This is a genomic window from uncultured Winogradskyella sp. (genome assembly GCF_963975125.1).
Taxonomy (GTDB): domain Bacteria; phylum Bacteroidota; class Bacteroidia; order Flavobacteriales; family Flavobacteriaceae; genus Winogradskyella.
Window position 1 is genome coordinate 1 of sequence record NZ_CAXBGB010000008.1, and the last position, 52,064, is coordinate 52,064.

General features: G+C 31.2%; 48 protein-coding genes and 1 other RNA gene. 34 read left to right on the forward strand and 15 right to left on the reverse strand.

Annotated features, from left to right (window positions below; all coding sequences use genetic code 11):
• Positions 1 to 31 precede the first annotated feature (31 nt).
• Positions 32 to 425: a transfer-messenger RNA gene (ssrA, locus tag AAC053_RS02270) on the reverse strand.
• 310 nt (positions 426 to 735) lie between these two features.
• Here ssrA and AAC053_RS02275 point away from each other — a divergent pair.
• Both AAC053_RS02275 and AAC053_RS02280 read left to right on the forward strand, forming a co-directional pair.
• Positions 736 to 1,941, forward strand: a complete 1,206-nt coding sequence (locus AAC053_RS02275) for an NAD(P)-dependent oxidoreductase (protein ID WP_339752252.1) — start codon at positions 736 to 738, stop codon at positions 1,939 to 1,941.
• A 97-nt stretch (positions 1,942 to 2,038) separates the two neighbouring features.
• Positions 2,039 to 2,779, forward strand: coding sequence for a slipin family protein (locus AAC053_RS02280; protein ID WP_339752255.1), 741 nt, complete (start codon positions 2,039 to 2,041; stop codon positions 2,777 to 2,779).
• A gap of 61 nt (positions 2,780 to 2,840) precedes the next feature.
• Here AAC053_RS02280 and AAC053_RS02285 read toward each other — a convergent pair whose 3' ends face one another.
• The 6 genes from AAC053_RS02285 to AAC053_RS02310 all read right to left on the reverse strand — a co-directional run bounded on the left by AAC053_RS02285 (position 2,841) and on the right by AAC053_RS02310 (position 6,742).
• Positions 2,841 to 3,512: a DUF1361 domain-containing protein gene (locus tag AAC053_RS02285; RefSeq protein ID WP_339752258.1), complete on the reverse strand. Its 672-nt coding sequence runs from the start codon at positions 3,510 to 3,512 to the stop codon at positions 2,841 to 2,843.
• Complete coding sequence (locus AAC053_RS02290; protein WP_339752260.1) at positions 3,500 to 3,907, reverse strand: DUF2809 domain-containing protein; 408 nt, start codon at positions 3,905 to 3,907, stop codon at positions 3,500 to 3,502. The genes AAC053_RS02285 and AAC053_RS02290 overlap by 13 nt, the downstream gene beginning before the upstream one ends.
• Positions 3,908 to 4,065: 158 nt before the next feature.
• A complete protein-coding gene (gene creD, locus AAC053_RS02295; RefSeq protein ID WP_339752263.1) occupies positions 4,066 to 5,442 on the reverse strand; it encodes a cell envelope integrity protein CreD in 1,377 nt (458 codons plus the stop codon).
• Positions 5,443 to 5,527: 85 nt separating this feature from the next.
• Positions 5,528 to 5,821, reverse strand: coding sequence for a transcriptional regulator (locus AAC053_RS02300; protein WP_339752265.1), 294 nt, complete (start codon positions 5,819 to 5,821; stop codon positions 5,528 to 5,530).
• A gap of 3 nt (positions 5,822 to 5,824) precedes the next feature.
• The gene (locus AAC053_RS02305; protein ID WP_339752267.1) at positions 5,825 to 6,112 is read right to left on the reverse strand and encodes a hypothetical protein; all 288 of its coding nucleotides are present in this window, start codon (positions 6,110 to 6,112) and stop codon (positions 5,825 to 5,827) included.
• 21 nt (positions 6,113 to 6,133) lie between these two features.
• Positions 6,134 to 6,742, reverse strand: coding sequence for a hypothetical protein (locus tag AAC053_RS02310; RefSeq protein WP_339752269.1), 609 nt, complete (start codon positions 6,740 to 6,742; stop codon positions 6,134 to 6,136).
• 106 nt (positions 6,743 to 6,848) lie between these two features.
• Between AAC053_RS02310 and AAC053_RS02315 the strand changes: the two genes are divergently transcribed.
• The 3 genes from AAC053_RS02315 (at position 6,849) to AAC053_RS02325 (ending at position 10,513) form a co-directional block, all read left to right on the forward strand.
• The gene (locus AAC053_RS02315) at positions 6,849 to 7,202 is read left to right on the forward strand and encodes a hypothetical protein (RefSeq protein ID WP_339752272.1); all 354 of its coding nucleotides are present in this window, start codon (positions 6,849 to 6,851) and stop codon (positions 7,200 to 7,202) included.
• A 167-nt stretch (positions 7,203 to 7,369) separates the two neighbouring features.
• On the forward strand, positions 7,370 to 9,922 hold the full coding sequence (locus AAC053_RS02320) for an adenosylcobalamin-dependent ribonucleoside-diphosphate reductase (RefSeq protein ID WP_339752274.1): 2,553 nt from the start codon (positions 7,370 to 7,372) through the stop codon (positions 9,920 to 9,922).
• Positions 9,923 to 10,144: 222 nt separating this feature from the next.
• Positions 10,145 to 10,513 carry a DUF1801 domain-containing protein gene (locus AAC053_RS02325; RefSeq protein WP_339752277.1) on the forward strand — a complete coding sequence of 123 codons (369 nt, stop codon included), beginning with the start codon at positions 10,145 to 10,147 and terminating at the stop codon, positions 10,511 to 10,513.
• Here AAC053_RS02325 and AAC053_RS02330 read toward each other — a convergent pair whose 3' ends face one another.
• Both AAC053_RS02330 and kdsA read right to left on the reverse strand, forming a co-directional pair.
• Positions 10,514 to 10,987, reverse strand: coding sequence for a GNAT family N-acetyltransferase (locus AAC053_RS02330; protein ID WP_339752280.1), 474 nt, complete (start codon positions 10,985 to 10,987; stop codon positions 10,514 to 10,516). It lies immediately after the preceding gene.
• 225 nt (positions 10,988 to 11,212) lie between these two features.
• The gene (gene kdsA / locus AAC053_RS02335; protein WP_339752371.1) at positions 11,213 to 12,016 is read right to left on the reverse strand and encodes a 3-deoxy-8-phosphooctulonate synthase; all 804 of its coding nucleotides are present in this window, start codon (positions 12,014 to 12,016) and stop codon (positions 11,213 to 11,215) included.
• Between the two features lie 730 nt (positions 12,017 to 12,746).
• Between kdsA and typA the strand changes: the two genes are divergently transcribed.
• The 9 genes from typA (at position 12,747) to AAC053_RS02380 (ending at position 24,126) form a co-directional block, all read left to right on the forward strand.
• Entirely contained in the window at positions 12,747 to 14,546 is a 1,800-nt protein-coding gene (gene typA, locus AAC053_RS02340; protein ID WP_339752283.1) for a translational GTPase TypA, read from the forward strand.
• Positions 14,547 to 14,764: 218 nt separating this feature from the next.
• A complete protein-coding gene (locus AAC053_RS02345) occupies positions 14,765 to 15,730 on the forward strand; it encodes a UbiA prenyltransferase family protein (protein WP_339752286.1) in 966 nt (321 codons plus the stop codon).
• Between the two features lie 9 nt (positions 15,731 to 15,739).
• Positions 15,740 to 17,491 carry a hypothetical protein gene (locus AAC053_RS02350; RefSeq protein ID WP_339752288.1) on the forward strand — a complete coding sequence of 584 codons (1,752 nt, stop codon included), beginning with the start codon at positions 15,740 to 15,742 and terminating at the stop codon, positions 17,489 to 17,491.
• Positions 17,492 to 17,496: 5 nt separating this feature from the next.
• Entirely contained in the window at positions 17,497 to 18,090 is a 594-nt protein-coding gene (locus AAC053_RS02355; protein WP_339752290.1) for an HAD family hydrolase, read from the forward strand.
• Between the two features lie 338 nt (positions 18,091 to 18,428).
• Positions 18,429 to 19,346: a GNAT family N-acetyltransferase gene (locus AAC053_RS02360; RefSeq protein WP_339752292.1), complete on the forward strand. Its 918-nt coding sequence runs from the start codon at positions 18,429 to 18,431 to the stop codon at positions 19,344 to 19,346.
• A 239-nt stretch (positions 19,347 to 19,585) separates the two neighbouring features.
• A complete protein-coding gene (locus AAC053_RS02365) occupies positions 19,586 to 20,683 on the forward strand; it encodes a DegT/DnrJ/EryC1/StrS family aminotransferase (protein ID WP_339752295.1) in 1,098 nt (365 codons plus the stop codon).
• On the forward strand, positions 20,684 to 21,994 hold the full coding sequence (locus tag AAC053_RS02370) for an O-antigen translocase (protein WP_339752298.1): 1,311 nt from the start codon (positions 20,684 to 20,686) through the stop codon (positions 21,992 to 21,994).
• A gap of 10 nt (positions 21,995 to 22,004) precedes the next feature.
• Positions 22,005 to 23,300, forward strand: a complete 1,296-nt coding sequence (locus AAC053_RS02375; protein ID WP_339752300.1) for an O-antigen translocase — start codon at positions 22,005 to 22,007, stop codon at positions 23,298 to 23,300.
• 112 nt (positions 23,301 to 23,412) lie between these two features.
• Positions 23,413 to 24,126, forward strand: coding sequence for a phytanoyl-CoA dioxygenase family protein (locus AAC053_RS02380; protein WP_339752302.1), 714 nt, complete (start codon positions 23,413 to 23,415; stop codon positions 24,124 to 24,126).
• 148 nt (positions 24,127 to 24,274) lie between these two features.
• Here AAC053_RS02380 and AAC053_RS02385 read toward each other — a convergent pair whose 3' ends face one another.
• Positions 24,275 to 25,420, reverse strand: coding sequence for a glycosyltransferase (locus tag AAC053_RS02385; RefSeq protein WP_339752304.1), 1,146 nt, complete (start codon positions 25,418 to 25,420; stop codon positions 24,275 to 24,277).
• 35 nt (positions 25,421 to 25,455) lie between these two features.
• Between AAC053_RS02385 and AAC053_RS02390 the strand changes: the two genes are divergently transcribed.
• Positions 25,456 to 26,547, forward strand: coding sequence for a glycosyltransferase (locus AAC053_RS02390; RefSeq protein WP_339752306.1), 1,092 nt, complete (start codon positions 25,456 to 25,458; stop codon positions 26,545 to 26,547).
• Positions 26,540 to 26,950 (forward strand): FdtA/QdtA family cupin domain-containing protein, encoded by a 411-nt coding sequence (locus AAC053_RS02395; RefSeq protein ID WP_339752308.1) that lies wholly within the window; start codon positions 26,540 to 26,542, stop codon positions 26,948 to 26,950. The genes AAC053_RS02390 and AAC053_RS02395 overlap by 8 nt, the downstream gene beginning before the upstream one ends.
• Here the strand turns inward: AAC053_RS02395 and AAC053_RS02400 are convergent.
• From AAC053_RS02400 to AAC053_RS02410, 3 genes are read right to left on the reverse strand one after another with little or no spacing between them, the layout of a single operon-like run.
• Positions 26,936 to 27,871 carry a glycosyltransferase gene (locus tag AAC053_RS02400; protein WP_339752311.1) on the reverse strand — a complete coding sequence of 312 codons (936 nt, stop codon included), beginning with the start codon at positions 27,869 to 27,871 and terminating at the stop codon, positions 26,936 to 26,938. The two genes, AAC053_RS02395 and AAC053_RS02400, sit on opposite strands and share 15 nt — an antisense overlap.
• A complete protein-coding gene (locus AAC053_RS02405; protein ID WP_339752313.1) occupies positions 27,871 to 28,725 on the reverse strand; it encodes a glycosyltransferase in 855 nt (284 codons plus the stop codon). The genes AAC053_RS02400 and AAC053_RS02405 overlap by 1 nt, the downstream gene beginning before the upstream one ends.
• A 3-nt stretch (positions 28,726 to 28,728) precedes the next feature.
• Positions 28,729 to 29,412, reverse strand: coding sequence for an ATP-binding cassette domain-containing protein (locus AAC053_RS02410; protein WP_339752316.1), 684 nt, complete (start codon positions 29,410 to 29,412; stop codon positions 28,729 to 28,731).
• Positions 29,413 to 29,630: 218 nt separating this feature from the next.
• Here AAC053_RS02410 and AAC053_RS02415 point away from each other — a divergent pair, with 218 nt between their 5' ends.
• From AAC053_RS02415 to AAC053_RS02425, 3 genes are all read left to right on the forward strand, one after another.
• Positions 29,631 to 32,651: a tetratricopeptide repeat protein gene (locus AAC053_RS02415; RefSeq protein WP_339752320.1), complete on the forward strand. Its 3,021-nt coding sequence runs from the start codon at positions 29,631 to 29,633 to the stop codon at positions 32,649 to 32,651.
• Between the two features lie 101 nt (positions 32,652 to 32,752).
• The gene (locus tag AAC053_RS02420) at positions 32,753 to 33,250 is read left to right on the forward strand and encodes a gliding motility-associated C-terminal domain-containing protein (RefSeq protein WP_339752322.1); all 498 of its coding nucleotides are present in this window, start codon (positions 32,753 to 32,755) and stop codon (positions 33,248 to 33,250) included.
• Positions 33,251 to 33,328: 78 nt separating this feature from the next.
• The gene (locus tag AAC053_RS02425) at positions 33,329 to 35,008 is read left to right on the forward strand and encodes a TonB-dependent receptor (protein WP_339752325.1); all 1,680 of its coding nucleotides are present in this window, start codon (positions 33,329 to 33,331) and stop codon (positions 35,006 to 35,008) included.
• A 72-nt stretch (positions 35,009 to 35,080) separates the two neighbouring features.
• Here AAC053_RS02425 and AAC053_RS02430 read toward each other — a convergent pair whose 3' ends face one another.
• On the reverse strand, positions 35,081 to 35,776 hold the full coding sequence (locus AAC053_RS02430) for a class I SAM-dependent methyltransferase (RefSeq protein WP_339752328.1): 696 nt from the start codon (positions 35,774 to 35,776) through the stop codon (positions 35,081 to 35,083).
• A gap of 106 nt (positions 35,777 to 35,882) precedes the next feature.
• Here AAC053_RS02430 and AAC053_RS02435 point away from each other — a divergent pair, with 106 nt between their 5' ends.
• The 4 genes from AAC053_RS02435 to AAC053_RS02450 all read left to right on the forward strand — a co-directional run bounded on the left by AAC053_RS02435 (position 35,883) and on the right by AAC053_RS02450 (position 38,886).
• Positions 35,883 to 36,377 carry a YkgJ family cysteine cluster protein gene (locus tag AAC053_RS02435; protein WP_339752331.1) on the forward strand — a complete coding sequence of 165 codons (495 nt, stop codon included), beginning with the start codon at positions 35,883 to 35,885 and terminating at the stop codon, positions 36,375 to 36,377.
• 54 nt (positions 36,378 to 36,431) lie between these two features.
• Positions 36,432 to 37,331 (forward strand): hypothetical protein, encoded by a 900-nt coding sequence (locus AAC053_RS02440; RefSeq protein ID WP_339752333.1) that lies wholly within the window; start codon positions 36,432 to 36,434, stop codon positions 37,329 to 37,331.
• Between the two features lie 6 nt (positions 37,332 to 37,337).
• Positions 37,338 to 38,180, forward strand: a complete 843-nt coding sequence (locus tag AAC053_RS02445) for a sterol desaturase family protein (RefSeq protein ID WP_339752335.1) — start codon at positions 37,338 to 37,340, stop codon at positions 38,178 to 38,180.
• A gap of 271 nt (positions 38,181 to 38,451) precedes the next feature.
• Positions 38,452 to 38,886 (forward strand): hypothetical protein, encoded by a 435-nt coding sequence (locus AAC053_RS02450; RefSeq protein WP_339752338.1) that lies wholly within the window; start codon positions 38,452 to 38,454, stop codon positions 38,884 to 38,886.
• 1 nt (position 38,887) lies between these two features.
• Here AAC053_RS02450 and AAC053_RS02455 read toward each other — a convergent pair whose 3' ends face one another.
• A complete protein-coding gene (locus AAC053_RS02455; RefSeq protein ID WP_339752341.1) occupies positions 38,888 to 40,207 on the reverse strand; it encodes a DUF1343 domain-containing protein in 1,320 nt (439 codons plus the stop codon).
• Between the two features lie 8 nt (positions 40,208 to 40,215).
• On the opposite strand from AAC053_RS02455, the gene AAC053_RS02460 reads away from it, so the two are divergent.
• The 11 genes from AAC053_RS02460 (at position 40,216) to raiA (ending at position 51,911) form a co-directional block, all read left to right on the forward strand.
• Positions 40,216 to 41,451 (forward strand): FtsX-like permease family protein, encoded by a 1,236-nt coding sequence (locus AAC053_RS02460; protein WP_339752343.1) that lies wholly within the window; start codon positions 40,216 to 40,218, stop codon positions 41,449 to 41,451.
• 251 nt (positions 41,452 to 41,702) lie between these two features.
• Positions 41,703 to 42,683 (forward strand): pyridoxal-phosphate dependent enzyme, encoded by a 981-nt coding sequence (locus AAC053_RS02465; RefSeq protein WP_339752345.1) that lies wholly within the window; start codon positions 41,703 to 41,705, stop codon positions 42,681 to 42,683.
• Between the two features lie 147 nt (positions 42,684 to 42,830).
• A complete protein-coding gene (locus AAC053_RS02470) occupies positions 42,831 to 43,898 on the forward strand; it encodes a methyltransferase (protein WP_339752348.1) in 1,068 nt (355 codons plus the stop codon).
• Positions 43,899 to 44,030: 132 nt separating this feature from the next.
• Positions 44,031 to 45,302, forward strand: coding sequence for a DUF2851 family protein (locus AAC053_RS02475; RefSeq protein ID WP_339752350.1), 1,272 nt, complete (start codon positions 44,031 to 44,033; stop codon positions 45,300 to 45,302).
• Positions 45,303 to 45,315: 13 nt separating this feature from the next.
• Positions 45,316 to 45,543, forward strand: a complete 228-nt coding sequence (locus tag AAC053_RS02480; protein WP_339752353.1) for a PspC domain-containing protein — start codon at positions 45,316 to 45,318, stop codon at positions 45,541 to 45,543.
• A gap of 1 nt (position 45,544) precedes the next feature.
• Positions 45,545 to 46,567 (forward strand): potassium channel protein, encoded by a 1,023-nt coding sequence (locus AAC053_RS02485; protein ID WP_339752356.1) that lies wholly within the window; start codon positions 45,545 to 45,547, stop codon positions 46,565 to 46,567.
• Between the two features lie 96 nt (positions 46,568 to 46,663).
• Complete coding sequence (locus tag AAC053_RS02490; RefSeq protein ID WP_339752359.1) at positions 46,664 to 48,259, forward strand: alanine/glycine:cation symporter family protein; 1,596 nt, start codon at positions 46,664 to 46,666, stop codon at positions 48,257 to 48,259.
• Between the two features lie 21 nt (positions 48,260 to 48,280).
• Positions 48,281 to 49,156, forward strand: coding sequence for a helix-hairpin-helix domain-containing protein (locus tag AAC053_RS02495; RefSeq protein ID WP_339752361.1), 876 nt, complete (start codon positions 48,281 to 48,283; stop codon positions 49,154 to 49,156).
• A 13-nt stretch (positions 49,157 to 49,169) separates the two neighbouring features.
• The gene (locus AAC053_RS02500) at positions 49,170 to 50,336 is read left to right on the forward strand and encodes an acyl-CoA dehydrogenase family protein (RefSeq protein WP_339752363.1); all 1,167 of its coding nucleotides are present in this window, start codon (positions 49,170 to 49,172) and stop codon (positions 50,334 to 50,336) included.
• A gap of 305 nt (positions 50,337 to 50,641) precedes the next feature.
• Positions 50,642 to 51,532: a tyrosine-type recombinase/integrase gene (locus AAC053_RS02505; protein ID WP_339752365.1), complete on the forward strand. Its 891-nt coding sequence runs from the start codon at positions 50,642 to 50,644 to the stop codon at positions 51,530 to 51,532.
• Between the two features lie 76 nt (positions 51,533 to 51,608).
• Positions 51,609 to 51,911, forward strand: a complete 303-nt coding sequence (gene raiA, locus AAC053_RS02510; protein ID WP_339752368.1) for a ribosome-associated translation inhibitor RaiA — start codon at positions 51,609 to 51,611, stop codon at positions 51,909 to 51,911.
• Positions 51,912 to 52,064 lie beyond the last annotated feature (153 nt).

The window sequence follows — 52,064 nt, forward strand, 5'->3', positions numbered from 1 at the left end:
ATAAAAAACCACTCTTTAAGAGTGGTTTTTTCTGTGGAGTCGGAGAGAATCGAACTCTCGTCCAAACAAGTAACAAAATAGCTTTCTACACGTTTATTCTTTTCTTGGTTTTTCGACTTAAAGCTGGTTAAAGACTACCCACTTTTAGCTTAGCTCCTTAATCTCGAAAAGGCATCAAAGCTCTACCTAATCTAAGTTAATTTTTACGATGCCTAATAAAGAACGCCATTAACTAAGGCTTTCTCGAGACATTTAGCACTCCTACCTAGTAGGACGAGGCTTAATCTTACTATAATTCAGATTATGCAGCTAAAGCGTAGTTATTCTCGCCGTTTAAAATTTGGTCTTGCCTTTTACGTGTTTCAATGCCATTACACGACGTGCTTACTATCTAATTAATCTCGCTGTCAAAACCAGTCGACCCCATTTTCCTGCGAAAGCAGGAATCTCATTAATTATTTGTTCTGGGCGTTACCTTTCGCTTATACCTGTTAGGTTTTTAAAACCTTACAGGATCACAAAAGGTCAGGCTTTACGCTATATCTTTTGCTAAAAAGCAAAAGGATGTCGCTGCAATCCATAACGCGAGCTGCAAACTTACAAAAAAAGTTGTGCAACCTCTTAAATCCAACTATTTTCGTGCAAAAATTATTCCAATTTAAATTTTGGTAATAATGTCAGTTGTTTTAATAATGAGATTCCCATTTTCATGGGAATGAAAATATATTATTTTCTATGAAATTTGCCATCATCAAGGAACGAAAAAATCCACCAGATAGACGTGTTGTTTTTTCACCTGAAACTTTAGCAGAAGCCAGAACTCAGTTTCCAGAGGCTGAATTTGTAGTAGAGTCTTCAGGTATTAGAGTGTTTCCAAATGAAGCTTACGCTCAATTAGGATTTGAAGTTACTGATGATGTCTCTGATGCAGATGTAATGATTGGCGTAAAAGAAGTGCCAATTGTACATTTATTGCCAAATAAAAAGTATTTCTACTTTTCGCATACCATAAAAAAGCAACCTTATAATAGAAAATTATTAGTGGCAATGTTAGAAAAGAACATTGAAATGTATGATCACGAAACTATTGTACGCGAAAATAATATGCGTTTAATTGGTTTTGGTCGCTATGCTGGTTTAGTCGGTGCTTATAATGGATTTAGAGCTTTAGGAATAAGAGATGGCTTATTTAATCTTCCAAAGGTAGAAACCCTTGCGGATTTAAATGCCGTTAAGAATGAGTTAGATAAAATCACGATTCCGAATATTAAAATATTATTATCAGGAACAGGTAAAGTAGCGCGTGGTGCAAAAGAGATTTTAGACCATTTAGGCATTAAGGAAATTAGTGATGCCTTATACTTAACATCTCAATTTACTGAACCTGCTTATTGCATGGTTGATGTTATGGAATATAGCCGACGTGTCGATGGCAAAGTAGGCGATAAATGGGAGTTTTATAAAGATCCAACGGGTTACGAAAGTAATTTTATGGCTTATGCCAAAGAAACCGACTTTTTTATAGCGGGTCATTTTTATGGTAACAATGCACCTTATTTGTTTACTAGAGAAGATGCTAAACAATCAGATTTTAGAATCAATTTAGTGGCAGATATTAGTTGCGATATTGATGGGCCTGTTGCTTCTACATTGAGAGCTTCAACCATTGCAGATCCTTTTTATGGTTACAATCCTAAAACGGAACAAGAAGTTGCTTTTGACGAAAAAGATGCAATTACAATAATGGCAGTAGATAATTTGCCTTGCGAATTACCAAAAGATGCTAGTGAAGGTTTCGGATCTACATTTTTAGAGCATGTGATTCCTGCATTTTTTAATAACGATAAAAAAGGAGTTCTAAAACGCGCCAAGATTACGGAGAATGGTAAATTGACAAAGCGTTTTAGTTATCTTCAGGATTATGTAGATGGAAAGGAATAAGAGTGGTTCACTGAGGTGACCAATATCATTTTTTTACTGGTCTTTATTAGCGACCTTATGAGTTAATACTCAGTACTAATGCTAAAAAGACCATATTATGAATTCACTAATTATTTTTTCGTTACTATTTCTATTATTCTTATTGTTAGGAATCCGAGTCGTTTTTGAATATAAACGCGCTTTAAAATTTAGGTTTGGTAAATATATTAGTACGTTGCAGCCTGGATTTAGATGGATTATTCCTATTGTAGAAACCATTCAGATAGTAGATATTCGTGTTATTACTATAAATGTAGTATCTCAGGAAGTGATGACCGAAGATAATGTGCCATGCAGTATTGATGGCGTTGTATTCTTTAAAATAGTAAATCCAGAAATGGCTGTATTAGAAGTTGAAGAATATAATTTTGCTATAAATCAGTTGGCACAAGCCGCTTTACGAGATGTTTGTGGTAAGGTAGAGTTAGATACCATTTTGTCTAAGCGCGAAGAAATGGGTAAGAACATTAAAAGTATCGTTGAGATTGAGACCAAAGAGTGGGGAATTGAGATTATTGATGTAAAAATAAAAGACATTCAATTACCAGAAAACATGAAGCGTATGATGGCCAACCAAGCAGAGGCTGAGCGCTCTAGGCGTGCGCGAATAATTTTAGCTCAAGCAGAAGAGCAAGCTGCAGATGCTTTATTAAATGCTGGTAGAAAAATAGATCAATCTCCATCGGCTATTAAATTAAGACTCTATCAAACCTTATCGAATATTGCAGCAGAAAAGAATTCTACAATTTTGTTCCCTTTTCCTGAAGAAGTGTTACCAAGATTAAAAAAAGAAGATTAGAATTGATTTGGCGTTTACCTGTAAAAAAACAAATTCCTTTAGACTGTTGTTTAAAAAGGTATTAAGATTGAGATGGTTGTTCTAAACATAAATTTTTAAACATCCAATATCCAACTACTAAAAAACTACCAAATCCCATTGTAAATAACCAAGCTTCAGAATTCTGAAATGGTGAAAGAAGGATATTAATAACATCTGAAATTAAAACTTGAGGTTCACTTATAATCTCCCAAGAATTATAACGTAAAAATCGGCCTAAATACACACCTAAACCACATAAGAATAAAACAACAGTGGTTGTTGCACCAATTGGTATGCGTATAAAATTTGAAGTAATTATTTTTTGCATGTCTATAATTGTAAGATAAAACAGAAATAGGCCGCTAAGAGCAAAGGACAACACAACGAGTACATCTAGCCATAACAACGAACCATTGCCAATTCTAAGATGAATGAGGTCTGTAACTATGTATGGTGCATTTGGTAAAAATGCTAACCAAACCAAAAACCAAATGCCTAATCTCAATTTACCCAAATTGGTTATAGAATTGAGATACATTGTTATGGTATAGGGTATTATTGCAAGGAACACATTCCAAATTAAAAACAAATAGAAAAAAGACTTATTTAGTTTCATCCTTACTATAAGAATAACCACGCTAAATGATAATGCTAAAGTAACAATGAACAACGTTTTAAATTTTGATTGTATGAGTGTTTTTAGTGCTTCCATAATCTAATGTTTTGGGTGTGTTGAAATTTGGTGATTGAGGCTTCGATTAATAGAACTGTTATAATACCTAATGTATATGCTAATAAATCTGAAAAGTGAAATGTACTTCCAAAAATGAGTTTAGCTGTAAAACTGTCTTGTAAATTAAAGTAGGTTAAAATTGGTGTGAGTTGAAGCAATTCAATGCTATAAGCAATTAATAGTACGACCAATGCTGAGATCCAAACCTTTATATTGGTGCATCCTCTGATAATTGCATATAGTAAAATTACTACGAGATAATCGCCGAGTGTATGGCGAATAAATCCTGTTTTTATAATAAACGCTATTGCTAATTCTATTAAGAATAATGTATACGCTAACACTATATATGTTTTATTGAATTGAAGTTTCATATCACAAGTTTACTAGTTTTAATACAATAAAGAAACTAACTAATGCTGTGAGTTTACAGATGTTTTTAATGTTATTTATAATTTTCATACTGTTATGTTTTAATGAAACCTCACTCACGTATTTTGCAATCACTATGAGCGAGGTACATTACACCAACTTATCCGTTGTGCCAATCTATTTTACGTGAAACAAACATTACTATCGCTAGGATTATAAATAGTCCAATACTACCAACCAATAGCGCATAATTTTCTAGCTGAATTATAATATATATAAATGCATATAATGCAGTTAACGAAAAGCCAATAAAGGCAGGAAATTTAATCGTTTTTAGTATAGACTTAGAATACAATGTTATTAGTAAAACCACAGACACACCTGCTATTAAATAAGCTTTTAAAAAGTTACTATGTTCAGATATAGATACTAGCAATGTATAGAACATTACTAAGGCTAAACCAATCATTAAATACTGAAAAGGATGGATGTTTATTTTACTCAATGTTTGAATAAGGAAGAACAGTAAAAATGTTAGACCTATTACTAGAAAACCATATTTGGCTGAGCGTTCACTTTTCTGATATTCATCTACTAATACAACGAACTTAGTGCCGAATGCAAATTGGCTGAGATTTGGAATTTTATTAAGGTAGATTTGAGAAAATGCTCTATTTATTGATAGCACTTTCCAATCTGCATTAAATCCATCTTCTGTAATGCTTCTTGTTTCGTCATTTGGTGAGTAGTTGCCAATGAACCCAGGATCTGCCCAGTTAGAAACCATAGACATTGTTGTGGTTTTACCGACTGGTATTAATTTAATTTGTTTGCTACCATCATAGGTCACTTTCATGTTATAATTAAAATTACTTTTAAAAGTATCTTCGTTTAGAAATCCAGTTTCTAGTTGATCTAACTGGTTTTTACGATTGTTTTCATTAAAGGTGGTTTCAAACGGATATGTGTTTCCGTTTATTTGAATTGCCATTTCCGTTTTTATACCTTTTAAATTGGTAGTTTTATATATCATGGTTGCTTCATTCCAAATAACATTTTCATCTTTAATGCCTTTAGATTTCAAGTCTATTGTATTAAAATCTCCATCTAAAGCCATATTTGAAGTAAAAACTGCAGATTCAAAATTCCCTAAGTGCAAAGATTTAGATTCTACTTTTGCATCTGTGTTTAAGGTTTCTGGGAAGAAGTAGGCATAATTAATATGTGTTTTAGTTTCCTTAATATATGCTTTAGTTTTTTCGTTGTAGGTTGAAGTTTCCGTGAAAGTTTTATAAGGTAGCTTTAAAACGGGTCCATAAATCATCACTTCATTTCCCCATTTGTTATTTATTTCTCCAACAACATCTTGTTGTCTATAAGCGCGTTCTTCTATTAAAATGTTTACATAGGTTAATGGAATGAGAAGTACCATAACTAAAATGCCAACTATAAGCATTCTTGCGGTAATAGATGTCTTTAGCCAGTTTCCGAATTTGTTTGGCTGAATTGGGGCGTTTTGTTTTTCTGTGTTTTTCATAGTGATGTTTTATCATTTAAAAGTACTTTGTCTTTCAAAGTAAAAATTTAAAAAAAATATCAACAAACAAAGTGTAGTCGAAGTATTAAGTTTTTCCTATTAATTTTTCAAGTGCTTCAATGTGCTTTTTAAATTCTAATTTCCCAAGCTTAGAGGCGCTGTATCTTGTATTTGGTTTTCGACCTATAAATTGTTTTTCAACTAAAATATAATCAGCTTTTTCTAGTGCTTTTGTATGGCTTGCCAAGTTTCCATCAGTGGCTCCCAATAATGCTTTCAGCATATTAAAATCTGCATACTCATTTACCATAAGAACAGACATAATGCCGAGCCTAACTCTATGGTCAAAAAGTTTATTTATGTTAGTTATTATGCTCATTAATTAACTTCCTGCTATTGGTGTACCGAAAATGCCAACTGCAAATTCAATCCAAATTAGTAAAAGTAGTGCTATGATTATTACAAATAAAATTATTCTGTTTTCTTTTTTATTTACCTTCCTCAAAACAAGTTCGAGTAATAAGCCCGTACCAGATAATAATACACCTGCTATAAAAAAATCTGATAAAGACCAATTGACATTAGCCGAAAATTGCATCGCTATTAATGGCACAGAAAGTATTAAAATAACTGCGATAAAAATGACTATTATTCTTTTGTTTAATGACATCAAAATATAGATATTTTTAGGTTATTTTAAATCATATTTAAAATGCATCCATGTACCATATAAAATATGCATTATTCCAAATCCGAGTACCCAAAACCAAAATCCATAAGCAGGCATAAATGCACAGATCAATCCAAGGATAATTTCTGTATAGCCTAAATATCTAATATCACCTAAACTATATTTTGATGCATTTATTAAAGCCAGACCATAAAAAATTAACATTAATGCAGCAGTATGTCCATAACGCTCTTGATTTAGAATAATTAGAATGTAAAGTCCACCAGTAATTAACGGAATAAGAAAATTTATTAACAATCGTTTTGAGGAACTTTCCCAAACTTTTTCACCATTTTTTTTTGCTTTTTGTGTGGTTAGAAATATGCCAGTGATAATACTTAAAATGGCAACAGCTATTAAAATTGCTGCGCATATTCTAAAAATAGTTCCATCTAATATAAGATAGCCTCTGGGTGAATTATATACCAAATAATAGGCAATTGCAGCGCCAATTAAGGCATATATACCAGCTAAAATCCCAGATAATCCACTTAACGAAATAAAACGAGACGATTTATTCATTAAACTCTTTATCTCGGTGATGTCTTTTAGATATTCTTCGTTGCTCATAACAAAAGTACTTTGAAATACAAAGTAAAATAAATTATTTGAATTGAGCAAATATATTTTGAGATATTAACTAAATTTATAATCTAACATTAAATATTGTTAAATTATGATAGGACTGCTTTATACAATAGCTAAAATAACAGGAGGATTGATACTTGGTATTACTACATTAGATAAATGGGATGGAAAAAGCAATTTTTTTAATAAAATAGCAGGTGTTTTGGTACCTTTTCAAACTGTAATAGGTGGTGCGCTTATAGTTTTAGCAATTCTTACATTTCGAGGCAATATACTTTTTAATAGCATAAGTATTTTAGGTGGTATTTTATTGTTAACTCATGTATTTGGTAAAGTGCCAGCTTTAGAAGGGAGCTTGAGACAATTGTCTGGTCACTTATTGCCTTTTAAAGCGATTATTGGTATTGCACTAATTGTTATTGGTGTTTTGGGATTATTTTAAGCTCTTTGTCTTATACTATTGTAAGGAATGCTGGTTATAAATTATCATCATTATTAAATTAACAATTTAGGGGAGTTATTAACAAGCATGACATTTGTCATGTTTTGGTTTTTAATCAATAGTAATTTTGTTTTCTTCCGTTTTAATTCTCTAAAACCAATAGCAGTATGAGTATCATAGATTTGACCACGAAAACCTATAATTATAAAGAAGTCTTAAGTACTTCATTAAAGTATTTTAATAACGACGAACTCGCAGCTACAACATGGATTAACAAATATTGTTTAAAAGACAAAAATGGTAAATATTTAGAGAAATCACCAGATGAAATGCATAAACGCATGGCTGAACAATTTGGTAGAATTGAAAAAAAATACCTTCAAACAGAAACTGTTACAGATAATTTATCAGTTTATGGAAAGAAAAGAAAGCCACTTACAACCGACAAAATATATAAGCTATTCCAAGATTTTAAATATGTGATACCGCAAGGAAGCGTTATGTTTGGTTTAGGGAATAACGAAGTTATTGCATCACTTTCTAATTGTATCGTTGTGCCATCAGTTATAGATTCTTATGGAGGTGTTTGTTATACAGATCAGCAATTAGCACAATTATTTAAAAGACGTTGTGGAGTAGGAGTTGATTTGTCGCAATTACGCCCTAAAGATTCGACAGTTTCTAATGCTGCCAGAAGTACAACCGGAGCAGTGTCCTTTATGAATCGCTTTTCAAATACAACAAGAGAGGTTGCTCAAAATGGTCGTCGTGGAGCCTTAATGTTAACAATGGATGTTAAACATCCAGATATTGAAGATTTTATCACTATAAAGCAAGATTTAACCAAAATCACAGGAGCCAATATTTCTATTAGATTATCGGATGAGTTTATGAATGCGGTTGTTAATGAAACGACTTTTACTTTACAATGGCCAATTGATAGTAGTGAGCCTAAATACACCAAAGACATTGATGCTAAAGACCTTTGGAGTAAAATAATTACTTGTGCACATAATACTGCAGAACCAGGTTTAATTTTCTGGGATAGACAACATCATTATTCAACATCGTCTGTGTATCCAGGTTTTAAAAATAGCTCAACCAATCCATGTTCAGAAATTGCAATGCAAGGTGGAGACAGTTGTCGTTTAATCGCTGTAAATCTGTTCAGTTTTGTTGAAGAACCATTTACTAAAAAAGCAAAATTTAACTTTAAGAAGTTTTACGAGGTGGTATATGAAACACAACGTTTAATGGACGATTTGGTGGATTTAGAATTAGAGGCAGTTGAAAAAATATTAGATAAGATTGAGGCAGATCCAGAGCCAGACCATATTAAATATGCCGAAAAAGAAACATGGAAATTATTAGCAGAAACAGGTCGTAAAGGACGTAGAACTGGTTTAGGTTTTACAGCTTTGGCAGATGCTGTTGCCGCATTAGGAATTAAGTTTGATACAGATGAAGCATTGTCTGCAGTTGATGATATAATGAAAACCAAAATGACTGCCGAATTCGATAGTAGTATTGACATGGCAATTACAAGAGGACAGTTTGAAGTATTCAATAGAAATATCGAAGACACGTCTGAGTTTGTACAAATGATGCAAAATGAATTTCCAGATATGTATGATCGTATGATGGAAAATGGTCGTAGAAACATCTCAATTAGTACCGTTGCTCCGACAGGTTCGTTAAGTATGTTGGCACAAGTATCATCTGGTATCGAGCCTGTATTTTTGCTGTCTTACGTTCGTAGGAGAAAAGTAAATACAAACGATGATAATACTAAAGTAGATTTTATTGATGATTTAGGTGATGCTTTTGAAGAGTTTACAGTCTATCACAAAAAATATGAAACATGGATGAATACAACTGGTAAAAAAGGTGTATCAAAAAGTCCATACGCAGGTGCTACTGCGCCTGAAATAGATTGGAAAAAGCGCATAGAGATGCAGGCTTTGGTTCAAAAATACACTACACATTCAATCAGTTCTACTATTAACTTAGCGTCTGATGTAACCGTTGATTTGGTAGGAGATATTTATGTAGATTCTTGGCAAAAAGGTTTAAAAGGTATTACGGTTTACAGAGATGGTTCTCGTAGTGGAATTTTAGTATCTACTGATGATAAAAATGAAAAAGGTACGAATAATAAATACCTGACTAAATCTTTTGTGGCAAAGCGACCTGATAAAGTTGAAGCAGAAATTGTACGTTTTCATAATGAGTCTGTAAAATGGTTAGCAGTTATTGGTTTTGTTGAAGGGAGACCTTATGAAATTTTTACCGGAAAAATGAAAGATGCCTTTAACCTGCCGCAATGGGTTGAGAAAGGATGGGTTTTAAAAAGTCGATACGAAGATGGTTTATCACGATACGATTTTCAATATATTGATAATGAAGGCTATAAAACAACTATAGAAGGCCTATCTAGATCGTTTAATAAAGAATTTTGGAACTATGCAAAACTCATTTCGGGTGTGTTACGTCATGGTATGCCAATGCCTTATGTAGTAGATTTAATTCAGAATTTAAACTTATACGACGAGCACATTAATACATGGAAAAATGGTGTTGCACGAGCATTAAAACGTTTTGTGCCAGAAGGTACAGAAGCCAAAGATAAAAAATGCCCGAGTTGTAATGATCCTGAAGGCTTAATTTTTGAAGAAGGTTGTTTAAAATGTAAGAGTTGCGGACATTCTAAATGTGGTTAAAATTACTGAGTAGGCAGAAACCTCATTAACCGAAAACATTTTTATTAATAATAAATTTAGACTTCACAGCTTTTTTGAAATCTGTGAGGTCTTTTCATTTAAATCTTTAATTTTAAAAGTATATATATGAGCTTTTCGGTATTAAATTGGTGCTTAAGAAATATCTGCAAGGATTTTAATACCTTTTAGAATTTATGCATTTAATAAAAAATTAATATTATTTTGAATCTAGCAGAAACTTACATATTAAAGCAGCCAGAACCTTATAAGTCTATCTTAATTCACTTACAGATTTTGGTAGAGCACACCTTGCCAGAAGCAGAGTTATTATATAAGTGGCGAATTCCTTGTTATTATATTGGCAAACGACCAATATGCTATCTAAATCAATCTAAAGATTATATAGACGTAGGTATATGGCATTCTGCACATTTGTCCAAAAAATGGGATGCCTATTTAAGAGTAGAAAACCGTAAAGTTGTAAAATCGTTGCGTTATAGATCTCTTCAAGATATTAATGATAAGGTTTTTATTGCAATTATGATAGAACTTAAGTCATTAAAAGACGAAGGGTTTTACAAAAGGAGTTAGTTAAAATTCTTTCTCAACAATATAATTCTCAAAAACCAAACCTTTAAAACTCTTCTTCTGTTTTTTTATAACATTATAATACTTATTATCAAAAAATGGTAATGCTGTAATACTCACATCAGATTTTATGATTTCAAAACCATTCATCATTACTTGAGATTCTATAATTCGCATTAATTTTGAAGCGATACCTAGACGTTGATAGTCTTTATGTACAAATAAGCCATCAAAATAATTACCATTTTTTAAATAAGCAAAGCCAACTACTGAGTTTTCAATTTCTGCAATAATAAAATAGAATTTGTTAATACGATCTTCCCATTTTTTAATATCATCAGCGCCTGAAGCCCAAACTTTAATTTGTTGTTCAGAGTAATCTTTAGAATTAACATGAATTATCGTATCTCTAAAAAGAGAAGTAATTTCTTGTAGATCTTCTAAAGCAGCTTGTCTTATTTCTATTTGATTTTTCATGAAGGTCCAAAAAATATAACTCTATATATTACAATAATTAAAAAGGAGAATAAGGCAACGAAGAATAGGATACCAATAATTTTTAAAGGCCATTCAGCACCAACTGTTATATAAGAATCATCGTAGGTTTTTTTTAAAACCTTTTGTCTTTCATTTTTATTAGGATATCTAAATCTTAAAATGATGTAGCCTAAAAGAGCTAGAAGAAAATCTACCAAAATTTTCCTATAAACTATTTATTGTCTTACGTATAGCCACCAAATTTGTTAATAAGCCTTCCAAATTATCTAAATGCAACATATTAGCTCCATCACTCTTTGCATTTGCAGGATCAAAATGTGTTTCAATAAATAAACCATCGATATTATTAACTACACCTGCTCTAGCAATAGTCTCAATCATATCTGGTCGTCCACCAGTAACACCAATACTTTGGTTAGGCTGTTGTAAAGAATGAGTGACGTCTAAAACCGTTGGTGCGTACTCTCGCATGGTAGGTATGCCTCTAAAATCTACAATCATGTCTTGGTAACCAAACATCGTACCTCTGTCTGTAATCCAAGCCTTATCATTACCAGCATCCATAACTTTTTGTACAGCATGTTTCATGGCTTCGGGACTCATAAATTGTCCTTTCTTAAGATTGACTACTTTTCCTGTTTTAGCAGCAGTTACAACCAAGTCGGTTTGACGAACTAAAAATGCAGGAATTTGTAAAACATCTACATATTCTGCAGCCATTGCTGCATCAGAAACTTCATGTATATCTGTTACTGTAGGTACATCAAAAGTTTCAGAAACTTTTCTAAGAATTTTTAAGGCTTTTTCATTTCCAATACCTGTGAAGCTATCAATTCTGCTGCGATTAGCTTTCTTAAAACTGCCTTTAAAGACGTAAGGAATATTTAGTTTATCAGTTATAGTAATTACTTTTTCTGCGATGCGCAAGGCCATATCTTCACCTTCAATAGCACAAGGGCCACAAAGCAAAAAGAAATTATCGGAATCAGTATGTTTTAGTTTAGGTATAGAAATCAAAGCTTAAGACTTAAATATTAGGCTGCAAAGATAGTATTAATCTTCGTTCTTTTTTTATAAAGATATTTGTTATGTAGTTAGTATTAAGTCTTGGTTCTTTGTTCTAAAAGCGAAGCGGTTTTTTGTCTATTTAAAACACCTTTTTAATACTATTTCTAACAATCCAAAGTGACATAATGAAGTTGCCAAAAACTAGCACACCTCCATAAAATAAAAATCGTTTAGAAGATTCTGACCAGTCAACAATATTGAACAAATCAGATAAATAAGCTAGGATTACATAGGATGAAAGACAAACAAAAATAATACCTAGTGAGAAATTTAACTTTCGGCTAGGTTTAATCAATTGCCATAAAAAGGGTATGCCAAATAAAAGAATTGGGTAGGCAGAAACACCACTACTTTTATTAATTACTGTAAACCAGTAGACTACTACCGATAAAAAATAGAGGTAAGGAATATACTTTGTGTACTTGCTAATTGTGAGCAACTGTCTTTAATTTATAGGTTCACATTTTTCTATTTTGTATATCAAAAGACAAGCAAAATAGGCGTAATTAGCCCAATTAGCGATTGGTTATTTTGGGTAGGCTTTTTACTATTAATCAATTCAATAACGGAAGATACAAACTCAAATTGTCTGGAGATTAAATTATAACATATAATTAACGAAGTAAAAATAATAAAATGTACCTTTGCGCGCTTAAAATCAGCATATATTATGGCTAATATTAAAAATATTGCAATTATTGCACACGTCGATCACGGCAAGACTACTTTGGTAGATAAAATCATGTATCACTGTCAGTTATTTCGTGAGAATGAAAACACTGGAGATTTAATTCTAGATAATAACGATTTAGAACGCGAACGTGGTATTACAATTACATCAAAAAACGTTTCTGTTGTATATAAAGACACTAAGATTAACGTTATTGATACACCTGGTCACGCCGATTTTGGTGGAGAAGTTGAGCGTGTTTTAAATATGGCTGATGGTGTTTTACTTTTAGTTGATGCTTTTGAAGGTCCAATGCCTCAAACACGTTTCGTTTTACAAAAAGCGATCGACCTAGGTTTGAAACCTTGTGTAGTTATCAATAAAGTAGATAAGGAAAACTGTACACCAGACGAAGTACATGAAAAAGTGTTTGATTTAATGTTTGAATTAGGTGCTGAAGAATGGCAATTAGATTTCCCTACAGTATATGGCTCTGCAAAGAATAACTGGATGAGTGATGATTGGAAAAATGAAACTGAAAATGTAGAACCATTATTAGATATGGTTATTGAGCATATTCCAGAACCTAAAATTGAAGAAGGAACAACACAGATGTTAATAACATCATTAGATTTTTCATCATTTACTGGTCGAATTGCAATTGGTCGTTTAACACGTGGAGGCTTAAAAGTGAATCAACAAATTTCTTTAGTAAAAAGAGATGGTTCAATTGTAAAAAGTAAAATTAAAGAATTACATACGTTTGAAGGTTTAGGACGAAAAAAAGTTGAAGAAGTGCAAACAGGTGATATTTGTGCGATTGTAGGTTTAGAAGGTTTTGAAATTGGTGATACTGTTGCTGATATAGAAAATCCTGAAGGACTTAAAACAATTGCCATCGATGAGCCAACGATGAGCATGTTATTTACAATTAACGATTCGCCTTTCTTCGGTAAGGATGGAAAGTATGTTACGTCTCGTCATATTAAAGATAGATTAACTAAAGAGTTAGAAAAGAATTTAGCACTTAGGGTTGAAGAAACTGATAGTGCTGATAAATTTATGGTTTTTGGTCGTGGTGTATTACACCTATCGGTTTTAATTGAAACGATGCGTCGCGAAGGTTATGAACTTCAGATTGGTCAGCCACAAGTAATCATTAAAGAAATTGATGGTGTAAAATGTGAGCCTTTTGAAGAAATGACAATTGATTTACCAGAGCACGTTTCGGGTAAAGCAATTGAAATGGTAACAATGCGTAAGGGTGATATGTTAAGTATGGAAGCTAAAGGCAATCGAATGGTATGTGAATTTTTAGTACCATCTCGAGGAATCATAGGTTTAAGAAACCAGCTTTTAACAGCAACTGCAGGTGAGGCTATAATGGCACACCGTTTTAAGGAATATTTACCTATGAAAGGTGGGATTCCAGAACGTCAAAATGGATCTTTAGTATCTATGGAAAATGGACAGGCAATTCCTTATTCTATTGATAAATTACAAGATAGAGGTAAGTTTTTTGTAAATCCTGGTGAAGATATTTATGGTGGTCAGGTGATTGGAGAAAATTCTCGTGGTGATGATATGGCAGTTAACGTTACCAAAACTAAAAAGATGAGTAACGTACGTTCGTCTGGTGCTGATGATAAAGCTAAGATTGTTCCTGCAATTAAGTTTAGTTTAGAAGAAGCCTTAGAATATATACAAAAAGATGAGTATGTTGAGGTAACACCAAACCACATAAGATTACGTAAGATTTATTTAAGTGAAGTAGATCGTAAGCGTAATAAGAATATGTAAATTAGATTTTATAATTATAAATTAGAAAAGAGAAATACTGAAAAGTGTTTCTCTTTTTTGTTTCGATAGAACTAAGGTTACTTTTTTTTTTGAAAACTCAAAACAGTTATCTAATAATAACCATAAACTATAAATAATTGAATGTTTTGTTCGATTTTTTGTATGTTCATTAATTAGATAAAAAGACAATTTGTGTAGAAGGCAACTAGATATTTTAATTGGTATTATTAATAACTACTATATACTCTGCCTTAATTTCTATATTTTTATCACTTATCTACCAATTCTTGGCAATGCAGTATAGGTTAACCAAACTGTCTTATTTTATCACACTAATAAGAATTCAACAATGGATTAAAAATCTCTTTGTTTTTCTTCCCATGTTTTTTAATAAGCAGTTTGTTTCTTATGATAGTCTTTTTCAAGCTAGTATTGCGTTTATATCATTTTCATTTGTTGCGAGTGCTATTTATTGTTTTAATGATATTATTGATGTAGAGTTTGATAAAAGCCATAAAACGAAAAAAAACAGACCAATCGCAAGTGGCGTAATTTCTAAAAGAGAAGCTAAAATATGTCTTTCAGTTTGTGTTGTATTGGGCTTTTTATTGCCTTATTTTTTTAGTGAATTTGGTTTGTTGTGGGTATTAGTAAGTTATTTTATTATCAACATTTTATACACACTTATTTTTAAGCAAATTATTGTTCTTGATGTCATTTTAATAGCAACTAGCTTTGTTTTAAGACTATTAGCAGGTGGTGTTGCAACCAGTACTGAGTTATCTCATTGGATCATAATAATGGTAGTTTTATTGGCTCTTTTTCTTGCCTTTGCTAAACGCAGAGATGAATTGATTATATACTTAGAAGAAAAGGTTTTGGTACGAAAGAACATTAATAAATATTCGCTCAAATTTCTCGATACCACCTTAAAGACTCTATCGTTGTTAATAATTATTTTGTATTTAGCTTATTCGTTTTCACCGGAAATCAAGATGCAATTTAATAGCAGTTATATATGGCTAACATCTATTTTTGTAGTTTTAGGATTGTTTAGATATAATAAGTTGATAAAATTGAGACATAGTTATGTCAATCCTACAAAAATATTGCTAAAAGATTTTCCTCTGCAACTCATTGTAGCAGGTTGGATTATTAGTTTTTATATTATCATATATGTATAATATTTAATTGTGAATTTATCTCAAAAACTTTCAGAAATTTATAAAAAACACACACTAGGCATAGTTGTAGGTTTTATTATAGTTATTATGTTTTTGTTAGCACTACAAGGTTTTGATGTCGTTGACGAAGGTTGGTATATGACTTTCTACCAACATTTTTTTAATCATCCAGAAACTGTAGAATATAATTTTGCCTTTTACCTTACTGGTATAGTTGGTGGATTATGGTATGCGTTATTTCCTCAAGGCGGTATATTATCTTTTAGAATTTTAGCAATGTTATGTATTGTTATGACCTTTGTCTTTTCATATAAAATATTAATTAAATATATCTCTAAAAGTGTTGTTGTCATTGGTTTGTTAATGGTTCTCTTTGTTAATGATTTTGGTTATCTGGCATTTTATTACAATCATTTATCGAGTTTGCTTGCAGTGCTTACAATTTTGTTTTTATTGAAAGGTCTAAGTAAAAACAACTTGTCTTTTATAGTAATTGCGGGATGTTTAACAGCAATTAATGTCTTCTCTAGGCTTCCAAATATTACGCTTTTTGCATTTAGTCTAGTATTTCCAGCTCAGTTTTTGTGGAATAAAACTTTAAGTTTTAAATACTGGTTTAAACAAGCTATATATTATGTCTTTGGTGCTCTGCTTGGTTTTGTAATTATGTATTTAGTATTAGTGTCTTTAGGGCATTTAGATATTATGCATAATGCGATCATTGGAATATTAGACAAAGGAAAAAATACAGGGAGTAACCATAATTTTTCTAGACTTCTTTCCGTATATGTAAAGGATTATGTTTTAGTCATTAAGATGTTTTTAAAAATAATTGTAGCATTTGTGATTTTAATTTCAACTCGAAAGCTACTATTTAGATATAGATTTTCAAAATTCATTTGGTACATTTTAGGTATAGTACTTTTTGTATTAGTTTTTAGGGTTTATACCATTTATTCATTGTATGCATTCAGTCTTTTTGGATGTATGAGTTTACTATTAATGAAAAAAGTGAAACTAAATTATAAAGTATTAAGTCTATTAGCTCTAATAATGATGCTGTTTTTGCCATTAGGAAGTGATGGTGGAATTCACAATGTAGGTTATGTAAGTGTATGGGTTGCATTACCATTATTTCTTTATGTATTAGAAATAAATTTTAACTGGGAAGTTAAGAATTTGTCCTTTAATAAATTAGGGTTAACTAAAGTGTTACCAGTTATGATTACTAGCTTTTTTCTACTTAAAGCATATAAAATTTCTAATGAATCTTACTTTGATTTGGGCAATCGATTTCATAAAACATATCCTATAAATAATGATCTTGCTAAAGGTGTTTTTACCACTAAGAAAAGAGCACAAATATTCAATGAGTTATTACCAGTACTTAAACAATATGTGAATAAAAACGACTATTTGTTAGCCTATGACAAAATTCCAATGATAAATTTTCTTACGGAAACGAAACCTTATATGTTTAATTCATGGGTTTGGGTTTATGATGGTGTTATGTTTAAAAAACAATTGGATAGGGCAGAAGAAGAAATAGGAATATTACCAATTGTAGTTCAACAAAAATTCGAAACTATAGTTGCATTTTCTGAACCTATTTTAGATTACATGTCAGAAGATAAAGAAGAAAATTATAGATATAATAAAGGACGTGTTATTGCAATGAATAATTTTTTGCAACGTAATAACTATGAAATCGTTTGGAGCAATACTCATTTCAATATTTACAAACCTAAAAGCACCAATTAATAGTTATGAAACGAGTTGTAGCCTTTGATTTTGATGGAACCTTAACTAAGAAAGATTCGTTTATAGAATTTATAAAGTTTTCAAAAGGGAAGGCTAATTTTTATCTTAGTCTTCCTTACATAGGTGTTGTTTGGTATCTCTCAAAACTAAAGTTGATATCAACTCATAAAGCCAAGGAAAAAATATTTAGCCATTTTTATAAAGGCTTACCAAAAATAAAATTTAAAGAATACTGCAATAACTTTATTGAACCAATAAATTATATGCTACGTGATGATGCCAAATCCACAATAGAAAAGCATCTTAAGAATCAATGTAAAATACTTATTGTTAGTGCTTCAATTGAAAATTGGATACAACCTTGGGCAATTGCTAATGGAATAGAAACTGTTCTGGCAACACAAATCGAAATAGATAGTAGAGGTAATTTAACTGGTAGATTCAGTTCCCTAAACTGTAATAAGGAAGAAAAAGTAAATCGATTATTACAGAAATATCCTAATATTAAAGAATACTACCTTACGGTTTATGGAGATACAAATGGAGATAAAGCTTTAATGAAAATTGCGGATAAGGTATTTTACAAAACACTAAGCTGAAATCATTATATAGACGTAAGATGTATAGTAAGGTAAAATAAATCTCATATTTAGCATAATTCAACAGTTTATAGTCAAAACATACAAGTCTTCAGGTAAGAATGCATGGAGTAGTTTTGTCTTAAAAAAACTACCAAGACACCTCTTTGAAACAAAAAGACTTTATAAATTATCACATCAACATATTAGGTTTTTTAAGCTTTCTTTTTAAATAATAACCCAAAGTAAATAAACTGAATTAATAGTTTTTATTTACTTTGGTCATAAACTAAATAACTAATATCATTTTTTCAGTAAAAAAATATCAAACAGACTTGCAACCTGAATGGGATGTGTTTGTGAAAAAGGCAAAGAATGCAACATTCTTGTTTCAGAGAGATTTTATGGACTATCACTATGATAGGTTTATAGACTTTTCAGTAATGGTGTACAGAGATAAAGAACTTTACGCATTGCTTCCTGCAAATGTTGTGGGTGATAAGGTTATTTCTCACCAAGGGTTAACTTACGGGAGTTTTATACTACAAGACAAGGCGAAATTTTTCTACGCTTTTGAAGCATTTAAGGCAATGCTTGCTTTCTATGAAACAGAAGGCATAAACCTATTGGAAATAAAAGTGATACCGACATTTTACAATAAGATACCAGCAGATGAGCTAGATTATTTTCTTTATAAAGCTAACGCACAATTATTAAAAAAAGATGTGCTGATGATTATTGATTACGCAGAGCAAATAAGTTTTCAGAAAAACAGAAGGGAAGGCATTAATAAAGCATTGCGATCTGATCTTGAATTGAAGGAGGACACAAATTTTAAAGATTTTTGGAATACTGTTTTAATACCAAACTTAAATATAAAACACGGTATTAAACCTGTACATTCTTTAGAAGAAATTGAATTACTTGCCTCTCGTTTTCCTAATAATATTAAGCAAATAAATATCTATAAAGAAGGTAAAGTCGTTGCTGGGACAACAGTGTTTTTAACTGAAACAACTGTGCATCCTCAATATGTGTCTGGTAATGCAGATAAAAATGCCTATGGAAGTCTTGACCTCGCTTATGATTATATTATCAATAAGATGTGTGATGATAAGCGCTATTTCGATTTCAATATTTCTAGTGAAGCCAACGGGAAAAAAATTAATGAAGGACTAATTTTTTGGAAAGAAAGCTGTGGTGCAAGAAGCCATACTGTAAATACCTACCTTGTAGAAACATTTGTTCATAAAACATTAGATATACCTAAAACATAATACTATTTTTCATATTTATCTAAATAAGTGATGATTTAATATTGTTTAAATAGAGCATCTTGAAGATTTTTGAAATCTAGTTATCATAATTTTTATTTAACCAATTGTTGTTTTATATTTCAGAGGTTTATTTTTTTGGATTGAAAGTTCTGGAGTTAAATTAATACCACAACGTAATTTTAAATTAGATATAGAAAAAAAACATTAAGAGATCTCTAGGTATTTCAAAATTCAAAATTATGATTAAGTTTTTAGATCTAAATAAAATCAATCAACGTTTTAGAAACCAATTGCAATCTGCGTTTAGCAAATCGCTAGACGATTCGCATTTTATATTAGGACATAACGTTACCAGTTTCGAAAATGAATTTGCAGAGTATTGCGAAACCAAGCATTGTGTAGGAACAGCAAACGGATTAGATGCGTTAACACTTATTCTAAAAGGTTACATTCAACTTGGAAAACTTAACAAAGGTGATAAAGTCATTGTACCTGCAAATACGTTTATAGCTACAATTTTGTCTGTTTTACATGCGGAATTAGTTCCGGTTTTGGTTGAGCCAAACCTAGATACTTATAACTTATCTTCTAATGTTGTAAGAGAGCATCTTCAAAGTGATGTTAAGGCCATTGTAATGGTTCATTTGTATGGGCAACTAGCTGATGTTATGGGCTTAAACAAAATAGCAAAGGAACATAATTTACTTTTAATTGAAGATGCAGCACAAGCGCATGGAGCTTTGTGCAACTTTGGTAGAGCAGGAAATTTATCTCATGCAGCAGCTTTTAGTTTCTATCCAAGTAAGAATTTAGGTGCTCTTGGTGATGGTGGTGCTGTGACCACTAACGATTCTGACTTGTGCGAAACCATAAGATTGTTGCGCAATTATGGTAGTGAAGAAAAATACAAAAATAAAATTATTGGTTTCAATAGTCGATTAGATGATATGCAAGCTGCATTCTTGAGTATAAAATTAAAGTCTTTAGATAAGGATAACCAAAGGAGAAGAACTCTTGCAAAGCAATATTTAGATGGTATCACAAATTCTAAGATAAAATTGCCGCTTTATAATAATAGTCAGAGCCATGTGTTTTATGCTTTTGTTGTTGAGGTAAAAGATAGAGACGATTTTATTCAGTTTTTAAATCAGCATCAAATTCAATCATTAAGTCATTATCCTATTGCTCCGCATCAACAAAAAGCGTTATCAGAATTTTCTCATTTAAATTTGTCACTTACAGAGAAGATTCATAAAAGAATTATAAGTTTGCCAATTAGTCCTGTAATGACAGATAAAGAAGTGCAAACTGTTATCGCTGTTTTAAACACCTATTAATTGAAGAAGTTTTTTAATTATATAAATAACGAAGTTCTAGTAAAGGCCGCAAATTTGAATACGGCAAATATTAGCGTTAAGATTATTGCTGGGATTTTAATTTCTAAGTTTATTGCAGTCTATATTGGCCCTCAAGGGATGGCGCTTATTGGTAATTTAAGGAACTTTTTAAGTGCTATTCAGTCTATTGCAATTTCTGGTCTTTACAAAGGAGTGGTTAAATTTATTAGCCAGTTTAAAAACAATGCAGTAGAGCTCACAAGGACATTATCTACTGTGTTTTACTTTGGTTTTTTCTCTTCTATATCGTTGGCTTTTTTATGTTATTATAATGCTGAGTTTATTAATAATTTAATTTTTTCTACAAATTATAACTACACTTATATTATTGAGACATTAGCACTAGTCTTACCATTCTATGCGTTAAATATGTTTGCTTTCTCTATAATGAATGGGTTTTCTAAGTATAAAATATTATTGATTATTAATATTATTGGTCAGATTTTAGGACTATTAGTTACCCTACTTTTAATATGGCAAGAGAATATTGATGGCGCCTTAGTAGCAGTAGTTATTACACCAGCTCTTAATCTATTAATTACTATAGTAGGAATTGTGTTTAGGAAGAATTTAATGGCTTCTATAAAGATTTCTGAAGTAAGTTTTGCTATAATGAATAGATTAAGTCCTTATATGATTATGGCATTGGTTTCTGCAATAGCTCTACCCATTGTAATGATTATTATTAGAAATTATTTAATTGCTGAAATAGGAATTAAAGAAGCAGGTTATTGGACGGCAATGACACGCGTTTCAGATTACTATTTAATGTTTATAAATTCTTTAATGACACTTTATATTTTACCACGCTTTGCAGAAATTAATTCGCGTAGAGAATTTAGAAAAGAAGTGTTTAGTTTTTATAAGACTATAATGCCTGTATTTGCAGCAATGCTAATAGTTATTTACTTAAGCAGATCATTATTGGTTACTATACTATTTACCGAAGATTTTAGACCTGTTGAGAATTTATTTGGATATCAAATTTTAGGAGATTTTATACGTGTGCTATCTATGGTAATTGCCTATCAGTTTTTGGCTAAAAAAATGTTTGCACACTTTATTATTTTAGAAGTGTTCTTATTTGTTATTATGTATTTTTCTAGTATCTATCTTATTGATGTTTTTGGTCTTAAAGGAGCCGTAATGGGCTATTGTTTAAGTTATGTTATGCACTTTGGTATAATATTGCTAATTTTTGGCAGTTCTTTATTTGGTGTTATAACGGATGATAATATTGATAATTATTAAATTTGTATAAGTGAAACTTCCAAAATTTATTAGTAATAACCTGGCATTGAAGATTACTTCAGTTAATGCAGTTGTTATTACAATTAGATTAATTGTTTCTATTTTTATTCAGCGTCTTTTAGCCATAACTGTTGGTGAAGCTGGTATTGCAAATATTGGGCAAATGCGTAATTTATTAGCAATGTTAAGTAGTACATCCACACTTGGTACTTTTAGCGGAGTTGTTAAATATGTTGCAGAGTTTAAAGAGAACCATTCCGAGCTATCAAAATTGTTTTCTACAGCAACTGTTTTTCTATTTGTTGGGTCATTGCTTTCTTCAGCGGTTTTATTTTTTGGTGCTAATTTTCTGTCCTTATATGTTTTTAACTCCAATGAGTTTTTTTATGTGTTTCAACTGTTAGCCATTATTGTTCCTTTTATAGCATTTGGGAGATTAATAAATGGCATAATAAGTGGGTTGTCTGATTATAAGAAATATGCAAAAATTGAACTTATTAGTTACTTATTGGTTACTGCAACTCTTGTTTTTGGTCTTTATGTTTACGATTTAAAAGGGGTGTTAATAGCCATTGCTTTAGCGCCAGTAATACAACTTATAGTCTTGGGTTTTATTTTTGGAAAAACTTTAAAAAAGTATGTGAGATTTAATACTATTAAGTATAACCTTAGCTATAAAAATCAATTACTAGCATTTACTTTAATGTCTTTTGTGTCTGCTTTTTTAATCAATTTTATAGAGTTAGATATCAGAACGGTAGTTGAAGATGAAATAAATATTAATGAGGCAGGATATTGGACAGCAATTACATTCATCTCAAAAAATTATATGGTGTTTGCAACAGGTTTATTCACCTTATATGTACTGCCAAAATTTTCGAGTATTCATACTAAATCAGAATTCACAAAAGAAGTATTACATATCTATAAATCGATTCTTCCAATCTTTGGTTTAGGTATGATTCTAGTTTATGTATTAAGACACTATATTATTCAAATTATTTATCCAGATTTTACAGGCATGGAGCCTTTGTTTAAATGGCAGTTGTTAGGTGATTTTATTAGGTTGGCAGCATTGGTTTTGACTTATCAGTTTTTAGCAAAACGAATGGTTAAGAGTTTTGTAATTACTGAATTAATTTCACTTGCATTATTTTACGGACTTTCCAAATTTTTTATTCAGAGCCATGGTACTGAAGGAGTTGTAATAGCACATTTTGTTAGATATATAATTTACTTAATCATTGTAGCAATAGTAGTTTGGATGTACTTTAATAAACAAGATAAGAGCAAAATAAATGCGTAAAATCTGCAATTTATATATAGACAATAAACCTTTTCAGTTCAGTGTTGAAGGTGAATTTTTCTGGTGAAAACCGAAGGTTTTATATCCTAAAGTAGATAATGTACTTTCTAATATGCTATGGGAAAATGATGGCTTTAGTGTTGTTAAAGCTTTTGAAGGTGATGAGTTTAAGAACCTTCAAAATTCTATACGACAAATTATTATTGGTGCTTTAAAAGATAATAATATTTCAGTTGACTCTTCAATATTTCAATTAAAAGACTATCATAAATATGTTACGACTAATGAGCTTCATAATGAGGTGGTAACTATTACTAGAAATTTAGAAACATCAGATTTTAATTTTGATATCGATTTGCTAGCCAAACGTTTTGGTGATATTTTGGGCTACAAATTAACGTCTTGGGTAGAAGAACTTCAGAAATCGCATATTCAGATTAGAATTAGCAGACCAAATTCGCTAGATATTAATCCACCACACAGAGATGGATATTTAAGCTATTGGGAAGATATTGTAAATGTGTGGTTGCCAATTGAAGGCTGTAACAAAAAATCGTCTTTACCAGTAGTGCCAGAAAGCCATTTATTGCCAGAAAATGAAATCTTAAGAACTGAAAGTAAAGGAGCTAAAATTAATGGTAATGTGTATTATGTGCCTTGTATTTTAGAAACTAAAGATGGGCCAATACAAATGATCAGGCCAAATCCAAAAGAAGGTGAAGCTTTACTGTTCACGCCTTTTTTAATCCATGGAGCAGCAATAAATCAGAATGAAGACGATACAAGGATTTCATTAGAATTACGATTTCCTAGAGTAATATGTTAATACCATATAAACTTCAAAATAACCGATTAAATTCGTTTCTATTTCTTAATATTTCAATCTAATATAGAAACCTAACTTATGTTATGCTTAGATTTTATATCTCATCTAAAGAAAATACAATTCAAATTTATTACAATCATTTTAAACTTCATTTGGTATAAGACCACTTTTTCAAATATTGTTTAGCACAATTAATATGATCGTGATGTGTTTCTACAAACTCACGAGCTTTTTTTGAGATATCTATTAGTTTCTCTGGGTTTTCAATTAACCATTCTAATTTTAATGCAATTGCTTCTGCATCAAGTAAAGCATTAATTACAATGGTGTCTTTTTCTACGTTATAATAATCTTCCCATTCTTGCTCTGCTCCTGTAAACACAACCTTACCCTTTGCCATAGCTTCTAAGGCATTAAAACCTTGATCGTAAGCATATACTTGGTCTAATAAGATGTGAGCTTTGTCAAAACTTTTAATATAGTCTTTGTATGGTAAATTTTTAACAACTATAATTTCAACTTTATCTGAATGTTTTTGAGAAATAATAGCTAATGCATCTTCAAAAATATCATTTCCTTTTTTGTAATAATTGTAAGTGTTAATGCCATGAAAAATGATAATTTTATCTTCAATTTTTGGAGCTTTATAAATTAATTTACTCAAATCAATGGCATGTGGAATCATGCCTAAATATTTAGGATGGTCTATTAACGGAATATGATAATCTAAATCGTTAGCAATAACTCCTTCAATTTTATTGAAAATGTGTGTGTGTAATTTTAAATGGTGAGAAGTTAAATAACTTAGGGCTGGTGAAAAGTCCTTTTTAGAACCTTTATTTTCAAAATATGGAGTCAGTATAGAATATCTAAATTTCTTATCAAAAGCATAAGAGACACTTGGGTAGTCTAAGCCGCACGATAATAGATAGAATGGGCAATTATTCCATTCTTTAAGCCAATTAAATATTTGATGATGGCTTTTTCTGTCAAAGCTAAAAGGAGCTTCATTAACCAGTTGTACAATATCATAATTTGAGAGTTGCTTTCTTTTAGCTTTTATTTGTTTTTTTATTGAAATAGCAAATAAATCTATTTTAAATAATTTGTAGAGTAAGATTCGAAATTTTCTAATTAAAAAAGAGTTGAAATAATCTTTTAGATCTATATCTACATCTACTTTTTTAAACCCATCTGTAGTGCCAACAACTATAGCTTCATGCCCAAGTAATTCTAATCCTTTTTTTATGTTTAATTGCGCTTTGTTGTATTCGCCAACTAATAAAACTCTCATTAATATGTTTACATTTGTGTTAAAGATAAGTGTTAATGATAAAACACAATAATTTAAAAATTTGCATTGTTGTTACATCTCTATGTAACGGAGGAACAGAGAAATTTGGCGCTACTTTATCAAATATACTTAATAATTTGGGATACGATGTGTATGTATTTACCACAAAAGACTGTGTGGATTACAAATATTCTGGTAAACTTTATAACTTAGAAAAAGAAACACAAAGTAAGAATGACTTTAAAAAGCTAATGAATATGTATATGTTTTTTAAAAAACATAACTTTAATACTATTATAGATAATAGAGCCAGACGCGTTTTTAGTAAAGAATTTTTGATATACCGAATGATTTATAACACATCCAATGTTATAAGTATGGTGCATAATCACAATATAAGTAATTACTTTCCTGGTAATAAAGCCATGTCAAATATGGTGTATAAAAGCAATAATACTTTTGTAGGTGTAAGTAGAAAAATTAAGGAAAATATAGTTGATACTTTTGGGTTTAAGAATGTGAAATATCTATATAATCCAATAGATTTAAAGGATATTAAAATTAAAGCTAGCAAGCCCAATGAGGATCTAGACTATAAGTACATACTATATTTTGGTAGACTAGAAGAAGAGTCAAAAAACCTAACGTTATTAATTAAGAGTTACAAATCATCTGATCTTAAACAAAATAAAGTAAAGTTGATAATTATGGGAAAAGGCGAGGATTATGACTATTTAAATAATCTTGTCAAGGAATTAGATTTAGAAGATGATGTTATTTTTAAATCGTATCATCCAAATCCATTTCCATACATAAGCAATGCCTTATTTACTGTTTTGAGCAGTAGATATGAAGGTTTTCCTATGAGTATTATAGAATCTTTGGCTACTGGGACACCAGTTGTTTCTGTAGATTGTCCGTCTGGTCCAAACGAAATAATTGAGAATAGCAGTAATGGTATATTAGTTGAGAATAATAATATCTTAGCACTTTCCAATGCATTTAATGCGTTTTTAAACGATGATGCGTTATATAAAAAATGTAAAGAAAATACAGTTTCTAGTGTTAAACACTTAGACGTTAATGTCATTGCTAAAGCATGGCAAAATTTATTAGAAAATGAATAGAACAACTATTAAAGATTGTCAATTAATAAATATCCCAAAAGTACATGATGAACGTGGTAGCCTTGGTGTTATAGAGAAATCTATAATTCCATTTTCTATGAAACGCGTTTATTATTTATACGATGTGCCAAATGATAGTTTTAGAGGAGGGCACGCACATAGAAAGCAAGAATCTATAATAATAGCGCTTAGTGGTAGTTTTGAAGTTGTTTTAAACGATGGTAATGCTAAAAAAAAAATTGCTTTAAACAAACCAAATCAAGCATTATATATACCAAAGGGAATTTGGCGTGAGATTGAAAATTTTTCTTCTGGTTCTGTCTGTTTGGTCATTGCATCTACAGAATTTAGTGAAGATGATTATATTAGAGAGTATGAGACTTACAAGTCATTTAAAGGCTGATATGTAAATGTTATTTTTTATTAAGGTTGCCTGAATTTTTTTCAACCCAATCAAAACATTACTAGGTAAATAGAGTAGTAGTTTTTGTTTAAAATTTAAGTTTGAAATAAGAATCTGTTTTTTAGCAGTTTTATAAATATCAAACTCTTTTAGTGTTTTACATCTAATTGCCAAAGCATACCTGTTAATATCGAGATAACGTTTTAGACCATCGTTTTTCGCTTCTTCAGTTTTATAACTATTAATAAAATTGAGACGAATTAAGTTTGTCTCTTTTTTTGTTAAGCTATCATGAATATAGTATCTGTAAGACATCGTTAAATTAGGATTAAAAGAAACTTTATAACGCAATGCTAATTTAATCCATAGATCTAAATCTTCTGAGGTATCTAAATTTGCATCAAATCCACCAACAGAATTAAATTTATCTTTACAAAATCCCACAGCAGATGTCCATGCTACTGAATTAATAATACTGGCCGTAAAAAAGTCTCTCACTATTAGGCAATCCGTTTTATAGCTAAAGTTAAACTTAGCATTTCGTTTTGTTTTTTCGTCTAAATAGATTTCGTAATTGTTACAATATAATCCAGCATCTGGAAATTGAATTATTTGAAGTTTTAATGCCGTTAAATGATTGTTGTACCAAATGTCATCTGCATCTAACAACGCGATATATGTTCCTTTAGCGTAAGAGATTCCTTTATTCCTTGCTACTGATACACCTTTGTTCTCTTGGCGATAGAGTCTTAATCTTTTATCTTCAAATCGTTTTACGATAGCGACGCTGTTATCTGTGGAACCATCATCTACAACAATGATTTCGAAATCTAAAAAATCTTGATTTATTATGCTTTGTAGTGTTTCTTCTATGTATTTAGATTTGTTGTAGAGAGGAATAATAATAGAGAAATAAGGCATTATTTTTTTGATTTTATGGTGCAAAAAAAGCCTAAACGATAAAAATCAAAAAGGAACAATGATGGCGAAGAAGAATCAAAATTCTTGAGCATGAGTTTTTTAGTGGCCTTAAAACAAAACGCTATAAAGTTAACAAGATAAAATTTTGAAAACATATTATAGTAATAATAGATTTTAGAATCATTTAGAGCAATCTTGTTTGTTGATGATAAATAACTAAGATTCTCTAAGCCAATCTCTATTTTTTTTATGTAAACTTTTGATTTTTCCTTACTAAAGTGAATAACAGAGTTTTTGATAGGAGTTATAGTAATCGCGTTATTTTCTAGATTTTTAAAGAAAATTACGTCTTCGTAACCATATTTCCGTATAGTTTCATCAAATAAATTTTTTAGCATTACCTCCTTTTTGATAAAAAAATTTGATGAACACATAAATTTGTATTCCCTTTTTTTAGTGTAAAGCCATCTTAATTTATATGGCTTTTTTGGTATTTCTTTCTCATTTGTAATTCCCCCATATACAACATCAGAAGAAATATGATGTATATAGTTTTCTATAAGGGTTGGGTGTTCGGGAAGAACGTCGCAATCTAAAAACAAGAGGTGTTCAAATTTTGAATCTTTTGCTAGTTTATTTCTTATTTGCGATCGTCCAATATTAGATGCTAATTCTTTAAAGGTACAGTTCTCTATGTTGTTAATGTTTGCATTTTGTAAATTATGATAAGATTTAGAACCGTCATCATATACTAATATTTCGTAATTAATATGGCAAGAGTTACATTGTTTATGTAAAATTTTTGCCAATGCTACGACATTGTAGTTGTATGAAGGAATAAGTATAGAAAGCATAGATTAACTTTTGCGTTGTACAACCTCAAACACTTTGTTTTCGTCACACTTTAAAGTTTTACTCGGATATTTTAGGAGCAAAGCATAATCGTGTGTTGCCATTAAAATAGTATTACCATTTTTATTAATGTCTTGCAGCACTTCCATAACCTCAATACTAGTTTGTGGATCTAGATTACCTGTAGGTTCATCTGCTAAAATAAGTTCTGGGTCATTTAATAAAGCTCTTGCTATAGCAATGCGTTGCTGCTCTCCACCAGATAATTCGTGAGGATATTTATAACCTTTTGTTTTCATGGCGACCTTTTCTAAAACAGTTTCAATACGCTCTTTTATTTTTTCTTTCTCTTTCCAGCCCGTCGCTTTTAGCACAAATTCTAGATTTCCATTTATTGTTCGGTCTGGTAATAATTTAAAATCCTGAAATACAATACCCAGCTTTCGTCTTAAAAACGGAATGTCCTTCTCTTTCATGGTTCTTAAATTAAAATCGACAATAGAACCTTCTCCTTCTGTCAACTCTAAATCGCCATAAAGCGTTTTCATAAAACTACTTTTTCCGCTTCCTGTTTTACCTATAAGATAAACAAAATCGCCTTTTTGCATCTCAAAATTTACCTTAGAAAGCACCATACTCTCACCTTGGTATATAGTAACATTTTGAAGTTGTAAAACGGTTTCAGACATATTTATGGCTTAGAATTTGATAAGTGTAAATGTATTATTAATAAAATCAAATATCAAATGAACATTAAATAGATTAACGCTAAATATATTCATTTAATATATTGGGCATTTTAACATTTAATAAGTTCGTTTATAATTATACAGAATTTCTACCGTTATAGGTTTTGTATTGAATTATATTTGAAACATCAATAAATAATAATCAAAAAACGAAGCTAATGCTATTTTTAAAAAGACAATTAATCATCGTTTTTCTTACCTTTTCATTACTTGGTATTGCCCAAAAATCAGCAATTTATACCAGCAATTTACAAGACTATCAGAAAGCTTTAACCTTATACAATAACAAGCAATATAAAGCTGCTCAGTCTCTATTTGACGATGTTAAATACAATACAGATGATGTAACTATAAAATCTGATTGCTCATATTACATTGCTAATTGTGCAGTACGGTTAAACCAAAAAAACGCAGACGATTTAATAGCTGAATTTGTTGAAGAATATCCGACAAGCACAAAGCGAAATACGGCTTATTTAGATGTTGCAGACTATTATTTCGAAAACTCAAAATATCCGTATGCTCGTAAATGGTATGAAAAAGTAGATGAAATTAGTATTGCACGTTCAGAAAAAGATAGATTCAATTTTAATTATGGCTATGCTTTGTATTCAACTAGAAGTAAGAAGCAAGCGACTAAGTATCTAAATAGAGTTGTAAATTCTAAAGAATATGGATCGCAAGCCAAATATTACATTGGTTATATGGCTTACGAAGGTGATGACTATGATACAGCCAATGTGTACTTTGACCAGGTAAGCGATAATGAAAAGTATAAAGAGAAGTTATCTTATTATCAAGCCGACTTAAACTTCAAATTAGGAAAGTTTGAAAAAGCGATTGAACTAGCTGAAGAGCAATTACCAAAAAGTAATACTAATGATAAGTCTGAATTATCAAAGATTATTGGAGAGAGTTATTTTAATCTTCAAAAATATACAGAAGCTATACCTTATTTAAAAGATTACAAAGGCAAGCAACGAAAATGGAATAATACAGATTACTACCAATTAGGTTATGCCTATTACAAGCAAAATGATTTTGAAAGTGCAATTTCAGAATTCAATAAAATTATTGATGGTAATAATTCTGTTGCTCAAAATGCCTACTATCATTTAGGCGAAAGTTATATTAATTTAGATAAGAAACAAGAAGCCTTAAATGCCTTCAGAAATGCATCAGAAATGAATTATAACACAAAAATTCAAGAAGATGCTTGGTTAAACTACGCTAAGATTAGTTACGAAATTGGTAATCCTTATCAGTCAGTACCACAAGTTCTAGCAGGTTATTTAGATGAATACCCTGAAACAAGTTATAAAGAGGAAATTGAGACTTTATTAATTGATTCTTACATCACTTCAAAAAACTACAAAGAAGCCTTAGTTCTTTTAAAAGGGAAGAACAGTTTTGAAAATAAAGTGGCTTATCAAAAAGTAGCTTTTTTAAGAGGTATTGAATTGTATAACGAAACGAAGTATAATGAAGCCTTAGCTTTATTTAATAGTTCACTAAAAGAACCAAGAGATCCTATTTTTGTAGCGAAAGCAACTTTTTGGAAAGCTGAAACCGAATATAACCTAACCAATTATAACGATGCATTAATTGGCTTTAAACAATTTAATGGATTAGCAGAAGCTTCAAGTTTACAAGAAAATGAAAACTTAAATTATAACTTAGCTTACACCTATTTTAAGTTGAAAGATTATTTGAATGCTTCAAGTTATTTTCAAAAATTTATAGATAAGAATTCAAGTGATAGACTACGTAGAAATGATGCTTACTTAAGATTAGCAGATGGTTATTTTGTATCTAGTAAATATCAAAGTGCTATTAGCGCTTACAATAAAGCGATTCAGATTAATGAGATTGAAACGGATTATGCAGCGTTTCAAAAAGCGATGAGTCAAGGTTATTTAGGAAAGAGTTCTGCTAAAATATCAGAATTAAAAACCTTTATAGAAGGATATCCTAAATCAGCATTACGAGATGATGCCATGTATGCATTGGCAAATTCTTATGTAAAAGCTAACGATACAGATAAAGCGATGCAGATGTATGATCGATTAAATTCTGAATACAGAAGAAGTGCGTTTACATCTAAAGCGTTATTGCGTCAAGGATTGGTTTACTACAACGGAAATGATAATGAACGAGCGCTTAATAAGTTTAAAAAAGTAGCTAAGGATTTTCCAGGAACAGGTGAAGCTGTTCAAGCCGTTTCTACAGCACGATTAATTTATATCGATTTAGGTAAGGTAGATGAATATGCAGCTTGGGTAAGAACATTAGATTATGTTGAGGTTACAGATGTAGAATTAGATAACACTATGTATTTATCTGCAGAAAAACCCTATTTAGATAACGATACAGATAAAGCGATTCGTCAATTTAATAAGTATCTCAATCAATTTCCAAGAGGAATTCACGTCTTAAAATCACATTTCTACTTAGCACAATTATATTATAAAAAGGATTTGTTTGATAATGCACAACCACATTATAAATATGTTGTAGAGGCTTCAAAAAGTGAATACACAGAACAGGCTACAGTAAAGTTATGTGAGATTTATTTAAACAATTCTAATTGGTCTAAGGCAATTCCTGTATTAAAGGCTTTAGAAGAAGCTGACTATCCTCAAAACGTTTTATACGCTCAATCTAATTTAATGAATGCCTATTATCAAACTGAAGATTATTCTGCTGCACAAAATTATGCAGATAAGGTATTGACCAATTCTAATTTAGATACTAAAGTAAAGAGTGATGCTAAAATAACCATTGCACGTTCTGCTATTAAAACTGGCAATGAAGCGAAGGCAAAAAGCGCATATGCCGATTTAGAAAAAACAGCAACTGGTAGTGTGGCTGCAGAAGCTTTATTCTACAATGCTTATTTCAAAAATAAAGACGGGAAATTTGAAGCTTCTAATACAAAGATTCAGAAACTAGCTAAAGATTATAGCAGTTATAAATATTATAGCGCAAAAGGTCTAGTGGTTATGGCAAAGAACTTCTACGCTTTAGGTGATGCGTTTCAAGCGACCTACATTTTAGAAAGTGTGATTTCTAATTTCCCGGATTTTGATGATGTGGTAGAAGAAGCAACTACAGAATTAAATAAAATAAAAGCTGAAGAAGCGAAGACAAATTCATCTATTGAGACTGATGATAACTAAAATCCCTTTGAAAAAAGGGATCTCATAGTCGAAAATCCAATACCAATATTGAAGTAATGAAAAACTATAAAAACAACATACTATTTTTCTTAATTATAATAATGTCGATTTCACTCACCTCATGTGGAAATGACGATAACAATCAAGACGAAGATGTGTTTGCCGCTTGTTGTTCAGGTGAGCCTGCATTTGGACCAGATGTTGATAATCTGGATCAATCGGAAGGAGAAATTGTAGTGGACAATTTATTTACACCAAATAATGATGCATTTAATGATCGATTGCAAATCGAAAACATTGAGTTCTACAGTAATCATATTGTTACTATTTACAACAATGAAGACGAGGTTGTTTTTGAAAGCAATGATTATGGCAGTGACTTAAATGAACTTTTTCCAAATGTACCTTATGGTGAGTTCGGTGTTGAAGGTATGCCAGATGGAACATATAAGTACAAAGTTATCGTTGAGAATGAGCAGACCTTTTCTAAGTCAGGCTTTTTCTGTTTGTTTACAAATAATCCTGTAATAGAACAAAATTTTGCTGAATGTGAACCTTTACAACAAGGAGAATTCGATCCAATATTAACAGGTTTATAGAATGAAATAGATTCAATCAAATCAAATACTATGAAAATCAAGTTTTTAATTTTTATAATCATAATATCAAATAGTATCATGTTCGTCAATGCCCAAGAGCGAACCAAAGATACCATTGACGACCAAGTTGTAAATGTGATAAAACCATACACTCCAACAATTTCAGATGCCTTTAAAATTAAAGACACACCGAAATTGACGGATTCTAATACAGTGAAGAAAAAGGAAGTGAAATACAATATTTTTTCAATTCCTGTAGCATCTACGTTTACACCTGCAAAAGGAAGAGCTGCAAAAGTAGATAAGGCTAAAGCTGTGAAATTATACGACAACTATGCGTCTTTAGGTGTTGGATCTTACACTACGATTTTAGGTGAAATCTATTTAAATCATGAGTTGAGTAGTACAGAAAATGTTGGTGGCTATTTTAGCCATCATTCGTCTGCAGGAGGAATTGAAGACTTGCTTTTAGATGATGATTTTACCAAAACAAGTTTAAATGCATATTACTCTCAAAAGTTAAGAAACTTCTCATGGAAAATAGATGCTGGTTTCGATTTGCAAACTTATAATTGGTATGGCTTACCTCAAAATTACTTCGGACAAGCAGAAGCTGATGCGATTGATCCTGGTCATTCATTTAATAGTTTTAATATAGGTGGAAAACTAAAGTTTGATGATGCTATTATAAAAGATGGAAGTGTGCTTTTTAGACGTTTTGGCGACGATCAAGATTCAGGAGAAAATCGATTTATAGCCAAGACAAGTTTTAGTGTTCCTATAAAAAGTGAAGAAATAAATACGGAATTTAATATCGATTATATAGGTGGAAGTTTTGATAAGGATTTTAGCGGAAGTGGTGAACTTAAATATGGTAATATAATATTCGGTTTAGCACCATCATATCAATTAACACAAGATGATTTAACAGTAGATTTGGGTTTAAAATTAGTTTATTTAAATAATACCGAATTAAGTGATAACAAGTTCTTTATTTACCCAAATATTGAAGCGTCATATCGTTTAGTTGATGAAATTTTAATCGCTTATGGTGGTATTAAAGGAGACTTAATTCAGAATTCATATTACGATTTTGCTAATGAAAACCCATTTGTATCTCCAACCTTGTTTGTTGAACCAACAGATCAAGCTTACAAAGGTTTCGTAGGTTTAAAAGGAAAGCTGTCTAATAATGTGAGTTATAACATTAAGGGAAATTATTACGCAGAGAATGGAAAAGCGCTTTATAAGGTTAATGATGCACAAACCTTCGCTACAGAGAACTATCAATACGGAAATTCGTTTGGTGTGGTTTACGATGACGTTACGACCTTTTCAGTTGCTGGAGAATTAAACATTGATGTCAATAGAAATTTCACTTTAGGTTTTAAAGGTGAATATTTTAGTTATAATACAGATACACAAGCTGAAGCATGGAATTTACCAGATATTACAGGTTCTATATTCTTAGATTTCCAGATTTCTGAACAATGGTATGCTGGCGCAAGTGCCTTTTTTGTTGGTGAACGAAAAGACCAAAGTTCAATTGTTGGTACTTTAATATTTGAGCCACCAACGACAATAACCTTAGATAGCTATTTCGATGCTAACGCACATGTAGGTTATAAGGTTAACGATCAGCTTTCTGCTTTTGCTAAAGTGAATAATATTGCTAATCAAAATTATCAGCGTTGGTTAAATTTCCCTGTGCAAGGGATTCAGTTTTTAGCTGGAGCCACTTATCAGTTTGATTTTTGACACGCATTGTCATTCTGAACTTGTTTCAGGATCTCAATATAGATTCCGAATCAAGTACAGAATGACAAACCTTTAGAATAGTTTCGCTAAAAAATCAAAATGCTCACCATCCATAACTTTTTCACATTTCAACCCAACTGTTAAACAAGCGGTTTTTAAAGTTTCAAAATCGAGATACAACCATTTCATTGGCACTTCTTGTTCGCCTTTATAACTGAGATAATAATCGAGTTCTCCAAGATAGCCATTATTTATATCTATCCAAGTTGCACCATCTTCATCTTCGTACATATAAGAAATATCAGAAGAATCAATTAGAATTTGTCCATTAGGTTTTAGAAGCGATTTTAAATGCTTCAAATATTTAGAAACCTCAGATAATTCTTCAAAAATTCCTGTGCCATTCATTAAGAGTAAAATGGTATCAAATGTTTCAGTTTCTTCTAATAGTGGTTTTAATTCAGCATTTAAAACACCACGTTTTTTTGAAACTTCTATAGCGCCTCTAGAACTGTCAATAGCTTCTATATTAAAACCCTTTTCTTGCAGCCAAAGTGCATGGTTTCCTGTTCCACAACCAACATCTAAAACAGTTCCTTTTGCTAATTGAAGCGCTTTTTGTTCAAGCTTTGGCATTTCAGAATAGTCTCTAAACAAATAGGGAAGTGGTAATACGTCTTCATCCGAGATGTTAGTAGAAGTAATAATATCTTCAGAATACTTTCCGTAGTAATAATCTAATAAGGCGGTTCCGAATAAATCTTTCATAATTATGTCATTGCGAACATAGTAAAGCAATCTGTACGTTATAATTTATGAGATTACCACGTCACTTTGTTCCTCGTAATGACGTGTAAATTTGTATTTTTACAGTATGCAAGACCAAATCAATAATCTTCCAAAGCTCGCCAAAGATAAGCATAAGGAGAATAAAACTTTTTTCACAAAACTAAAAAAGAAACCACCAAAGCAGTTAGATTATTTAATGCAGGAGTTGCACAAGGAAGAATTTGAGCGTACAGATTGTTTAGACTGTGCTAATTGCTGCAAAACCACAGGGCCATTATTTACAGATAAAGATATTATGCGTATTGCAAAAAGCTTTAAAATGAAAGAACAACAATTCATTGAAACCTATTTGCGATTAGACGAAGAAAACGATTATGTATTGCAATCTGTACCATGTACATTTTTAGGAGCAGATAATTATTGCTCTATATACGAAGTTAGACCAAAAGCTTGCAGAGAATTTCCGCATACAGACAGAAAAAAATTTCAGCAGATTTCTAACTTAACATTGAAAAATGTGGCTGTTTGTCCTGCAGCATATAATATTGTTGAAGAAATGAAAAAGCGAATTCAATTTTAATTACATAATTAGTATTCGGAATAATTATTGATGCATAGAAAATTAAAAATACTTATGAAAAGGAAAATAATAAAAACCATATTTCTATTATTAGTAGTAAACCTGTCGTATTCGCAATCCTGGATGACCTCATTAGATATTGCACAAAAATTAGCTACAGTTCAAAACAAAATGGTGCTTATGGTTTGGGAGGAAACGACTAAATATCCATATCATGTTTTAGTGAATGATGATAAAGGCAGAACACTTGTTATTGAAAACTTATTTGAAGATGAAAATCTAAGTCCATTAATATGGAAAAGCTTTGTGCCAGTTATCGTCAGTGAAGATCAATATGCTGATTTGTATATGGAGATAAAAAACAAACGAAAACAAAATTATATTGATAAATTTAACGATGACTCCATAAAAATAATGGATATAAATGGTAATATTTTAAATGTTTCTAATTCTTCTCAGGGCTTTCAAAATATTACAAATTTAATTGAGACTTATGCTTTAAATACACAATTTTTAGCACTAGAGTTAACAGGTTACAAAAAGGAGAAGAATTTCTATTCAGCCTATTATTTAGCATCAAAATATATAGATTTTACATTGTATGCTGATGAAAAATTAAGACCTGAGCTTATCAATTTAGCTGACATCTATTTAGGCGAAGCTGTGGCTTCATTAGAAGAGGATATTGAGGAAGATAAGCTAACCTTAAAACAAAGAGTTGAGCTTTTAAAAATTCAGGAATATTTAGTTTTAAAACGACCAAAAAAAGTATTGAGGCAATTAAATAGAATAGATGCCGTAAACATAGATAACACTAATAAAACATTTGTTGCTTTTCTGTATTATACAGCATATAGTATATTGAAAAATGAAAGTAAAACTAAGATATGGAAAGCTAAAGTTTCTTTAGTAAATTTGAAAAAAGCACAAATGATTATTAATCTTAATTCTTAAGTTTATTTGGAGTCTATCATTACTTATTTTGAAACTATTCCTTCATTACATAGAAGCATTATCTTAGTTGGAGGTCTTACATTTTTTTGGTTATTAGAAAGTGGTTTACCTTTATTTAAGTTTAAATATAAAAAGTGGAAGCACGCTATACCTAATCTCTTCTTTACCCTTACAACAATTATAATCAACTTTGGTTTGGCATGGATATTATTGAGTACAGCAGAATGGGTTAAGGTTAATGATTTCGGAATTATAAATTGGTTGCCGCAAATGCCTTTATGGTTATATGCTTTTCTAGGAGTGTTATTCCTCGATTTTTTTGGTGCTTATTTGGCCCATTTTGTTGAGCACAAGGTTAAACCATTATGGATGGTGCATTTAGTCCACCATACAGACCATAAAGTAGATACAACGACTGCCAACAGACATCATCCAATAGAAAGTCTCATTAGGTTTTTATTTACGCTTATTGGAGTAGTTGTAGTAGGTACACCAATAGCGTTAGTGTTTTTATATCAATCAATGTCTTTGGTGTTTACCCAATTTACTCATGCAAATATTAAAATTCCAAAAGGTTTAGATAGAGCACTTAGTTATTTCGTTGTATCACCAGACATGCACAAAATTCACCACCACTATAGATTACCTTATACAGATTCTAATTATGGGAATATCTTTAGTATTTGGGATCGCATATTTGGAACTTACATGTATATGGAAAGAGAAAAATTAGTTTATGGCGTTGATGTTTTTCCAGATGAAAAGAAGAATAGCAATATCTCAGATCTATTGAAACAGCCCTTCAAGAAGTATGAAAAACCTACACTTTCATCTGATAATGAAAGATAGCATTTATCAAGATATAATCGTTTTCTAAAATAGTTATAATCAATACAAACAATAGGATATAGCTTGCGTAGATTTATGCTTGATAATTCTTAAGCATTAGAGTTATTAACAGACTTATTAACAAATCATGGTATTTCCACTAATATTTTTGTAGTTGGTGGGTATTCTCACATTTTTAGACACTAACTACTTATGTTTACTTCGGATTAATTAATTAATTAATTATTGTTGAGCTTAAAAACCCTTATGTATAACATAACACCATGCTGCATTGAAAAATTTAGTCCGTATTTGTCTCGTCTTAGTCCTCATATTTTTATTAAGCTTCACGCTTCAGGCACAAGAAGACTATGCTAAGCTCGAGAAAAACAAAAACATACAAGCTAAAGGTTTAATTCATAAATTGAATAAAACTAAAGATACACTCATACTTCAAAGCGATAAAAAGATTAGTTACCTGTATTCTATTAATAAAGATTACGGAAGAGATTTTGATTTCTATATAAATACGACGTCTTATAAATTACCCTTAAATATATTACCAATAGGAAAGCACGTTTTCGTTGCCGTACAATCACCAAAGCGTATTGTTTTTGTAATAAGAATTTTAAAAGAGATTCCTAAAGAAAAACCTTCAGAAATAACTGCTAAAGATATTATTGCAACGGAACCTGTAAAAGTTGTTAGTGCAGGAACAAACGAGTAAGTTATTCATAGATAAGATAAGCTTCTCTCATTTTAGTGTAGTTATCTATATCATCTTTCCAACTCGCTTTTATTTCGGTTTCTGTTAAACCATCTTCTATTTGTTTTTGTAATTTCGCAGTTCCTGCATGAATCGTAAAGTTAGAGGTATTAAAAAATTTAGATTTATCTGTCGCATTAGTATAAGCATCCATTATATACTTTAAAGTAAAACGGCGTTCTGCTTTTATATCAGATAAATTAACACCATAACAAATTTCACCCTTGTGCTTAGGGTATTTCGCACCAAAATTGGCTTCAGGTGTGTAATTAAATTGATAGTAGTTTTTATCTAAAAATGGTGCGCCATAGCGTTGAAACTGAAATTCAGTACCTCTACCAGCATTAATATTTGTGCCTTCAAACAAGCCTAAACTAGGATATAATGTTATCGACTGATCGTTTGGTAAGTTTGGAGAAGGTCTTATGGGTAAGCTATAAGTACTATCATGATTATAGTTTTGCATTTCTACAATAGTAATATTACAAGTCAATTCATTTTTTAACCAAGCTTCACCGTTTATCATTTTTGCATATTCACCTATGGTCATGCCATGCACTAAAGGAATAGGATGCATGCCTAAAAAACTGCTATGCTTTTTTTCTAAAACGGGACCATCAACATAATTACCATTAGGATTTGGTCGGTCTAAAATTAGTAGAGGAATATTTTGCTCTGCACAAGCTTCCATAACGTAGTGTAATGTTGAAATATAAGTGTAAAAACGAACACCAACATCTTGAATATCAAAAACCATAATATCTAAATTTTCTAGCTGTGCTTTTGTTGGTTTTTTATGTTTACCATGGAGCGAATGAATCGATAAATCAGTTTTGGTGTCTTTTCCGTCTTTTACCAATTCGCCAGCATCTGCAGTTCCTCTAAATCCATGTTCGGGTGAGAATACTTTTTTGATATCAATATTTAACGCTAAAAGTGAATCTACAAGATGAGTATAGTCATTCATTCCTTTTTCAAGATGACTAAAATGAATTTCTTTAAAAGGTTCTTCAATAAAAATAGAATCTAATGACTCCTTGAAAATTACTGAAGTCTGATTAGCTACTATACCAACTCGCTTACCTTCGAGTAGAGGTAAATACTGTCCTGTTTGGTTAGCTCCAACAACTATCGCTTTGTCATCCTGAACTTGTTTCAGGATCTCATTGGAAGACAACTCATCGACCTTCCGTCCTCCGTCTTCTGTCTTCATACGATTCGCGCAAGAAATCGCTATCAAAACAAATAATAAAACTGTATTTTTGAAAACCTTAAAACGCATGTCTGGTTTTGAATTTTGAGTTGTTTATAGCTAAACGCATTATTAGTAATAAAGCGTATAAAAGTAGTGTTTCGGCACCAATAATTAAAATTGGTATTGCTGCAATTGCTATTGGTGTAATTGTGATGCTTATTGCGATTGCTACAGGTTTGGGTTTGCAGCAAAAAATTAGAGATAAAGTAGTGGCCTTTAATGGCCATATAGAAATTACAAATTACGATACAAATGCATCAGATGAGTCTCAAGTACCAATTTCTATAAATCAAGAGTTTTATCCAAAGTTTCAAACTATTGAAGGTATAAAACACATACAAGGAGTAGCTAAAAAGTTTGCAATCATCAGAACCGAAACCGATTTTGAAGGTGTTGTTGTTAAAGGAGTAGGTGCAGACTACAACTGGGAATATTTTAAAGAATTTTTAATAGATGGTCGCCTGCCAGATTATACACAAAAGCGTAATGAAGAAATTTTAATTTCTAGCTATCAAGCGAATCGTTTAGGTTTTAATGTGGGTGAAAAAGTACAGGTATCATTTCCTGATAAGTTAGCAGCAGCGCGTTCTAGAATTATGTCTTTTAATATCGTAGGAATTTATAATTCTGGCTTTCAAGAATTGGATGAAAAATTCTGTATTATAGATTTAAGACATATTCAACGACTCAATAAATGGGAAGCCGACCAAATAGGAAATTTTGAAGTCTTTGTTGAAGATTTTTCAGATCTTGAAGAGATAACAATACAGGTATATAAAGATATTCCATCGTTGCTTAATGCGGTTCCAATAACTCAAAAGTATTATGCTATTTTTGAATGGATTAAAATTTTTGATAATAACACTTATGGTATTATCGCTATAATGATAATCGTTGCTGGTATAAATATGATAACCGCTTTGTTGGTGCTTATTCTAGAGCGGACTTCAATGATTGGTGTTTTAAAAGCTTTAGGGAGTTCTAATTGGACGATTAGAAAAGTCTTTCTCTACAATGCATCGTATTTAATTGGTCTTGGTTTACTATGGGGAAATATTATTGGTTTAGGGCTTTTGTTTGCACAGAAGTATTTTAAGCTATTTCCTCTTAATCCAGATACATATTACGTTAGTGAAGCACCTGTTTATATAAGTTGGGATTATATTTTATTACTTAATATTGGCACATTTTTAGTTTGCTTATTAATGCTTTTAATTCCTTCAGTTATTATCTCTAAGATTTCACCTGTTAAAGCAATTCGCTTTGATTGAATTGGCTATTAGCTTATAGGTGTTGGCTATTAGCTCTACTCAACCATATTCATTACTAAGCTAAAATTTAAAGGCTAATAGCAAAGGGTTAGAAAAAACATAACTAACTTTTAACTTTCATTCGAAAAGATTTCCCTTAAATTTGCACCGCAAAAAAGAATTATGAAGCGAGCCTAAAAGAAAGGCTTAATAATTGGGAAAATATTTTAAAGGCGAACACATTTCACCTTTAAAAACAATAAAAAATTGAAATGGACTACGCAGAAAATATATTAGGTACAATAGGAAATACACCATTAGTAAAAATGAACAAGCTAGTAGAAGACTTACCTTGTTTTGTACTCGCTAAATACGAAACTTTTAATCCAGGGAATTCTGTAAAAGACCGAATGGCTTTGCAAATGATTGAAGATGCTGAAGCTGATGGTCGATTAAAACCTGGAGGAACTATTATCGAAGGAACTTCTGGAAACACAGGTATGGGATTAGCCCTAGCTGCCATTGTAAAAGGTTACAAATGTATTTTTGTAATGGCAGACAAACAGTCTAAAGAAAAAGTAGATATTATGCGTGCTGTTGGTGCAGAAGTTATTGTTTGTCCAACGGCTGTAGAGCCAGATGATCCTCGTAGTTATTATTCTGTGTCTAAGCGTTTGGGTGAAGAAACACCAAATTCTTGGTATGTTAACCAATATGATAATCCAAGTAATGCCAAAGCGCATTACCAAAGTACAGGGCCAGAAATCTGGAAACAAACCGATGGTAAAATAACACATTTTGTAGTTGGTGTTGGTACAGGTGGTACTATTAGTGGTGTTGGTAAATACCTAAAAGAACAAAACCCTAACATTAAAGTTTGGGGAATAGACACTTATGGTTCTGTTTTTAAAAAGTATCACGAAACTGGAGAGTTCGATGAGAACGAAATATATCCTTACGTCACCGAAGGAATTGGTGAAGATATTTTACCAAAAAATGTAGATTTTAATATCATTGATGGTTTTACTAAAGTAACCGATAAAGACGCTTGCGTTTACACACAAAGGCTAGCCAAAGAAGAAGGTATGTTTTTAGGGAACTCAGCAGGTTCAGCCATTAAAGGAGTATTGCAACTAAAAGAACATTTTACACCAGAGGATGTTGTAGTTGTATTATTTCACGATCATGGAAGTCGTTATGTTGGTAAAATGTTTAATGACGAGTGGATGCGTGAGATGGGTTATATTGATTAAAAAATTTTAAATTGCATGTCAAGCATAGCCTATCTAATCCATACAAAAACAAAATCCTGATGATGTATCAGGATTTTGTTTATTAACCATTAGGCATGTGAGTTGAAGAACCAATTGTCTACCTTCGCCCAAAAGTAATACCATTATATGAGTACCAATATAAAAGTAAATAAACCTAAACCATTTTTGCCTCATAAAGAAATGGCAACCTATAATCGAGCAACAGATCTTCCTAGTATTATTAAAGTTTTAGAAGCTGGTAACCCTGTTTTAATTACAGAATTTTATAATAATGGATCTGTATTACTTAAAGAAATACAACGTCATCTTAATAAAAAACTACCTAATAAAACGTTTAAGGAACAACGAGAGTATCGCGCAGCATATCATAAGCTTTCTAATCTTATTATCATAGAAATTGAGGCGCATCAACTCTTGGTAAAGAAATCTCCGATAATAGGATGGTTTGCAAAGTTATATCCAGAAATCAGTAATTTTTTATTAACCTTTCCGCAAGTACAAGGCTTAAATAGCGCATGGCAATGGTACGAAAACGGGATTTCTATACCTGTATTACGAAACAAAATTCATCCTTATTACGGCACTTATTTCCCAACACGTTTTGAGCATTTAGAACTGTTTGATAATTGGTTAAAACGTTATTCAGGGCAAAAAAAGACAGCCATAGATGTTGGTTTTGGTAGTGGTATATTGGCTTTACAACTAATAAAGCATGGGTTTCAAAAAGTGTTTGGAACAGACACTAATCCTAATGCCGTCATTGGCTTAACCGAATCTATGGGAGATACCAAACTATCTCGAAAAATTGAATTAGATTTTGGATCTCTTTTTGGGAAGTGGAACAAACCATCCGAGCTTATTGTGTTTAATCCACCTTGGTTGCCAGAGACGCGTCACTCAGATAATATAGATGAAGCTATTTATTATAATAAAATGTTATTTCCAGATTTTTTTGACGCTGCAAAACAAATGCTTTTACCAGATGGTCAATTAGTACTTATCTTCTCTAATTTAGCACAGATTACAGGTTTATCCAAATCTCATCCTATTGAGGAAGAACTAGCTGAAGGAGGACGTTTTCAATTAGAGCGCTGTTTTAAGAAAAGCGTAAAAAGGGCTTCTGAAAAAACAAAACGCGATCTACATTGGCGAAAGGAGGAGGAAGTTGAGCTTTGGGTGTTGACCCATGTTTAACACTCTTATAAATGAAATGAAGGAATTTGTTGATATTGTAGCAGTGTCTAAAATTTCTAACTTCTAAAAAGTAAACAACAACTAAGAAGTGATAAAGACTTAAATTAAAATAGGTTTTTCTATTTTAGTAAAATGCAAGAAGACCTCCTTCATTACATTTGGAAACATAAAGCCTTTAATACGTCTCAGCTTAAAACCACAAAAGGAGAAGCTATAAGCATTAATTTACTTGGGCAACACAATCATAATTCAGGTCCAGATTTTTTTAATTCACAGTTGAGTATAGATAGCCAATTTTGGGCAGGTAATGTAGAAATTCATATAAAGTCTTCAGATTGGTACGTTCATAATCATGAAACAGACAAAGCTTACGATAATGTCATTCTGCACATCGTTTGGGAGCATGATACTGAAATCTTTAGAAAAGATAATTCTGAAATTCCGACTTTAGAATTAAAGCATTATGTAGATAAGAATCTTTTAGATAATTATCAAAAATTAATGCAATCCAAGTCTTGGATTAATTGTGAATCTTATTTTCCTGAAATTGATATTTTTTTACTAAATAATTGGCTCGAGCTGTTGTTTATAGAACGATTAGAGCAGAAGTCTGAAGCCATTAGAGATTTATTAGAAGCCTCAAATAACGATTGGGAAGCTGTACTCTTTAAAATGCTTCTCAAAAATTTTGGACTTAAAGTTAATGGTGAATCATTTTTAAGTTTGGCAAATTCTTTAGATTTTTCTGTATTAAGAAAACTTCAGAATGATGTTTTAGATCTGGAAGCGTTGCTATTTGGGCAAGCTAATTTACTAGATACAGACACAGAAGAAATTTATTTTTTAGACTTAAAGGAACGCTATAAGTTTTTAAAACAGAAATTTAAGCTCAATAACCAAGGAGTTTTACCAGTTCAGTTTTTTAGATTACGACCATCTAATTTTCCAAGTATTCGCTTGTCGCAGTTCGCAAATCTTTACTCAACGGAGCAGAATTTATTTTCAATAGTAATTGATTTAAAAACAAAAGAAGACTATTATAAATTTTTTAAAAAGGGAGTTACTGATTTTTGGGATACACATTATACATTCTCCAAAACATCAAAAAAGTCTAAAAAACTATTAACCAAATCGTTTATTGATTTGGTTATCATCAATACTATTATTCCTTTAAAATTCAGCTATGCGAAATCACAAGGCAAGTCCATCGAAGAAGATTTGTTTCAACTCATTAGACAAATTAAGATAGAAGAGAATAGTATCGTCTCTAATTTTAAAGACTTAACAAAGATCGAAAATACTGCGTTAAATTCTCAAGCTTTTTTACAATTAAAGCAGCAATATTGTGATAAAAATAAATGCTTACAATGTGCAGTAGGCAATAGTCTAATCGTTAAAAATTAATTAACTTGCAGTTATGAATTGGTTCTATGCCTTATTACTCTATTTTCAAAAGCGTGGCTATTATGTTTGTCAACGTATTGCAGACCGTTTAGGAATTAGAGCCAAAATTGTAAGAACATCTTTTATGTACCTCACTTTTGTAACCGTTGGTTTTGGTTTTGCACTATATTTGTTCCTCGCGTTTTGGATGCGTATTAAGGATATTTTATATACCAAACGCTCTTCGGTTTTCGATTTATAATATGAACAATCCACTTTTAAGACTCTATAGATCTAAGATTTACACAGCTATAATGATGTTAGGTTTTTTGTTGTGTATTGGTGTGGTGGGCTATAAGTTTATCTCTGGGTATTCTTGGTTAGATGCAATTTACATGACGGTAATTACCATTACAACCGTTGGTTTTGCTGAGGTAAGTCCACTAGATGCTGAATCTAAGATTTTTACTATATTTTTAATTTTAGCAAGTGTAGTTATAGTAGGTTACGCTATTTCAATAATTACAGAATATATTTTAAGTAGAAATAATTTTGAAGATATAAAACAACGAAAAATGCAAAAGAAAATTGATGCCATGTCTAACCACATCATCATTTGTGGTTTTGGACGTAATGGAAAGCAAGCCGCTAGGAAATTATTAGCTTATGATAAACCGTATGTTGTTATTGAGCGCAATAAGGATATTATTGAAAAATTTCAAGAAGACAATATTCCTTTTGTTCTAGGTAATGCCAACGAAGATGAAACACTTATTGGAGCAGGTATAGAAAAAGCATCTACCTTAATCTCAGCTTTACCAAATGATGCAGATAATTTGTTTGTGGTGCTTTCAGCAAGGCAAATAAATAAAGAAATGCGTATTATAAGTAGAGCGTCTCAAGAAACGTCGTATCAAAAGCTTAAATTGGCAGGAGCTAATAATGTTATTCTTCCAGATAGAATAGGCGGAGATCATATGGCATCTTTAGTTGTAATACCAGATTTGGTAGAATTTATTGATAATTTAGGTATTGTCGGAGAACGTAACATTAATATTGAAGAAGTTAAAGTAGAACAGCTTTATGATACTAAACACGTAAAAACAATTAGAGATTTAGATTTGCGAAAAAAGACAGGCTGTACTGTGATTGGTTTTAAGGATGATAAAGGTGAATATATTGTAAACCCTGAAGCAGATACAAAGCTAATTCCAGGATCTAAAATCATTGTTTTAGGACGACCAGAACAGATACATAAGCTAAATTCTGAATACAACATAGCATAATAAAAACAGCCATTTTAACGTCTCATGCTTTAGGAATTCGGATTTTTTTAGCATCTTGTCCTCTTGAAAAATAAAAACTAACTAATAACTACCCTTATGAAGAAATATCTTCTATCACTTTTTGCTTTACTATTACCATTATTAAATTTTTCTCAAGAAGTCCAAGAAATTGGTATTGATGAAAAGATTGATCAAGCTTTTGGTGATGCTACAGGTGGGTTTGTAAGAGCAATTTTTTATCAAATAGATTTTGGTGGTGGTGTTAAAGTTTTTTGGGTTTTATTTCCATTAATTCTTGGGGCATTATACTTTACATTTTATTTTAAGTTTATAAATTTTAGAGGATTTTTCACTTCTGTAAATATTGTAAGAGGAAAATATGATGAATTAGATCATCATGAATCTTTAGTTGGAGCAGGTGATTCTACACCTGGAGGAGATAATATAGAAACGATTGCTGTAGAAGGTCATGAAGGAGAAGTATCACATTTTCAAGCATTAACTGCTGCGCTTTCTGCAACAGTAGGTCTAGGTAACATAGCAGGTGTAGCTATTGCAGTTTCTATTGGTGGAGCAGGAGCAACATTTTGGATGATTGTAGCTGGACTTTTGGGTATGGCTTCAAAATTTGTAGAATGTACACTTGGTGTAAAGTATAGAGATATTGATGAAAATGGTGTCGTTTTTGGTGGACCAATGTACTATTTAACCAAAGGACTTAAATCTAAAGGCTTAGGCGGATTAGGTAAAGTATTAGCAGTAGTATTTGCTGTATTTGTAATTGGCGGTTCTTTTGGTGGTGGTAACATGTTCCAGGTAAATCAAGCAGCTCAATTATTTGAGCATATGACTGGTGGTGAAGAATCCTTTATTAATGGATACAGATGGGCATTTGGTTTAGTAATGGCGATATTAGTAGGTATTGTTATTATCGGTGGAATAAAGAAAATTGCGAAAGTTACAGATAAGATTGTACCATTTATGGTTGTAATTTATGTAGCAGCATCACTATTTGTGATTTTTGCAAATTATAATATGATTGGTGATGCATTTATGCAAATTTTTAATGGTGCATTTAGCCCAGAAGGAGTTGCAGGTGGAGCCATTGGCGTTTTAGTGCAAGGTTTTAGAAGAGCCGCATTTTCTAACGAAGCTGGTGTTGGTTCTGCATCTATTGCACATTCAGCAGTAAAAACAAAGTATGCAGCATCAGAAGGTTTAGTTGCTTTATTAGAACCGTTTATTGATACTGTTGTGGTTTGTACTATGACAGCTTTAGTATTAGTAATTACAGGAAATGTAACTGCTGCAAATGCAGGTTTAAATGATGCTGACGCAATTTTACTTACATCTGGTGCGTTTGAGTCTGTTATATCATGGTTTCCTTATGTGTTAACTGTTGCAGTTGTATTATTTGCGTTTAGCACCATGATTTCTTGGTCGTATTATGGTTATCAAGGTTGGGCTTATTTATTCGGAAGAACTAAAAAAGTAGAATATATATATAAGGTATTGTTTTGTTTATTTGTAATTGTTGGAGCTTCAATTAGTTTGGGATCTGTAATAGGTTTCTCTGATGCAATGATTTTTGCAATGATGGTGCCAAATATGATAGGTTTAGTTATTCTTGCTCCAAGAGTAAAAGAAGAGCTTAATAAATATATGAAAGCAATTAAGGCTAAAAAAGCCTAAAAATTAATAGTAATATAATATATGAAATCCCATTTTCAGTTTTCTAACAAACAACGAAATGGGATTTTTTTATTGTTAGCAATTATTATTATAATGCAATCTATCTATTCGTTTACCGACTTTTCTAAAGATGAAATTCTTACAGATCAAAAAGAGTTAGATGTATTTAGAAATGAATTAGATTCTTTACGCTTAGTTGAGATAGAGAACAGTAAGCCAAAAATATACCCATTTAACCCAAATTACATTACGGATTATAAAGGTTACACATTAGGTATGTCTAACGAAGAAATTGATAGACTTCATAAATTTAGAGAAAATAATCAATGGGTTAATTCTGCTAAAGGTTTTCAGCAAGTCACAAAAGTTTCAGATTCTATTTTAACAACTATTTCTCCCTATTTTAAATTTCCAGATTGGGTAACTAACCCTAAGCCCAAGGTAAATAGTTATAATAATTCATATTCCAATTCTAATACAGCAAAAAAGGTTGTTCAAAAAATAGATTTAAACAAAGCAACAGCTAGTCAGTTACAAAAAGTATATGGTATAGGTGAGAAACTTTCCGAACGGATCATAAAATACAGAAATAAATTTTCAGGTGGATTCATTGCAGATATTCAATTGTCTGAAGTTTACGGGCTATCTCCAGAAGTCATTGAGCGTGTAAAAAATGACTTCACAGTTAAAACTCCAAGAGTAATAAATAAATATAATATTAATACTGTAACAAGAGATGAACTAGTTACAATTCAATATATAGATTACGAAATTGCCAATAATATTATTGAAGAACGAATTTTAAGAGACGGCTTTAAATCTTTAGAAGAATTAACAAAAGTTGAAGATTTTCCAATTAAGAAAATCGAGATAATTAAGTTACATTTGCAGCTATAACAAATAACACTACATGTCTAATTTATATTTCACAGAAGAGCATAATTTATTTCGAGAAAGCTTAAGAGATTTTCTAAAAAAAGAGGTGGTTCCACATATCGAAAAATGGGAGAAAACAGGCCATATAGAACGTTTTATTTGGAAGAAGTTTGGTGATATGGGTTACTTTGGCTTGGCAACACCAGAAGCTTATGGTGGCTTAGATTTAGATTTATTTTATACTGTGATTTTTCTTGAAGAAATGCAACGCATCAATTCTGGTGGATTTGCAGCTGCAATGTGGGCTCATGCTTACTTAGCGATGACACATTTGAATAAAGAAGGTAATCATGCTCAAAAAGAGAAATATTTAACACCAAGTGCCTTAGGTGATGCAATAGGTTGCCTCTGTATTACAGAACCCTTTGGCGGAAGTGATGTGGCAGGAATGCGTACTACTGCTGTAAAAAAGGGAGATACCTATGTTATCAATGGCTCTAAAACATTTATAACAAACGGAGTTTATAGTGATTATCTTGTGGTTGCAGCAAAGACGAATCCAGAGATTGGTAATAAAGGTATTAGCATATTTGTAATGGATAGAGATACACCTGGTATTTCTGCAACAAAATTAGATAAGTTAGGTTGGAGAGCATCAGATACTGGTGAAATAGCGTTTGATAATGTGGTCATACCTGCTTCAAATTTAATGGGTGAAGAAAATCAAGGATTTCCTTATATAATGCAGCACTTCTCTTTAGAGCGTTTAATTATGGCTGTAAACTCTCATTCTAGAGCAGAATATGCTCTAGAATATGCAAAACAATATATGTCTGAAAGAACTGCTTTTGGACGAACAATAGATAAGTTTCAAGCTTTAAGGCATACGTATGCAGATTGCGTAACACAAATGGAAATTTGTAAGCAATTCAACTACTACGTAGCTAAACGATTAGATCTTGGAGATTATGTGGTAAAAGAAGCGACAATGTCTAAGCTGCAATCTACCAAAATGGCTGATGATGTTATTTATCAATGTCTTCAGTTTTTAGGAGGTTATGGTTATATGGAAGAGTACCCATTGGCACGAATGGCAAGAGATAGTCGTCTTGGACCAATTGGTGGAGGTACTTCTGAAATCTTAAAAGAGATTATCGCTAAAATGGTAATTGATGATAAGGATTATAAACCAGCGACCTAATAGTTAACCAAATAAATAAATTGAGTTAGTCACTTAGTTGCTGTTAGTTTTGATACTGTCATTCAATTAGTTACAATGTGTTTTTCTTTAAAAATATGCAAACATACTGATAGAATCTTCTAGTTCTTCCTTCGGTTTTATGTAACTAGTTTAAAATCAGTAGAAATAAAAATAAAATCACGTTTCTTAAGTGTATAACTCAATAAATAAAATTTAAAATCCTGCCACAACGCAGGATTTTTTTATAGTAAACTCAATATTACGTGTAACAATTTGTTATATTTAATATCGATCAAGAAAGATACATGAGTTTTCAAGCCTTTTCAGATTATTTGCTGTTAGAAAAAAAATACTCTAAGCACACAGTCTTGGCGTACAATAGAGATTTAGAAATGTTCCAAGAATTCTTAAAAGAACACCACGATTCAGAACCCATAAATAAAGTTGGTTATTCTGAAATAAGACAATGGATTGTAGAATTGGTAAACAGTGGTATTTCTAACAGAACCATTAATAGAAAAGTGTCTTCATTAAACACCTATTATAAATTCTTGCAAAAAACGGAGAGTATAGAAATTAATCCTTTAAAGAAACATAGAGCGTTAAAAATAGGGAAGAAGGTTCAATTGCCTTTTTCAGAACAAGAATTAAAGTCTGTATTAGAAAATTCTATTGAAGTTAACGATTTTGAAAGTGCAAGAAATCATTTAATCATTGAGTTGTTTTACGCAACAGGCATAAGACGAATTGAGCTAGTCAATATTAAGTTACTAGATATAGATAACAGCAACATTCAAATAAAAGTATTGGGTAAACGTAATAAAGAACGATACATCCCATTAATAAAACCTGTAATCGAATCCTTAAAGTGTTATTTGGGATATCGTGATCAGTTATCAATAATAGAAGATAAAGAGACGCTTTTTTTAACAAAAAAAGGTCTTAAAATTTACGAAAAACTTGTTTACAGAATAATAAATAAGTACTTTAGTCTAGCATCTTCAAAAGCAAAATGTAGTCCGCATGTGTTAAGACACTCGTTTGCGACACACTTATTAAATCAAGGTGCAGAATTAAATGCAGTAAAAGAACTTCTAGGACATACCAGTTTAGCAGCAACACAAGTTTATACACACAATAGTATAGCCAAATTAAAAAAAGTGTACGCTAAATCTCATCCTAGAAATCTACGTTAAGTTTTTACTTAACACTAATTAACCTGTGTTAAACGAATCTCGTATTAGCACGCATGTTTAACTTAAAATGAAGTATATGAAAGTAAACACACAATCCGTAAATTTTAATGCAGATAGTAAGTTAATTGAATTCATTCAGAAGCGAATGGATAAACTAGATATGTTCTATGACAAAATAATACAATCCGATGTGTATTTAAAAGTTGAGAACACTAGCGATAAAGAAAATAAAGTTTTTGAAGCTAGAGTTAGTGTTCCTGGTGATAGTTTCGTAGTTAAAAAGCAGTGTAAGAGCTTCGAGGAAGGAGCGGATATTGCCATTGCTTCATTAGAAAGACAAATCAAAAAAAGAAAAGAAAAATTAAGAGCTCGAACTTAATTAAAATTTTTTCAAAAATGTTTTGAATAAAAAAATAAAACACTACATTTGCAGTCCGTTAGAAATAGCGGACTTTTTTATGGTCGGTTTTTGACGTTAAAAAAGTAACAAAAGCCGATGTAGCTCAGCTGGCTAGAGCAGCTGATTTGTAAT

What these genes read in the sequence shown, in the direction of transcription:
- AAC053_RS02365 (WP_339752295.1), top strand. Translation starts at nt 19,586, where the DNA reads ATGATTAAGTTTTTAGATCTAAATAAAATCAATCAACGTTTTAGAAAC.
- AAC053_RS02440 (WP_339752333.1), top strand. Translation starts at nt 36,432, where the DNA reads ATGAAAAGGAAAATAATAAAAACCATATTTCTATTATTAGTAGTAAAC.
- AAC053_RS02425 (WP_339752325.1), top strand. Translation starts at nt 33,329, where the DNA reads ATGTTCGTCAATGCCCAAGAGCGAACCAAAGATACCATTGACGACCAA.
- AAC053_RS02315 (WP_339752272.1), top strand. Translation starts at nt 6,849, where the DNA reads ATGATAGGACTGCTTTATACAATAGCTAAAATAACAGGAGGATTGATA.
- AAC053_RS02475 (WP_339752350.1), top strand. Translation starts at nt 44,031, where the DNA reads ATGCAAGAAGACCTCCTTCATTACATTTGGAAACATAAAGCCTTTAAT.
- raiA (WP_339752368.1), top strand. Translation starts at nt 51,609, where the DNA reads ATGAAAGTAAACACACAATCCGTAAATTTTAATGCAGATAGTAAGTTA.
- AAC053_RS02415 (WP_339752320.1), top strand. Translation starts at nt 29,631, where the DNA reads ATGCTATTTTTAAAAAGACAATTAATCATCGTTTTTCTTACCTTTTCA.
- AAC053_RS02400 (WP_339752311.1), bottom strand. Translation starts at nt 27,871, where the DNA reads ATGCCTTATTTCTCTATTATTATTCCTCTCTACAACAAATCTAAATAC.
- AAC053_RS02500 (WP_339752363.1), top strand. Translation starts at nt 49,170, where the DNA reads ATGTCTAATTTATATTTCACAGAAGAGCATAATTTATTTCGAGAAAGC.
- AAC053_RS02385 (WP_339752304.1), bottom strand. Translation starts at nt 25,420, where the DNA reads ATGAGAGTTTTATTAGTTGGCGAATACAACAAAGCGCAATTAAACATA.
- AAC053_RS02280 (WP_339752255.1), top strand. Translation starts at nt 2,039, where the DNA reads ATGAATTCACTAATTATTTTTTCGTTACTATTTCTATTATTCTTATTG.
- AAC053_RS02485 (WP_339752356.1), top strand. Translation starts at nt 45,545, where the DNA reads ATGAACAATCCACTTTTAAGACTCTATAGATCTAAGATTTACACAGCT.
- AAC053_RS02310 (WP_339752269.1), bottom strand. Translation starts at nt 6,742, where the DNA reads ATGAGCAACGAAGAATATCTAAAAGACATCACCGAGATAAAGAGTTTA.
- AAC053_RS02275 (WP_339752252.1), top strand. Translation starts at nt 736, where the DNA reads ATGAAATTTGCCATCATCAAGGAACGAAAAAATCCACCAGATAGACGT.
- AAC053_RS02465 (WP_339752345.1), top strand. Translation starts at nt 41,703, where the DNA reads ATGGACTACGCAGAAAATATATTAGGTACAATAGGAAATACACCATTA.
- AAC053_RS02410 (WP_339752316.1), bottom strand. Translation starts at nt 29,412, where the DNA reads ATGTCTGAAACCGTTTTACAACTTCAAAATGTTACTATATACCAAGGT.
- AAC053_RS02470 (WP_339752348.1), top strand. Translation starts at nt 42,831, where the DNA reads ATGAGTACCAATATAAAAGTAAATAAACCTAAACCATTTTTGCCTCAT.
- AAC053_RS02320 (WP_339752274.1), top strand. Translation starts at nt 7,370, where the DNA reads ATGAGTATCATAGATTTGACCACGAAAACCTATAATTATAAAGAAGTC.
- AAC053_RS02300 (WP_339752265.1), bottom strand. Translation starts at nt 5,821, where the DNA reads ATGAGCATAATAACTAACATAAATAAACTTTTTGACCATAGAGTTAGG.
- AAC053_RS02405 (WP_339752313.1), bottom strand. Translation starts at nt 28,725, where the DNA reads ATGCTTTCTATACTTATTCCTTCATACAACTACAATGTCGTAGCATTG.
- AAC053_RS02455 (WP_339752341.1), bottom strand. Translation starts at nt 40,207, where the DNA reads ATGCGTTTTAAGGTTTTCAAAAATACAGTTTTATTATTTGTTTTGATA.
- AAC053_RS02330 (WP_339752280.1), bottom strand. Translation starts at nt 10,987, where the DNA reads ATGAAAAATCAAATAGAAATAAGACAAGCTGCTTTAGAAGATCTACAA.
- AAC053_RS02390 (WP_339752306.1), top strand. Translation starts at nt 25,456, where the DNA reads ATGATAAAACACAATAATTTAAAAATTTGCATTGTTGTTACATCTCTA.
- AAC053_RS02420 (WP_339752322.1), top strand. Translation starts at nt 32,753, where the DNA reads ATGTCGATTTCACTCACCTCATGTGGAAATGACGATAACAATCAAGAC.
- typA (WP_339752283.1), top strand. Translation starts at nt 12,747, where the DNA reads ATGGCTAATATTAAAAATATTGCAATTATTGCACACGTCGATCACGGC.
- AAC053_RS02285 (WP_339752258.1), bottom strand. Translation starts at nt 3,512, where the DNA reads ATGGAAGCACTAAAAACACTCATACAATCAAAATTTAAAACGTTGTTC.
- AAC053_RS02355 (WP_339752290.1), top strand. Translation starts at nt 17,497, where the DNA reads ATGAAACGAGTTGTAGCCTTTGATTTTGATGGAACCTTAACTAAGAAA.
- AAC053_RS02490 (WP_339752359.1), top strand. Translation starts at nt 46,664, where the DNA reads ATGAAGAAATATCTTCTATCACTTTTTGCTTTACTATTACCATTATTA.
- AAC053_RS02480 (WP_339752353.1), top strand. Translation starts at nt 45,316, where the DNA reads ATGAATTGGTTCTATGCCTTATTACTCTATTTTCAAAAGCGTGGCTAT.
- AAC053_RS02505 (WP_339752365.1), top strand. Translation starts at nt 50,642, where the DNA reads ATGAGTTTTCAAGCCTTTTCAGATTATTTGCTGTTAGAAAAAAAATAC.
- AAC053_RS02380 (WP_339752302.1), top strand. Translation starts at nt 23,413, where the DNA reads ATGCTATGGGAAAATGATGGCTTTAGTGTTGTTAAAGCTTTTGAAGGT.
- AAC053_RS02395 (WP_339752308.1), top strand. Translation starts at nt 26,540, where the DNA reads ATGAATAGAACAACTATTAAAGATTGTCAATTAATAAATATCCCAAAA.
- AAC053_RS02495 (WP_339752361.1), top strand. Translation starts at nt 48,281, where the DNA reads ATGAAATCCCATTTTCAGTTTTCTAACAAACAACGAAATGGGATTTTT.
- creD (WP_339752263.1), bottom strand. Translation starts at nt 5,442, where the DNA reads ATGAAAAACACAGAAAAACAAAACGCCCCAATTCAGCCAAACAAATTC.
- AAC053_RS02305 (WP_339752267.1), bottom strand. Translation starts at nt 6,112, where the DNA reads ATGTCATTAAACAAAAGAATAATAGTCATTTTTATCGCAGTTATTTTA.
- AAC053_RS02290 (WP_339752260.1), bottom strand. Translation starts at nt 3,907, where the DNA reads ATGAAACTTCAATTCAATAAAACATATATAGTGTTAGCGTATACATTA.
- AAC053_RS02430 (WP_339752328.1), bottom strand. Translation starts at nt 35,776, where the DNA reads ATGAAAGATTTATTCGGAACCGCCTTATTAGATTATTACTACGGAAAG.
- AAC053_RS02435 (WP_339752331.1), top strand. Translation starts at nt 35,883, where the DNA reads ATGCAAGACCAAATCAATAATCTTCCAAAGCTCGCCAAAGATAAGCAT.